A 53,237-nucleotide genomic window follows, 5' to 3' on the forward strand; every position below is an offset into this window, starting at 1 on the left:
GACGCGGTGCCGGTTCAGCTCCTCCGGGGTGGTGTTCAGCACCCGGTCCAGGCCTCCTCGATCACCAGGTCCACGCCGATCATGTCCGCCAGCACCGCGTCCTTCTGGGCGCGCAGCACGTCGTCGACCTTCTGGGCGCGCAGCACGTCGTCGACCTTCTGGTCGATCACCTTGAGGTACTCGGTGATCTCCTCCATGGTCTGCTTCATCGCGAGCTGCGCCATGAGCCCCGCCGCGCCGGACAGCACCGCCGGGTTGGTCAGCATCGTGGTGGCGGGGTTGTTCACGATCTCCAGCAGGCCGGTGATCCTGCCGTGGTCGGTCAGCACGGCACGGCTGAGGCCGTCCTGCGAGCCGGTCATCAGCCCGTGCTTCTGGATCGCCTGGGCGGACTGCTCGCTGAGCTTCACCCAGCGGCCGGAGTGCTCGGCGATCTCAGAAGCCGCTTTCGCGGCCCGGGACCCGGTTCCCAGTACGGATCCGAGCCGCCTCAGTCCGAGATCCTGCGACACCGGCAGCCGCTCGGAGACCAGGAACCGCTCGACCATCGCGTGATCGCCGATGATCGCCAGGCCGTCGCCGTCACTGATCAGCTGAAGTTCATGACCCATCGTCGGCTCCTGCTCAGAAAAGGGGCGTGCGGTTCTGGTAGCCGGTGGCGAGGCGGACGCCGGCGCGCAGGTTCTTCCCGGTGCCGCGGAACAGCATCAGGTGGCCCGTCGAGGACTGCACCGCGATGACGTCGGTGAATCCGTCACGGTCGAAGTCGCCGGTGCCGGTGATGTCCCGGAAGCCCGTCAGCCGGCCGATGCCGACCCGCGTCTTGAAGCCGTTCCCCTTGCCGGGGTACAGGTGGAGCGCGCCGGTCTTGGTCACCCGGACCAGCAGATCGGCGTACCCGTCCCGGTTGTAGTCGCCGACGCCGGTGAACTCGCTGCGATCCGCCCAGTTGCCGTACGCGACGGCCTTGCGGGCGCCGAACTTCGCGCCCTTCTTGCCGGGGTAGAGATAGACGTCGCCGTTGCTCATCTGCGTCGCGAGCATGTCGGGATAACCGTCACGGTTGAAGTCGCCGATGGCCGTCAGTTCGCGCACGTGCGTGAACTTCTTGTAGAGCACCTTGCGCGTACCCAATCGGCCGTTGCTCGTGCCGGGGTAGAAGTAGAGGACTCCGGCCGTGCTGCGGGCGACGATGTCCTCGTAACCGTCGCGGTTGAGGTCCATCCGCAGAATGGCGTTCATCGCGGCGAAACCACCGGAGATCGTGGTGCGGTTCGCCTCGGAGACGTAGGAGCCGTTGCCGGGGTAGCTGATCAGGTTTCCGCTGGACCTGGTGCGGGCCAGCACGTCCGGCCAGCCGTTGCGGGTCCAGTCGCCGAACTTCGCGGACGGCAGCCGGGCGAAGTCCAGATAATCGTTGTCGATGTTGATGGTGACGCCGCCCCACGTCTCCTTGTGGTCACCGCGGTACTGCTTCATCCGGCGTCCCGGCGTCCAGTACGACGACGGGATCACCTTGTCGGCGGTGGTGACGACCTGATCCCAGCGGGCGAAGTCCATGTAGTCCGGGCGGACGTATCCGGCCTTGTTGTAGACGGCCACCTGATCGGCCACGCCGGAACTGACGCTGCTGTAGAAACCGGAGAAATAGCCGTGGTCGTGCAGCCGGGCGGTCCAGCCCTTCATGAAGGCGAGAACACCGTTACGGCAGGCGGCGTCGTTCGTGCGGTACGCCTCCATGTCGTAGATGAGCACGCTTTCCCGGGACAGCCCGATCGCCTTCGCCTGCGCCACCGCGTCATCGGCGATCGCACGGCCCTGAATCTCTGCGTTCGCGTTGTCGATGCGGTTCTTCTTCGTGGTCGTGGTGCAGGTGGCCTGCGGTCCCACGTACAGCGGGATGAGCCGCCATCCGCGACCGATCTGCTCGCGTACCCAGGAAGCGGTCAGATTGGGCTGCGCGCACCCCCGGTTGTTGCCGCCGAAATAGATGCCGACGGCCCGATAGGGAGAGGTCAGCCACGCTTTCATGGCGGCACTGGACGGCGCGGTGCAGGCGTCGAATCCGTAGCCCTTGAACGTGCCCGGTTGCGGCGGGAGGGTGGCGGCGGCCGCGGCGTTCCCGTTCACGAGAGCGAGCGGCGCGACACAGAGCGCGACGACCAGGGCGCCGAGGAGGCGCTTCCGGTACTTCAGGAGCATGGAGTGACCTCTTCGGGCAGTCGTGAGCCCACCGAGGCTGCCAGACGAGCGGACCACCCACCAGGCCCGTTCGGGTGACAGTCGATCACCGTAAAGGTTCTCCTGGATGTCCGGCGGCGCGCGCAGTATCCTCGTTGGCACCCGCCGTATTTGAGACCGCGGCGGGTGGAGACAGCACTTCCGGCGGCAACCGGGACTGTTCGTCTGCCGACGCCAGGAGCACCACAGCAACACCCCCGAGCAAGACCGGGACCTGCACCGTTCAGGAGCCGTCCCGATGTGAGGCCCCGACGCTTCGTCGGCAGCGCGGACTCAGCGAACGCCAGTCGAAACTTGGACTGGTCGAGCTGAGCCGTGCGCATGAGCGGATCTCTCTCGACCAGGTGGGCCGATAGGGAGAGGACACGTGGGGCTCGCCATTCTCGAACCGCTGCTGACCGGCGGACCATGGGCATTCGCGCTGGTGGTCTGCGCCCCGATGATCGCCATCGTGGTCATGTTCGTCTTCGCCATCCTCCGCGTCCCCCGGGACGAGAGCGTCGAGGCCATCAGAGCCATGGCCGACCTGATACGAGCCTTACGCCCCGGCAAACGCAACCGCCTCCCATGACGCCCGATTCGCGGTGCCGGCCGGGGGCCAAGTGGCGCGCCCGGCACAAAAGTGTCGTACGGATGTACGAGAATGTCGTGGGTTCACCCGAAGGAGGCGCATCCATGGATCCCACGGCGCTGTCGTCCGCGCACCTCACTTCTATGATCGGCGGCATGCTGGAAGACGACAGGTCGGAGGTGGCGGCACTCGTCGCGCTGCTTCAGCAGCCCGGCGCGCGATGGCCGGAGATAACGGCGGACGTCCTGGCGGCGGGCAGCGCCCTGCCCGTGCTGAGCCGGACCCTCGGCGGGACGGGGACCCTGTTTCCCGACCTTGCCGCTGTTGACGCGGCCTTGGAGGCGGCGGCGGCCGACCTGCGGTCCTGGCAAGCGGACGGCATCGGCGTTCACACGCTGTTCGACGATGCCTACCCGGCGCGACTGAGGGACATCTGGCAGATGCCCCCGATCGTCTTCACGAGGGGTTCGCTCGCGGAGGACCGCCGCGCGGTGGCAGTCGTCGGGACACGGCAGCCCACCGACCGAGGGCTCGCCACGGCGGAGTCCGTCGCGTCGGCGCTGGCGGATGCGGGCGTAACGGTCGTGTCAGGCCTCGCGATGGGGATCGACACCGCAGCGCACACGGCGGCGCTGCGCGCCGGCGGGCGGACGGTCGCCGTGATCGGCACCGGTGTCAACCGCTACTACCCGGCCCTCAACCGTGAGCTCCAGGATCGCATCGTCGATGAAGGGCTGGTCCTCAGCCAGTTCTGGCCGGATGCCGGACCCACGAAACACTCCTTCCCGATGCGGAATGCGGTCATGAGTGGCTACGCCGCTGCGACGGTCGTTGTCGAGGCGGCCCATCAGAGTGGAGCGCGCATCCAGGCGCGCCTCGCGCTGGAGCATGGCCGTCCCGTGGTTCTGACCGACTCGCTGCTGGTGCATGACTGGGCCCGCGACTACGCGAAGCGGCCGGGAGTCGTGGTCGTCAGCGGTGCCGCCGATCTCATCGCCGCCGTGGACGAGATAGTCCGGCAGATCCCTGATGCGAAAAGCGCGCTCGAAGGGCTGCCGCGCTTTGCCAACCTTTAGGGATTGGGCGGCCGCTCAGACCGAGGAGATCCAATCGGTCGAGCTGCAGCGGACCTATCTCCGCAATCCGCTGGCACCGGGCCCGGGAGTCTGTGCGGTGTGCCGGAGCACCGCCGGTGCGGGATACACCGTGTGCTTTCCGTGCGGTCAGCATCGTCAGGCCGCGCAGGGGTTACTCGCCGATGCCGTCGCACCCATCGCCTACGCGATCAAACGCACCCAGCACGCCCACAGTCTCGCCGTCTACAAGGCGACACCGCCGTCTGCTCAGGCGAAGCGCAGCCTCTCTTCCCTCGCGGTCATGTTCATCGCGTTCCACTGGGAGTGTTTGACAGGTGCTGCCGGTGGGCCGTTCACTCACCTCGTCACGGTGCCGTCGACCCGGTCCCGGCCGGGACCGCATCCGCTGGAGAGCATGGTCGCCGAGCGTGTCGGGCTGCCCGCGCTGCGGCCGATCGCGAATCCGGCTCATCCAGCCGAGGATCGCGGGTTCCGCACCGATCGTTTCTGTTGCCCCGCGCCGTTCCGGAGGGGAGCCGGATCCTGCTGATCGACGACACATGGACAACCGGTGGCCGTGCTCAGTCCTTGGCGTTCGCGCTCAAGTCCAGCGGCGCCGGTGGCGTTGCGGCGGTTGTTCTCGGCAGGCACGTCAATCCGGACTACGAGCCGGCCAAGCCACTGATCAACCGGCTGCGGAGCGCATCCAGCTTTGATCTTCACCGGTGTGCGCTCGAGGACGCCGCGGTGGGCTGGTGAGGTGGGCCACTCGGGTGGGAGGGCACGCGAACGCGGCCGCTAGCGTACGGCGAGTGGATCACCTGACTGGGCGTCAACGCTGGGCTGCACTGATCGCGCTCTCCCTGGGTGGCGTCGCGATCGGGCTGACCGAGTTCGTGGCGATGGGACTGCTGCCCGACATGGCCCGGGCGCTGCTGCCCGAGGCGTGGGCGCGGTCGAACGCGGACGCCGTCGCTCAGGCCGGGTGGGTGATCACGGCGTACGCGCTGGGGGTGGTCGTGGGCGCGCCCCTGATCGCCGCGCTCTCCGCCCGGATGCCGCGCAAGCGGCTGGTCCTGTCGCTGCTGGTGCTGTTCGCGGTGGGCACGTTCGCGTCGGCGGTGGCGCCGAACTTCGAGCTGGTGCTGGTGGCGCGGTTCGTCGCGGCGCTGCCGCACGGCGCGTACTTCGGCGCGGCCGGTCTGCTCGCGGCGAGCCTGATGGGGCCGGGCAACGAGGCGCGCGGCTATGCGATGGTGCTCGGCGGGCTCACCATCTCGAACGTGGTCGGGGTTCCGCTGATCACGCACCTCGGGCAGTCGGCGGGCTGGCGGATCGCCTATTCGGTGATCGCGGTGGTCTTCCTGCTCACCCTGCTCGCGGTCTCGCTGACGGTGCCGGACTCCCCGGCGAAGGAGGGCGGCTCACCCGCCGCCGAGCTGCGGTCGCTGAAGAAACCGCAGGTGTGGCTGGTGGCGGTGACCGCGGCGGTCGGGTTCGCCGGGTTCTTCGCGGTGAACACCTACATCGCTCCGGTGACGACCGAGGTGACCGGGCTGTCGGAGGGCGCGGTGCCGTGGGTGCTCGCCGTCTTCGGCCTCGGCATGACGGCCGGCAACTTCCTCGGCGGCGCGTTCGCCGACCGGAACCTGCGTCTCGCGACGACCGCCGGGTTCGCCGGGGTGATCGTGTCGACGGTGTTCTTCGCGGTGTTCGCGCCGACCACCGTAGGCCTCTTCGCCGGCGCGTTCCTGACCGGCGCGACGTGCATCTTCCTCGGCCCGGCGCTGCAGGCCCGGCTGATCACCGTCGCGCCCGAGGCCCAGCTGATGGGTGCCGCCGTCAACCAGAGCGCGATGAACCTGGCCAACAGCCTGGGTGCCGCGCTCGGCGGTCTGGTCATCGCCCGGGGGTACGGCTATCTCGCGCCCGCCTGGACCGGCGTCGCCCTGGCGGTGGCGGGCCTGGCCCTCGCCGGCACGAGTTTCGCCCTGGACCGCAGGTCGCAGCCGCGTGAGGTGCCCGCCGGAAATCGATGACAACCGGTGAAGGGCCCGGTCCCGTCTGAAGGGGTGACGAACGCCGACGGGAAGGGACGCGGGGGATGCGCGATGGCGCGGAGGAGGAGTACGTCGAGTACGTCACGGCCCGGGTCCCCGTGCTGCGGCGGCTGGCGTACGTCCTGACCGGCGACGGGCACCGCGCCGACGACCTGGTCCAGCAGACGATCACGACGTTGTACCTGAAGTGGCAGCGGGCGCGGGCCGCCGACAACCTGGACGCCTACGTCCGCACCATGCTGATCCGCGGCTACGTCGACGAGAAGCGTCTCGCCTGGTCCAAGGTCCGGCTGTTCCGGCACCTGCCGGAGCCCGAGCCGGTCGAGGAGACCGGCGCCGAGGACCGCCAGATCCTGCGGGCCGCGCTGCGCCGGGTGCCGCGCCAGCAGCGGGCCGTGCTCGTGCTGCGCTTCTTCTACGACCTGCCGGTCGACGAGGTCGCCGGGATCCTGGGCTGCACCGCCGGAACCGTCAAGAGCCACACCTCCCGCGGGCTGGCCACGCTGCGCCGCCTGCTCCCACCCCGAATAGAGGTGCCACGATGACGGAACTCCTGCGCTCGCTCGACGACGAGCCCGACACCCCGTCCACGGTCGACGTCCGTCGGGCGATCGCGACGGCCCGCCGCACGCGGCGTGTCCGGCGCGGCGTCACGGGGGCGGGCGCCGCCGTGGTGACGGTGGCGGCGTCGCTCGCCGGTTTCACGCTGACCCGGCCGGCCGCTGCCCCGGCACCGGTGGCGCCGGCCACGACGGCGGCCCCGACCGGCGCGCCGCGGCCCAGTGCGGCGGCGCCGCCGGCTCTGACCCGGTGCGCGATCAGCCGCCTCCCGGTGCCGGACAGGGCGCCGATGGCCCTGGTCACCGCCGCCGACCCGACCGGCGAGTGGATCGCCGGGCGGACCTACCCGAAGTCGGGCGGATATCAGGCGGTGCTCTGGCACGCCGGCACGGTCACGAAGGTGATGCTGCCCGGTGACCTGGAGGAGGCGCTGCGCGACGTCAACGCGTCCGGCACGGCCGTGGGCTGGAGTTACACGGAGGACGGGCCGGTGCCGTACGCGTACCGGAATGGAAAGATCACCAAGCTGGCGCCGAGCGGCTCGGCGCTCGGGATCAACGACGCCGGGCGGATCGTCGGGGACGACGACGAAGGGAACGCGGTGGTCTGGGAGTCGGCGGGGGCGACGCCGTCCCGTCTGCCGGCGCCGTCGTCCGCGAAGACCGTGCAGGCCCGGGCCATCGATCTGGACGGGACGATCGTCGGGAGCCTGGACCTCGGCATCCCGTACATCTGGCTGCCGGACGGCACGCACCGCCGGATGCCGATGCCCGAGATCGACGGCAAGCCCGCCGCGGTCGCGCAGGCGTTCGACATCCGCAACGGCTGGGTGACCGGCATGGCCGCCATGAAGCCGGACAAGGGCAGCCGGGGCAACGCTCCCGCGTACGCGGTGCGGTGGAACCTGCGTACCGGTGAATCGGAGCTGGTGGGGGAGTTGCAGTACCCGGCGGACGCGGTGAACCCGTTCGGCTGGCAGGTCGGCACCGACCGGGACGGATACGCGGTCCTGCTCACCGGCGAGAAGACGATCCGCCTCCCGGACCTGGCGAAGCACCGCGCCGACGGCACCGCCACGATCGCCTCGACGCTCAGCGACGACGGCCGGATCATCGCCGGCCAGTCGGACGACCGGACCGACACCATCCAGGCCGTCGTGTGGCGCTGCCGATAGGGAACAATGCCGGTCCATGACGGACGACGGATCTGCCCGCCTGGAGACGCTGCGCGGCTGGTGGCGGCTGCCCGACGAGACACGCAAGGACGTGCGTGCCCTCGCGAAGGCCGGCCGCCACCACCCGGACACCGAGACCGCCTGGGTGGCCTGGCGCTGGGCGCAGACGGTCCTGCCGGTGGGCGCGCCGGAGCCGGGCCGGTTCCGCAACATCGTGAGCGCGATCGGCTTCTGGCTGCACATCCTCGTCGATCTCGCGTCGGCCACCCACCCGGACGATCCCGCGGAGCCCCGGTGGCTGGACCGGCGGCGGGCCCGGCGCATCCTGCGCCTCGGCCCACCGATCAACTGATTGCGAGGGTACGGGGGGTCAGTCGCTCTTGCGTTTGTAGATGCGGTTGACCTCCACCTCGGCGACCGTGACCGCCTCCTCCCACCCCTGCGGCAGCGTCCCCGGCCCGGGACGGGTGTGCTCGACCCGGCCGCCGGTGTGCAGCCGCAACCCGATGGTGTCCGGGTCGCTCGGGTAGATCGTGTGGACGATGTCGATCCGCCGCACCTCACGGGCCGGGTAGGTGGTCGCGGTGTTGTCGTTGCGGATCACCGTGAACGCGTCGTCCCGCAGCTCGATCGCCAGGACGGCGCGCCGGTCCCGCCACAGCGCCCGAACCGCGAAGATCCCGGCCACCGGCACGAACAGCAGCGACGCCCAGAGGACCCACCCGACGAGGCCGGCCAGCCCGCCGACACAGAAGATCAGCATGAACGGGACAAACGAAAAGATCATCAGTACGCCGGCGTCGCGCAGCACATGATCACGGTCCTGGTGGGTGGCCCGCCAGATGATCAGTTCACTGTTCTCCACGGCGTCATCGTCGCGGTGCCTGTCAACCGGGTTCGCCGTCCCTGAGGCGATTCAGCGAGCTGCCATGGTCTGTTCGGCTGCCGTTAACCTGTTCCGACCTAACATTCAGCCATGACCGCGCCGATCATCACCACCCGCGCCGACGTGGCGCGCTCCCTCGCGGATGCTCTCCTCGGCGAGGGCACCGATCGGTGGCGGCACAGCGCCGGTGTCGCGGCCCGCGCCTCCGACCTGGCGCTGCGGCTCGGCCTCGACCACGACCTGCTGGTCTCGGCCGCGTGGCTGCACGACATCGGCTACGCGGCGCCGCTCGTCGACACCGGCTTCCATCCGATCGACGGCGCCCGGCACCTGACGAGCGAGGGCTGGCCGGCCCGGGTCGCCGGCCTGGTGGCCTACCATTCCGGCGCCCGCTTCGTCGCCGAGATCCGCGGCCTCTCCGCCGAGCTCGCCGAGTTCCCCGACGAGCAGACGGTCGTCTCCGACGCGCTGACCTACGCCGACCAGACCGTCGGCCCGCGCGGCCAGCAGGTGGATCCCGAGGCGCGCTACACGGAGATGCTGCACCGGCACGGACCGTGCTCGTTCAACGCCCGCGTCGACCCGGTCCGGCGCCCCCACCTGCGGGCGATAGCCGCCCGCATCGACCACCTGCTGGCTCAGTAGGCCTTTTCAGGGGATCAGGACCACGCCGCCGCGGACGCCGCCCCGGGCGAGCCGCTCGTGGGCGGCCGCCGCCTCGGCGAACGTGTAGACGCCGGCCACCCGCAACGGGATGTCGCCGCTGCCGACCAGCGCGACGAGATCGGCCAGCCGGCTGCCGTCCGACTCGACCTCCAGCGCGACTGTCCGGATGCCCCGGACCGGCTCCGGGCGCAGCGGGGGAGAGGCGGCCACGTAACCGCCTCCGTCCCGTACCAGATCCAGAAGCGACGAACCGATCACCGCGAGGTCGACGACCGCGTCGAACGTGCCCTCCGGCTCCTCGGCGCGGGACAGGAACGCCGCGCCGAGCGACTCGACGAACTCCCGGTCGCCGTCCCCGGCGAGCCCGGTGGCGTGCAGCCCGGCCGCCCGGGCCAGCGCCAGCACGAACCCGCCGACCTGCCCGGCCGCGCCGGTGACCAGCACCGACGAGCCGGCCGGGAGGGCGAGCAGGTCGAGGGCCTGTGCCGCGGCGAGGCCGTTGGCCGGCAGGGTGGCCGCCTCGGTGGCGGGGACACCGGCGGGAGCGGCGGTCAGCGACGAGGCGTCGAGCACGACGTACTCGGCGTGGGCGCCCGCCGTCGTCCGCAGCCACGGCGAGAAGCCGATGACCTCGTCCCCGGCCGCGAACGCCTGCTCCGCCCCGGGACCTGTCGCGTCGACGCTGCCCGCGACATCCCAGCCGGGGGTGTAGGGGAGTTCGGTCGGCAGCGGCGCCGGGAACGTCCCGGAGCGGACCATCAGGTCGACCGGGTGCAGCGAGGAGGCGGCGACCCGCACCCGCACCTGCCCCGGCCCGGGTTGGGGCACCGGCGCCTCGGCCACCTGCAGAACCTCGGGCCCACCGAACTGTGAGTAGCTGACCGCGCGCATCGCTTGTTCTCCCTCATGCGTTTCGTGAACACCACGACCGTACGAATGAAGGGGCACTGTGAGAAAGTAGGTACCTGAAAGTACCTAGGGCACCGGGAGGTCCTCGATGGCGACCACGTCCGCTGAGCAACGCCGTGACCAGGCGAAGCGGGAGTACGACGCGTTCCTGGACGCCTGCCCGACCCGGGAGCTTCTGAGCCGCCTCACCGACAAGTGGGTCGCCCTGGTGATCCCGGCGCTGGCCGGCGGCCCGCAGCGGCACAGCGAGCTGGCCCACCGCATCGCCGGCGTCAGCCAGAAGATGCTCACCCAGACGCTGCGGACCCTGGAGCGCGACGGCCTGGTGACCCGCACGGTGACGGCGTCGGTCCCGGTCCGCGTGGACTACGAGCTGACGCCGCTCGGGCACGAGCTGTTCCCGGTCATGCTCGCCATCAAGGCCTGGGCCGAGTCCCACATGGACCGGGTCTTCGAGGCGAGAGCCGAGTTCGACGCCCGCGCCTGAGAACGGGACCACTGTGGATCCCATTGATTGTTATGATCCCTTCGCTCGCACGGGGTGAGCGATCAGCTGTCCGGCATTGCCGGTCGGCTCGTCGGTCAGAGTGGAGGATTCTTGAAGTTTGTCAGTGGAATATCGGCAATGTTATTGGCGGTCGGCGCCGCGGTTGCGGCCTTTCCGTCACCGGCTCAGGCGGACCCTTGGGACTGCAAGATCCTGATCGGCACACCCGCCAACAACAATGACATCGAGTTGTGCTTCAGGGAGAGTCTCAAGTTCTTCCCCGGTGGGCCGGGGAAACCGAGCAGCGGCTTCACCCTGGAAACGGCGGTCGGGTTCGGCATCAGCGCCACCAAGAAGACCACGAAATGCAAGGTGACCGCCCGCGCGGAACTGCAGAAGATCGGATCGGCGCCGTGGAGCACCGGTGCCGTCACCAAGTCCTGCACCGACGCGGTACTGAACCCGGGCACATACAAGCCCTATTTCCATCTGGAAACGGCCACCTTTGCAACGCATATGAGGTCCATCGGCTGCATCGACCTCTATTACAACGGCAGTTCGACGTCGGGCTGGCAGCGCTGCTACACCACCGCCTGGCACGAGCGTCCGGGCTGAGCCGTCCGGCTCGGCTGACCTCCGCGGCGGTGGACGCTTTCCTCCATCGCCGCGGAGGGGCGACATGTTCTAGGGTCGATGGGTGAGTGACCGAACCGCTGCCCTGCTCGTCATCCTCGGCGCAGCCGGGTTCATCCTCTTCGGAGTGTCCGTGATGGATATGTCGTGGTCGAAGGCCACGTTCATCATCGGAGTGCCTGCGGCGGCCTCCCTCAGCGCCCTTTATCTGAAGAGCCGTCAATCGCGCTGATCAGGGCGTCGTGTTTCCGCGAGCGGCCGGCTCCGCCCAGACATGAGCGCCGGTGACCTGGGCGCCCGGCACGTCCCTCAGCAGCCCTTCGGGGTCGGCCAGCCCGGCGATGCTGCGCAGGAGGTCGGCGCGCAGCTCCACGGTGGCGGTCGCCAGGTCGTCGTCCTCGTCCTCCCAGTCGACGGCCGCCTCCCGCAGCCGCTGAACGGCGAGCCCGGTGACCGCGTCCGGGTCGTCGACGGTGACGGTGAGGCGGCAATGGAGATGCACCGTCAGGGGTCGCGGCGTCGTCATCCGCCGATGATCCCACCATCGCTCGAGGGGACGCCTGGCGAGCGGAGTGGAACGCGTTCTAGTCTCAGGGGCGTATCCGAGGCTGGGAGGCTCCGCTGTGACGACCGCCCGTGATCTGGCCCGGCGCTCGCAGGCGGCGGCGGGCGCCGGCGACCGTGCGGCCTGGCTCGCCCTGTTCGCCGACGACGCCCTCGTGGAGGACCCGGTCGGCCCGTCGCCGCTCTCGCCCGACGGGACCGGCCATCGCGGCGCCGAGGCCATCGCCCGCTTCTACGACACCGTGATCGGCCAGGTGGAGGGCCTGCGGTTCGAGATCGAGCGCTCCTACCTCTGCGGCGACGAGGTGGCCGACGTCGGCGCCATCCACCTGGCCCTGCCCGGCGGCCATTCCCGTCAGGTCCACGGCGTCTTCACCTACCGCTCCGACGGCGCCGGCCGGATCGCGGCGTTGCGCGCCTTCTGGGAGTTCGACGACCCGGCTACCCGCGAAGAAAAACCATCAGAGCCTCCCGGTATGGGATGAGAGTGCGCACGTCCAGGTACTCCTCCGGCCCGTGCTGGCCGTCCCCGCCGGGACCGAAGATGACCGCGTCCACCCCGTGCGCCGAGTAGAACCGCCCGTCGGCGGCGCCGTGTTTGCGGAGCAGCGTCCCCTCGTACCCCTGTGCCTGGGCCGCGGACCGCAACCGGCGGACGAAAGCGCTCGCCGGGTCGGCGGCATGCGGCGCGCCCTGCGCCTCCACGGTGACCCGCACGTCCGGCCCGGCCACCGATGCGAGGTAGGCGGCGACGTCGCCCGAGGTCAGGTCCGGGTCGGACGGCGGGAACCGGATGTCGAGCAGCGCCGACGCGTCGGCCGGGACGATGTTGGCGGCAATGTTCGACGTCTGGATCCGTGCCACGTTCACCGTGGTGGTCCACGATTCGGACGGCGGGACGGGGTAGCGGGCGAGCAGCCGCCCCACCGCCTCGGTGACCGCGACCAGGGCGTTCGTCCCCAGCCACGGATAGGCGGCGTGCGCGGTCCGCCCGGACGCGTCCAGCCGCACCCGGAGGATGCCCTTGGATTCGGTGACGATGCGCAGCCCGCTCTGCTCCCCGATGATCACGAAGTCGGCGCGGACGCCCTGGGCGACCTGGTGGCCGGTCCCGTCGAAACCGCCGACCTCCTCGTCGGTGACCAGTTGCAGCGCGATCGGGTGGGGCAGCGACCGGGCGCAGTCCCGGAACACCGTCGCCAGCACGACGGCTGCCGCTTTCATGTCGTGCGTTCCGCGCCCGTAGAGCCGGTCGCCGTCGCGGCGCGGGACGAACTGGGCGTCGGTGCCCGGCACCACGTCGAGGTGCGCGTTGAGGATCACCCGGGGCGTCTGCGGACCCGTGGTGACCAGGGCGCTCGGCTTGCCGCCCGCCTCGAAGCGGCGCACCTCGAAACCCGGTCCGACCAGGTCGAGCACGAAGTCCAGGGCGCGCCGCAGCTCATCGGGCCGGTCCGCGGTGGACCGGATCCCGATCAGCCGCTCCACCGCCGCGAGAAGCGTCTCCATCCGGGAACGCTAGCGCGGCTTCAGCTCACCCGCCTCGACGGCGACCGGGAGCTTGTTGCCGGCCGGTGGGAGCGGGCACGTCGCGAACTCGGTGTACGCGCACGGCAGGTTGGTGGCCCGGTTGAAGTCCAGCGTCACCGAGCCGTCCGGTCCGGGCGGCGCGATGAACAGGCTGCGGTTCGCGGCGTACGTGGTGAGGCCGGACGTGGCGTCGGTGAAGAGCGCGAACAGCGAGCCGGGCGTGGACCCGTTGAAGACGATCAGCGACAGCGGCACGCCGCCGATCTCGAACTCCACGACGCCGGGGGACTCGTAGACGTGCTCGATCCCCTCGGCCACCGACCCCACGGGTGTCGGCCGCGGTGCGTCGTAAGCCGCGAATTTTCCGGAGACGACCCATTTCTCGTCTGCCGGGTAAGCGGGCGTCCCGGTGTATGCCGCCAGCACCGGACTGGACGGGTGACGCGGCCGCACCACGTCGAACCCACCGCGCCGGGCGATCTCGATGACCGCGTCGCCCCATCCCACGGTCACATCGCCGCGCTCCGGAATGGGCGCGAACTGATGAGTTCCGGTCACCGGAGATCCGTCGACGAGGAGCTCCTCGCCCGGCTCCAAGGAGACCGTGACCCCGGACTCGCCGGTGCTCCACGACCCCGGAGCATCCGGGAACCGCTGCGGCTCCGCGGTCAGCCAGTGCAGCCCGGTGATCGCCAGGAACCCGTGCGGATCGGCTCGCCGTTTCTCGTGCGCCGCGTGCCACTCGTCCCACTGCTGCTGCCACAAGCTCGTCATACCTGCCAACCCTAATCCCTACTTGTTGCCTGGGATATAAGGGTCTGCTACGTTGTTGATCAGGTCATGAGTGCCAGCACGAAGCCCCGGCTTGCTGGCCGGCAACCCTTGCGTTCGCGATGGGGTGCCCCGGGTGAGGACCGGGCCGTGGTCGAACCCGACACGGCAAGTGCGAGCCGAGAGGTGCCCATGTCCGTGTCCCTTGACATCGTCGGCGACGACCTGAAGGTCGCGCTCCCCACCGGCGAGACGGTCCGTTTCGCCCATCTCGACTACGCCGCCTCCGCGCCCTGCGTGTCGGCCGCGGCCGAGGCGGTGGCCGATCTCCTGCCGCGCTACGGCAGCGTTCATCGAGGCACCGGGGTACGGTCCCAGTCGTCCACGATCGCCTATGAGCTGGCCCGGGACGTGGTGGCCGAGTTCGTCGGCGCCGGACCCGAACACGAGGTGATCTTCACTCGGAACACCACCGACGCGTTCAACCTGCTCGCCCGCTGCCTGCCGGCCGGCACCACGACGATCGTCTTCGACGGCGAGCACCACGCGAACCTGCTGCCCTGGCCGAACCCGGTCCGGCTGCCCGCGCCGTCGTCGCCGGCCGAGGCCCTGAGAAGCCTCGAGCAAGCCCTGAGGAACACGACGGGCGACGTCCTCGTGACCGTCACCGGCGCCAGCAACGTGACGGGCGAGATCTGGCCGGTCCGGCAGATCGCCGGCCTGGCCCACCACTACGGCGCGCGGGTGGCCGTCGACGCCGCCCAGCTGGCGCCGCATCGACCGGTGGACCTGACCGAGCTGCAGGCCGACTACCTGGCCTTCTCCGGTCACAAGCTGTACGCCCCGTTCGGCGCCGGCGTGCTGGCCGGCCGCTGGGACTGGCTGGACGCGGCACCCCCGTACCTGGCGGGTGGTGGCGCGAGCGCCGCCGTGGGCGACCGGCCCGGTGAGCTGGACTGGGCGACCGGCCCGGCCCGGCACGAGGGCGGCACCCCCAATCTGCTCGGCGCGGTCGCCGTCGCCGCGGTCTGCGAGGCCCTGACCGCCGCGGATCGTGACGTGCTCGCCGCGCAGGAGGAACTGCTGCTGGACCGGCTGCGGGCCGGGCTCGCGACGATCCCCGGCGTCACCGAGGTGAGCCTCTTCGGCCCGAAGCATCCCCGCGTCGGCATCGTGTCGCTGGCGTTCGCCGATGAGGACCCGGCGGACGTGGCGCTGCGACTCGGCCGCGACCACGGGATCGGCGTGCGTGCCGGGCAGTTCTGCGCGCACCCGCTGGTACGCCGGCTGACCGGGCGTGCCGAGACCGCGGACTGCGGCACGGCGACCGGTCTGCTGCGGATCAGTTTCGGTCTGGGCAGCACCACCGACGACGTCGATCGGGTGCTCGCGGCGCTGCGAAACACCTGATCCGCAACCGGGAAGTCACCGGGCTGATCGGCGTCGCTGCCGATCATCGCAATGTGGCGACCGTGATGAAGTGGCTGCGCGACCGGCTCCCGACCGGTGGCGGGCTGCGTGACGAGGACTGGGCGAGCCGGCACCGGCTGCTGACGGTGCTGCTCGCCGCCGTCCTGGTCTTCCTGATCATGTTCGGGGTGCTGCGCGGCGAGGGCCACACGCTCACCCTGCTGCTCACCGTCGTGCCGGTGCTGCCGTGCCTGCTCGCCGCGAGCCGGCTGCGCTCGCGCCGGCTGCGGGCGGTCTGCGTCGCGATCGGCTACACGATCGCGTGCGGCGGTTTCGTCGCGCTCTGCCACGGCCTGACCGAGGCGCACTTCTCGTTCTTCATCGCGGTCGCCGCGCTCGCCCTCTACCGGGACTGGGCGCCGTTCGGCGCGTTCCTGGTCGCCACCACCCTGCACCACGCGGTCTTCGGCTCGCTGGTCAGCGACCACACCTACGACCACGGCTCGGCGGTCGCGCATCCGCTGGTCTGGGCGCTGCTGCACGGCGCCTCGGTGCTGCTCGCGGCCGGTTTCCAGATCGTCTCGTGGCGTCTCACCGAGGTCGAGGAGGACCGGGCGCGGGAGAACCTGGACGAGAGCCAGGCGCAGCTCAGCGTGGCGTTCGACGCCACGCCCGTACCCATGGCGATGTTCTCGCCGGACGGCCTGGCCCTGCGCACCAACGCCGCCTACCGCGTGTGGCTGGGCCTGCCCGAGGAGCTGCCCGCCGGCTTCGGGCTCAAGGACATCCCGCTCATCCCGGTCGACGGCGACCAGGCGTCGATCCTCACCCTGTTCGCGGAGAGCCGGGAGTCGCGGACTATCACCCGCCAGTACCGGCGCCCGGACGGCTCGCTGATCTGGGTCGAGGTGCACGGCACCGGCCTCTACGACCGCAACGACCAGCTCCGGTTGATCTACGTGCACTGCTTCGACGTGACCGCGACCCGTGACCACGAGGCGGAGCTGAGCTACCAGGTTCGTCACGACACGCTCACCGGCCTGCTCTCCCGCAAGGCGTTCGAGCACGACCTGGCCGCCCTGCTGACCGGCAGCACCGAGCCGGTCAGCGTCATCTACCTGGACGTCGACCGCTTCAAGGTGATCAACGACGGCGCCGGGCACACCACCGGCGACGACGTGCTGCGGGCGCTCGCCACCCGGCTCGCCGCGGTGGTGCCGGCCGGCGCCGTGCTCGCCCGGCTCGGCGGCGACGAGTTCGTGGTCGCGCTGACCGGCCCGGCCGGCACCGGCCTGCGCGTCGGCAACAGCATCCTGGCGGCCGTGCACGAGCCGGTCGCCGGTGTCCCGGTGTCGCTCTCCATCGGCGTGACCACGGCGTTCGGCGGCGTCGGCGCCGACGAGGTGGTCCTCGCCGCGGACACCGCCATGTACGCGGCCAAGCGCGCCGGCGGCAACCGCCTCCAGGTCTTCACCGAGGACCTGCGAGTGCCGGTCCAGGAGCGGATCGCCGCCGAGGCCCGCCTGCGCCGCGCGCTCGCCGGCGACCCGCGCTCCACGCTGCCGCTCTGGTTCCAGCCGGTGGTCTCCACCGCCACCGGGCAGATCGTCGGCGCCGAGGCGCTGGTCCGGATGCGCACCGAGCAGGGCACCGTGCTCGCGCCGGGCCTCTTCATCGGCGCCGCCGAGGAGACCGGCCTGATCGTGCCGCTCGGCGACCACGTGCTGCGCTCCGCCGTCGAGCACCTGGTGCACTGGTCGGACCGGCTCGGTTACGTGTCGGTCAACGTCAGCCCGCGCCAGCTCGCCGAGCCGGACTTCGTGCCGAAGGTGGCGTCGCTGCTCGCCGAGTACCCGTACCTCGACCCGTCCCGCCTCGTCCTGGAGGTCACCGAGACCGCGCTGATCTCCTCGACGGTCGACGTGAGCGAGCGGCTCGCCCTGCTCAAGCAGCTCGGCGTGCGGATCGCCCTGGACGACTTCGGCACCGGGTACAGCTCACTGACCTGGCTCAAGTCGCTGCCCGCCGACGTGGTGAAGCTGGACCGCTCGTTCGTGGCCGGCCTCGCCGAGGACGCCCGCAAGGCGTCGATCATCTCGGCGGTGCTGTGGCTGGCCCGGTCGCTCGGGATGTCCACGATCGCCGAGGGCGTCGAGGAGATCGCCGACTGGGACGCGCTGCGCGCCGCGGGCTGCCCGGCGATCCAGGGTTACCTGATCAGCAAGCCGTTGCCGGCGCCGGAGTTCGACATGCTGCTGACCACCGGATCCCCCTTCAGGGGAGTTCACCTGGACGAAACCACAGGGCATGTCCTGGCCGGTTAGAGTCCGGCCATCCTTGACAACGTTGATCCTTTCATCGGCACCGCGGCCACCGACCTGCCTCGCGCACACGGGTTGGCCGCCACGTGGTGGTGGCCGAAACCGCAGGTGGGCAACACCCACCCGGGCGCCACCTCGCCCTTCGGCATGGTCTCCGCCTGTGCCTACTCGGGGGCGTACCCCACCGGGTACGGCCGGTACGCCAAGAACACCGAGGGCGTGCCGGAGGAGATGTTCGACAGGCTGCAGGCGAGTGGGTTCACCCACTTCCAGCAGTCCGGAACCGGGGCAATCCGGAAATATTACAACTACGCAAGGGTCACCCCGATGGTCCAGCCGCTCGACGACCTGGGCCAGTCCTGGCTGCTGGAGGACGAGCGGGCCGAGGCCGGCTACTACGCCGCCAACCTGGACACCGGCGTGCGCTGCGAGATCACCGTGGGGGAGAAGGTGGCGGTGCACCGCTACACGTTCCCCGACAACGACAGCGCCCGCGTGGTGATCGACCTGTCCTGCGGCGGCCTCGCCATCGACCTCGGCCGCACGGTGCCGCTGCGCGCCCAGGTCGAGAGCATGGGGTACGGGCACGGCCAGGCCACCGTGGTGATGGAGGGCGTCCCGCTCTCCGTGCACATCGAGGTGGACGCCCCCGGCTGGCGGCAGATGCTCTGGTACGACCGGCGGCTCATCCCCGGCGGCACCCGGCTCGACTTCGACAGCATCCGGCACACCACGCTGCGGCCGTTCGGCATGCTCTTCATGGGTCCGGCCCGGGCCGGGCAGACCGTCGAGGTGCGCCTCGGGTTCTCGCTGCGCGGCTGCGACCAGGCCCGGGCGAACCTGGAACGGGAGGCGTCCGGTGGCTTCGAGGCGGTCCGGGCGCGTACCCGGGCACGCTGGCGCGACCACCTCGGCCGGGTCCAGGTCGACGGCGGAACCCCGGCCCGCCGTACGGTGATGGCGACCGCGCTCTACCACTCGCTGATCAAGCCGTGCATCGCCGACGACGAGAGCCCGTTCTGGCCCAGCGGCGGCCCGTGGGCGTTCGACATCTGCACGATGTGGGACATCTACAAGACCCAGCTGCCGCTGCTCTCGGCGATCGCCCCGGACCGGGCCGGTGACGTGCTCGAGTCGCTGATCCGGGTCTGCGAGGAGGAGGGCAACTTCCCGATCGGGTACCGGATGGCCCGCGGCGCCGACCGGTTCTTCCGGCAGGCCAGCGCGCTGGCGCACACCGCGCTCGCCGACGCGCACGCGCTGCGCCGCCCCGGCATCGACTGGACGTGGGCGCTCGTCCACATGGTCGACGACCTGCGCCGGCTCTACGGCGAGGACTTCTGGGAGCACGGCGTGGTGCACCCGATCACCCACACGCTCGACCTCGCGTACGCCCACCACTGCACCGCGAAGGTGGCCCGCGCCCTGAACGACCACCGCCTCGCCGACGACCTGGAACGGCGCAGCCGTGACTGGATCAACGCGTTCGACCCGGCCACCGGCCTGCTGCGCGACTCGGAGTTCTACGAGGGCGGCAAGTGGAACTACTCGTTCCGCCTGCTGCACGACATGGCCGCCCGGATCGGCCTGGCCGGCGGCGACGCCGGGTTCATCGCCAAACTCGACACCTTCTTCGGGTACGGGGCGGAGCCGGTGATCCAGCCGGGCCGCGCCCCGTCGCCCGTCGAGATGGCGACCGGCTACGCCCTCAACCGCTTCGAGGGCCTCAACAACGAACCCGACATGGAAGCGCCCTGGGCCTACCACTACGCCGGCCGCCCGGACCGTACCGCCGAGGTCGTGCACGCCGCCCTGACCTGGCAGTTCGGCACCGGACCCGGTGGCCTGCCGGGCAACGACGACTCCGGCGGCCTGAGCTCCTGGTACGTCTGGGCCTCGCTCGGCCTGTTCCCGGTCGCCGGCCAGAACCTGTTCCTGGTGAACGCCCCCGCGTTCGAACACGCGCGGCTGCGGGTCGAGGGCGGCGAGTTCGTCATCGAGACCAGCGGGCACCGGGAGACCCCGATCGGCGTCGACGGCCTCGGTCACCACCCCGCGCCGCAGTACGTGCAGTCCGCCACCCTCAACGGCCGGCCGCTGCACACCACCCACCTGACCGCGGCCGACGTCCATCACGGCGGCCGGCTGCACGTCCGGCTCGGTCCCGAACCCTCCACCTGGGGTCACGGGTCCCGGCCGCCTTCCCTCTCACACCCCCACCCTTGAAGGAAGCACCATGAGCCGACCGACCCGCCGCCTGGTCATCGCGGTCCGCGCCGACCCGGTCATCTGCGGACACTCCGGCGAGGCGCGCAATCTCGCCGAGGTGGCGCTCACCCGGGGATTCGACGACGTCCGGTTGCTCACCTGGCCGATTCCGACCCTGCAGGCCGCCGGTCTGCCGCTGAAGCCGCTGGACCGGCTGCTGCCGTACAGCCCCGGCATCACCGTGGAACGACCGGAATCGGTCGGCGACTACCGGGTCCCGGACGGCCGGCACCTCGCCGGGCTGACCGGGCGGCTGGTCGAGCTGCTCAGCGAGCCGGTGCCGACGGTCTGCCTCTCGATGTACCTGGTGCCGCACACGCAGGTGATCAACGACGCGGTGGCGTCGGCCCGGGCGGCCGGCTTCGACCCGCAGGTGCGCACCATCGCGAAGGCGGTCGGCTCGGACGTCACCAACGTGATCCGCTCCTGCCTGCGCGAGGGCCGGTTCGGGGCGGCGACCGTGCTGCTCACCACGTTCCTCGCCAGCGACGAGGTGGTCGCCGTCTCGGAGTACACCCGCGACGAGATCATCGCCTCGGCCGAGGAGGTGGACGCGCACTGCGGCACCACGTTCGCCGAGCAGTGCCGGCGGCGGGTCGCGGTCAGCTACCCGCCGATCGACGCGTCCGCCTTCCTCGATCCCGCCCCGGCCGGCGTCGAGGCGGCGCTCGCCCGGCGCGGCCTCGAGCGCGGCTCGTACATCCTCTTCCTGTCCCGCGTCGCCCGCGCGAAGGGGATCTACGACCTGGTGATCGCTTACGGTCAGATGAAGGCCCGCGACGACGTCAAGCTGGTCATCGCGGGCACCGGCCCGGCGCTGGAGCACGTCCAGGCGATGGCCAAGGAGGACGACCGGATCATCTTCCTCACCGACGTCGACGACGACGAGAAGCCGCTGCTCATGGCGGGGTGTGCGGCGTACGCGCTGCCCACCAAGCCGGAGCCGGACTTCGTCGAGACGTTCGGCATAGCCCTCGCCGAGAAGGCCCTCTCCGGCGGCGGCCCGATCGTCACCACGCTCACCGGCGGCACCGGCGAGGCGGTCGGCGACGCGGCGATCATCGTGGAGGCCGGCGACATCGGCGCGCTCGCCGAGGCGCTCGACCGGGTGATCCTGGACATGCCGGACAGCGAGAAGCGCGAACTCGAGGCCCGGGCCCGGGCGCACGCCCTGCAGTTCGACCGCGGGGCGGTCTTCGACGACCTTTTCCGGTACGAGGTTCAGCCGTCCCGCTGATCGTCCCCCGCTCCGGGTCCATGGTGTTGTGGACCCGGAGTCGGTCAGATCTTCCCGTCGCGGGCCATCTGCTCCAGGCGCGCGTACCCCTCGTTCACACCGGTCTCCATGCCGCTCTGCAGCCAGGCGTCGCGGCTCTCGAAGCTGTCCACCAGGGACTGCGCGTGCAGCCGGGTCCGCCCGTCACCGAGGTCCTCGAAACGCATCGTCTCCAGCGCCACCCCGTCCGGCTGGGCCTCCCAGGTGAACGTCTGCACGATCAGATCCGGTCGCACCTCGTGGAAGCAGCCGTGGAAGGCGAACTGCTCGTCGCCCCGGCCGGACACCCACCGCCAGCTGCCGCCGGTCCGCGCGTCCCAGTAGTCGATCTCGATCCGATTCGCGAGCGAGTCCGGGCCGTTCCACTGCACGAACAGCTTCGGATCGGTGTGCGCGCGGAACAACTGCTCCGGCGTCGCGTCGAAGTCGCGCGTGATGTGGATGATCGGCAGCTTCGGGTCAGCCTCGATGGCCGCCTCAACGATCTTGGTCATGGTCGTCCCTCTCCTCGTCCCTCATGTCCTCGTCCCGCATGGCTTCCAGCAGGGTGTCCAGTCGCCGGTAGCGCCGCTCGGCGCGCTCCCGGTAGAGCTCGATCCAGGCGTTCATCTCGTCGAAGACCTCCGTCTCGAGACGCACCGTCCGGGGCTGCGGACCCGGCGGGCGGCTCACCACCCCCGCGTCCTCCAGCACCTTGAGGTGCTTGTAGACCGCTTGCAGCGACATCCGGTACGGCTCCGCGAGCTGGTTCACCGTCGCGTCGCGCTCGGCGAGCCGGGCCACCATGTCGCGGCGCGTCGGGTCGGCGAGTGCGGAGAAGACGCGGGTCAGCGTGTCCGCCGGCATGACACCTCTTTTCGACTTGCGGGTTTTCACATTGCGGGGGTTTCACTTGCGGGGTTTTCAACTTGCCGGTTGAAAGTGACGATAGGCGTGGTGTGGCTCACGTGTCAACCCAAAAGTTGAAAGTCCAGCTCAGCGATGATTTGCAATCTGGCGTTCGGAGTCCGTACACGTCCGCCGGTTAGACCATTCCCATGGAACAAATGCGTTGTGTGATCACCCGCGACGACCGGAAGGCGGTCCGCCTGCACCTGGCCGGCGCGTTCGACCGAGCCGCCCACCCGGAGTTGCGCCGCAGCCTGCGCCGCGCGTTCGACCGCGCCGGCCGGGGCACCGTGGTGATCGACATGGCCGAGACCGCGTCGATCGGCAGCGAGTGCCTGGAGGTGCTGCTCGTCGGCTACACCCGGGCGCTGCGCGGAGGCCTCGGCTTCGAGGTGGTGAACGCCCACGGCCCGGTCCGCCAGGCCCTGGCCGTGACGGGCCTGTGCGAGCCCGCCGTCGACGACATGTTCGACTCCCTGATGGCCCTGATCGGCAGCGTCCCCGCAGCGGCGCCCGAGCCCGCCGAGTGACCTGTCCGTGTGCGCTCACCGTCCGGGGGTGGCGGCCATCGCACGCAATGACTCTTGGCGTGCGCTGACCGCCCTTCGTAAGTCGGATTCATCGCATTCGCCGGTCGCGGTGGGCACGTCCGCGGGGCTCCACTTCTGTAGATCATGGAATGCCCGAGGCCGGCTGGCTCTCAGTGTCGTCGCGAAGGGCCCGCGACTGCACTGAGCGCCGGCCGGACCGGCCGGCGCTCAGTGCTGCGCCACCCCGCGAGGTAAACATTGTTTACTCCATGCTGGGGTTCTTGTTGCCCGCCGTTTCGCCGGGGCGCGTACCAAGTACCCGTGAAGTTGATCAACAAGCGCCTCGCCGCCACCTGCGCAGCCTGCGCCATCGCCCTGAGCAGCACCCTCACCGCCGGCACCACTCCCGCCCTCGCCGGCGGGAGCCACGGGAGCAACAGCAGTCACGCCAGCAGCAGCAGTCACGCGAGCCACGGCGGCCACCCCGGCAACAGCGGCCACGCCAGCCACGGCGCCCACCGGCCCGCCGCCCACCACCAGATCCCGTTCACCGCCGCGACCGTCACCCAGAACGCCAACGGCACCTTCACCCTCACCTGGTCCGCCACCGGCGCCCGTTCGGTGACCGTCTACGCCGGCACCGACCAGAACCGGATCTCCCACAAGCGCCCCGTAGCCAAGGCCGCCGCCAAAGCCACCATCACGATCACCGGCCTCACGACCGACGCCGACCGGATGTGGTTCGAGCTGGTGCCGGACCGCGGCGAGTCCCTCACCCTCGCGGACCGTTCACTTCACCTCGCGTCGGCCCCGAACTTCCGGGACGCCGGCGGCTACCGCACCGCGGACGGCCGGTGGGTGAGGATGGGCGTGATCTACCGCGCCAACGACCTCGGCAAGCTCACCGACGCCGACCTCGCGAAGCTGAAGCGCCTCGGCATCCGTACCGACATCGACTTCCGCACCGACTCGGAGGCCGCCGCGTCGCCGGACCGGATCCCGGCCGGCGTCACCTACATCCACGCCAACGTGATCGGCTCCTCGGACGTTGGCATCGGCGGCATCGACCTCACCACCGAGGCCGGTGGCGTGGCGATGATGGAGGCCGGCGAGAAGGCGATGGTCTCGGCCGAGCCGGGCCGTGCCGCGTACCGGACGTTCTTCGCCACGGTCACCGACCGCAAGGCCGCGAACGTCGTCTACCACTGCACCGCCGGCAAGGACCGCACCGGCTGGGCCAGCGCCGCCCTGCTGACCGCCCTCGGCGTCCCGGCCTCCACGGTCATGCGGGACTACCTGCTCAGCAACACGTACCTGGCCGCCTCCAACGCCGCGACGCTGGCCGCCGTCCCGGAGTCGATCCGCCCCGGGTACAAGGCGGTCCTGGATGTCCGCGAGTCCTACCTGAACTCCGGCTTCGACGAGGTGACGGCGAAGTACGGGACGTTCGACAACTACCTGCGTACGGGCCTGGGCCTCACTTCGAAGGACCTCCGCGCCCTGCGTGCCCAGCTCCTCGTCGGCTGACCTGGGGAGCCACCCCCTAAGCTGACCGCCGTGGATCTGCAGCCCGGCGCCCGGCTCGGCGACCGTTATCACCTCCGGCAGCGGCTGGGCGCCGGCGGGATGGGCGAGGTGTGGCTCGCCGTCGACGAGGTTCTGCGCCGTACGGTGGCGGTGAAGGCGATGCTGCCGGAGGTGGCCCGCGACCCGGACTTCGCGCGGCGGTTCGCGGCGGAGGCGACGGCGATGGCCCGGGTCAACCATCCCGCCGTGGCGTCCATTCACGACTACGGTTCGAGTCACGGCGTCGCGTACCTGGTGATGGAGTTCGTCGACGGCGAGTCCCTGTCGCAGCGCCTGACCCGCGAGGGCCGGCTCGCCCCGGACGTGACGATGCGCCTGGTCGCGGACGTCGCCGCCGGTCTGGCCGCCGTCCACGACCAGGGCCTGGTGCATCGTGACATCAAACCCGCAAACCTTCTGGTACGCCGTGACGGCACCGTGGTGATCACGGACTTCGGCATCGCCCGCCACGAGGACGCGAGCCTGCTGACGGCGTCGGGGGCGATCCTCGGCACGCCCAGTTACCTGTCACCGGAGCAGGTCCGCGGCGAGCCGGCCGGTCCGCGCAGCGACGTCTACGCGCTGGGCCTGGTCGCCTATGAGTGCCTGGCGGGGGAGCGGCCGTTCACCGGCGACAATCCCTATGCGGTCGCGTTGCAGCGGCTGGAGTCGTCACCCCGTACCCTCGCTGTGGCCGTGCCCGACCCGATCCGCGCGGTGGTGGCCCGCGCGCTCGCCACCGACCCCCGGGAAAGGTGGCCGTCCGCGGCGGATCTGGCCGCCGCGGCCCGTGCGAACACCACCCTGCCTGCCGCTGCCTCCCCGGTCCATGCCGCCGTCACCACGCCTCCCGCTGGACGGGTCACGAGCGGGAAGCCTCGCCATCGTGCCCTGGTCGCAGCTCTGGCGGTAGTGGTGCTCGGGTTGGGCGGATTCGCCGCCTGGTTCACCCTCGCCGACGGAAATGCCGGAAATGCGGACGCAGGGAACGGCGGCGGTGGTGCGGCTGAGGCCAGCAGCGGCGCCCCCAGGGCCGGCCTTGACTCGCCCGGCACGGGCTCGGCTCCCGCCGGCTTCGCCGCCTGTGGCGACGCCCTCTGCCCGGCTGCGCCCCTGTGCTGGGCCGGCACCACCACCATCGGCGGGGAAGCCATGCCGATCCGCTCCCTGGACTGCGCCGCCGACCACCGCTGGGAGACGATCCAGGCCGTCCCGCTGCCGCCCGGCGAGATCGACCTGGACACGCTGATCGAGCAACCCGCCGTGGCCGCCGCCTGTTCGGCCGCGGTCCTGGCCGAGCGCAGCCGCGACCCCGCCGCCACCGAGAACTGGAACCTGCACGCCTGGCCGATCGAGCGGGACGGCGTCACCCTGGTGCACTGCCTGACCGGCTCCCCGGACGGCGAGTCCACCGGGTCCCGCGTTCAGCCCTGATCGCGCAGGTAGGTCAGCACCGCCAGAACGCGCCGGTTCGTCGCATCATCGGGCGGGAGGTCCAGTTTCGCCAGGATGTTTCCGACGTGCTTCCCGACGGCGGCCTCGGACAGGTGCAGAAGACCAGCGATCGCCCCGTTCGAGTGTCCCTCCGCCACCAACGCGAGCACCTCCCGCTCCCGAGGTGACAACCGCCCGACCGGCCGCTGACCGAGCAGCCGCCGGACCACCTCGGGGTCGATCACCGCCTCCCCGGCGACGACCCGCCGCAACGCCGCCACGAACTCGCTCACGTCCACGATCCGGTCCTTGAGCAGGTATCCGACCCGCCGCCCGTCCGCGGAGGAGAGCAGCTCCGCCGCGTACCCGTGCTGCACGTACTGACTGAGCGCCACCACCGCGAGCCCCGGCTGCGCGCGGCGCAGCGTGACCGCGGCCCGGAGTCCCTCGTCGCTGAATCCCGGCGGCATCCGCACATCGGTCACCACGAGATCCGGACGGTGATCGGAAACGGCCGCCAGCAGCGCGTCGGCGTCACCCACGGCGGCCACCACCCGGAACCCGAACCGTTCCAGCAGACCGGCCAGCCCTTCCCGCAGCAGCACACCGTCCTCGGCGATCACCACGCTCAGCACGGCAGCTCCAAGCGGATCACGGTGGGCCCGCCGGGCGGGCTGGAGAGCAGCAGCCGCCCGTCCGCGGCGGCGGCCCGATCGGCGAGACCGGTCAGCCCGGTCCCGCGAGCCGGGTCGGCGCCACCGGAGCCGTCGTCGACCACCTCCACGGCGAGCAGCCCGTTCGCCTCCATCAGGGACACCGTGGCCGATCCGGCGCCGCTGTGCTTGGCCACGTTGGCGAGCGCCTCCGCCACCACGAAGTACGCCGTCGCCTCGACCTGCGGTGACAGCCGCCGTCCCAGGTCGGCCCGCACCCGCACCGGCGTCGCCGACTGCCGGGCCAGGTCGCGCAGCGCGGCCGGCAACCCGAGCTCGGTGAGCAGCTGCGGCCGGATGCCGTGGATCAGCTCCCGTAGCTCGGCCATCAGCTCCTTGGCCTGCTCGTGCGCGGTGCCGACGGCTGCGGCGGCGGGGGAGCGGTCCGGCAGGTCGAGCCGCGCGAGCCCGAGTTGCAGGGTGAGCCCGACGAGTTTCTGCTGCGCGCCGTCGTGCAGGTCCCGCTCGATGCGCCGGCGCTCCGCCTCGAACGCGTCCGCCAGCCGGGCCCGCGACCGGGACACCTCGACGAGCTCGGCCCGCAGTTCCGCCCCGCCGTCGGCCCGCAGCACCGCCCGGGCCACCGCGGCATGGGCGCCCGCGGTCACCGCCAGCAGGTGGGGCACACCGCACAGACCGATCAGACCCCCGATCGCGTACGGGACCGCCTGTCCCGCCGTAACGACGGTGACGACACCGAACGAGATCGGCCCGGACTCCACGAGCAGCGGGCTGAACGCGCACACCCCGATCAGCAGCACCGCCACGACCAGCGCGGCGTAGCTCGCCGGCACCGCGGTGACCAGCACCAGCGCGTACCCGAATCGCCGCCACCGGGACCGGCTCGGGGTCAGCGGCCGGTCGTCGGCGAGTCGCAGCCGCAGCCGTTCCACCGCGCCGAGCGGCCACGCCACGAGCGGCCCGAGACCGCTGAGCAGCACGCCGCCGGCCAGGAACAGCAGCAGCGCCCCGACCGGCTCGGCGGCCCCGGTCGCGAGCTGCCGCACCAGGATGATCCAGGGCGCGGCGAGCAGGCCGAGCGGCGCGGCGACGATCAGGGCCAGGGGTACGGTGCTGAGCACGAACCCGAGAGCCCGCCACGGCCACGCGCTGATCAGAAAACGCCGGCGCCGGGCGGCGGTGAGGACGGCTGGCAGTTCCACGCCACTCACCGTATCGACGGCCGTCACCCGTACCCAGGTGTCTGGGTCCCCTACCGAGGTATGGCTGGGCATACCCCGTGACGGTGACTGCGCGTAGTGCCCGGCCCGGCCCCGCCGTGGTCCTTTGTGTCCATGACCTCACGCCCACTGATCGGCTACTTCACCCTCGCCTTCGGGCTGACCTGGCTGGCCTGGCTGCCCTATGTGCTGTCCGGGAACGGTCTCGGTGTGCTGCCGTGGCGGTTCCCGGAGGTGCTCGGCAGCGGCCAGACCCTCGGGTTGCTGCCCGGCGCCTATCTCGGGCCGATCACCGCCGCGTTCGTGATCACCGCCCGTACCGAGGGCCGGGCCGGCCTGCGCCGCTGGTCGCGCCGCCTGATCCGGTGGCGGGTGGGCGCCCGCTTCTACCTGGCGGCGCTCCTGGGCGTACCGGTGGTGGCTGTCGGGGTGACGTTCGCGCTGCCCGGCGCGTTCGACGGCGCGCGACTGCCGTCCCCGGCGGTCTTCCTCGCCTACCTGCCGCTGCTGGGAATGCAGGTGCTCACCAGCGGGCTGGCCGAGGAGCCGGGCTGGCGGGACTTCGCGCAGCCGCGGCTGCAGGACCGGTTCGGCCCGATGACCGGGTCGCTGATCCTCGGGCCGCTCTGGGGCGCCTGGCACCTGCCGCTGTTCTTCACCGAGTGGGCCGGCTGGCCGGACGTGACCTGGCTGATGCCGGTCGAGTTCGTGCTCAGTTCGGTGCTGCTCGGCATCGTGCTGACCTGGGTCTTCAACGCCAGCGGCGGCAGCCTGCCGATGGCGATGCTGGTACACGCCAACGTCAACACGGTGTTCTCGCTGCTCTGGCCGCAGATGTTCCCCACGCTGGAGGTGTTCCGCGGCTCGCTGCACGCCCTGATCCTGGGGTCCGGCGCGGTGGCCCTGATCCTGATCGTCGCCACCCGCGGCCGCCTCGGCCTCCCGGCGAGCCCGCGTGCGGCGTCCATAGACTGCGGTCATGATGAACCGGCCGGGCGCCGTCGACCTGTTCGCCGATCAGCTGGACGACCTCGGCTGGGTGCGTGACCTGCTGGTGGCCGGTTCGCTGGCGACCGGTGACCACCGGCCCGGCGTCAGCGACCTGGACCTCGTGGCGATCACCGGCGGCCCGGTCACCCCGCAGCGGCAGGCCGCCCTGACCGTTCTTCATCAGCGTCTCGACGCCGGGGCCGCCCACGGGCTGAAGCTCGGCTGCGTCTACGTCGACGAGGCCCGGCTCGCCGACCCGCGCGCCGCCCACCCGACCTGGACGCACGGCCGGCTCGTGCGGCGCATCCTCTCCGGGATCACCCGCGCCGAGCTGACACGTCACGGCTTCGCCGTGCGGGGGCGCGCGCCAGGCGCGCTGCTTCCGGTCATGACCGACGACGATGTACGGGCCGCCGCCCGCGCCGAACTCACCGGTTACTGGGCGTGGGCGGCCCGCCGTCCCTGGATCTGGCTCGACCCGGAGCTGGCCGACCTCGGGCTCACCTCGATGGCCCGGGGCCGCCACGCCGTGCGCACCGGCCGGCTGCTCACCAAGAGCGCCGCGGTGGAGCAGGCCGCGGCGCCCGAGCGTCTCCGCAGCGAGCTGCACGCCCGTCGCCGCGGGGAAGCCGTCGTGTCCCCCCGCTGGGGAACGGCGTGGATCGCCTGGAACGACTGCCGCCGTACCGTGCGATCTTTTGGCGATCGGCCGCCGGGTGCGGCAGGGTGAAGGTCATGCGCATCTCGATCTGGCCCGGCGCCGGGCAACCCTACGGTGACGTGCTCGAAGCAGCCCGCCATGCGGCCGAGACCGGCTGGGACGGCGTCTGGATCGCCGACCACTTCATGCCGAACGACGGCACCGGCGCCGACCCGCTGCACCCGGTCCTGGAGTGCGGCTCGCTGGTGGCGGCGCTCGGCGCGGCGGTCCCGCGGGTGCGGATCGGCACCCTCGTCTACGGCAACACTTACCGTCACCCGGCCGTCCTCGCGAACATGGCGGCCACCGTCGACCAGATCACCGGGGGCCGCTTCACGCTCGGCGTCGGCGCCGGCTGGCAGATCAACGAACATGATCAGTACGGTCTGGAGCTGCCCCCGATCGGCAAGCGCATCGACCGTTTCGTGGAGGCGCTGCACGTGCTCAAGGGGCTGCTCCGGTCGCCGCGCACCACCGTGCACGGGGAGTACTACCAGCTCACCGACGCGGTCTGCGAGCCGAAACCGGTGCAGGACCCGATGCCCATCATGATCGGCGCGAAGGGCGAGCAGCGGATGCTGCGCGTCGTCGCCGAGCACGCCGACATGTGGAACACGTGGGGCCGCCCGGACGTGATCGCCCACAAGTCCGCCGTCCTGGACCGGCACTGCGCCTCGGTGGGCCGCGACCCGGCGTCGATCCTGCGGACCGCCCAGGCGCTGACCGTGGTCGACGGCCCGATCCCGGATGACGTGTCGATGCCGGTGATCGGCGGGTCGCGCAAGCAGCTGGCGGCGGACATCGAGGAGTACCGGGCGGCGGGCGTCGACGAGCTGATCGTCCCGGACGGACTGCTCGGCACGGGGGCCACCAAGTTCACGGCGATGGACACCCTCCTGTCCCTGGTGAGGCCGTAACCTCCCGCTGCCGCCGCGCCCCGTGCCGGATCGTGCCGGGGCGGGCGGCGCGGCTCAGGAGTGGGCGGTCACCTGGTCGAGGATGTCGTCGGCCGGGCAGCGGCCCCGATGCACGTAACGCTCGGTGAACTCCGCGACCGCGTCCCGCAATTCCCGCCCCGTACCCTGACGCGCCAGCGCACCGTAGGCGGCCACGAAACAGTCCCGCGCGGCCGCCGCCAGCACCGGATCCGTCATGGCGTCGCGGGCCGCTCGCTCCCACAGTTCCGCCTCGTCGACCAGGTGCTTCGTCGCCTCCCAGGCCTCCTCGGCGGCCCGCGGGTCGTCCATCAGCACGGTCGCCACGGTCACCGGCAGCCGCCAGCCGGAGCCGGGCTGGCGGTCGGCCACGTCGAGTTCGAGGTGGCCCCGGGCGGCGACCGGCGGGCGCAGGGCGTCGCGGTGCCGGTGCAGGTCACGCGCGGTGAGACGGGCGCCGGCGTGGAGGGCGTCGCGCAGGCTGCGGCCGGTCGCGGTCCGGCCCCGCAGCACGGAGGCGGCCCACGATTCCCTCGCCTCACCGGGCGGCGGGGCGACCGGGAGTTCCCGGCGCAGCGCCTGCCGCACGCTGCGCCAGCCGGTGGGCCGGCCGTGCCGCAGCGGCGCGTTCGCGAAGGCGGCGGCCAGGACCGGCGTCAGGGTGTGCGCGAGGTTCCACCGGCGGCCCAGCCCGAGCGGGCCGCCGCCGTCGAGGCCGGGTTCCAGGCCGATCCGGATGCCGGCCGTCGCGGTGCCGAGCGCGTGCTGCGGCCCGTCCGGGTGAACGGTGTCGGTGGCCTGGTCGAGAACGGTCAAGCGGTGCTTCTCCACGAGCCGGGTCGAGGCTGCGGTGTCGTCCGCCATCCGGCGCAGCGCGACCTCGAGGCCGGGGGAGGGCGGGCCACTCACCACCATCACGCGCGGTGACCGGGCGTCGAGGAAGCCGTGCCGCAGCGGACGCCGGCCGGACGGAGCGGAGGCGGGATCGAGGAGCAGGTCGACGGCTATCCCCACGAAACCGGGCAGGCCGGGGGAGAAGGCCTCGGCGGCGAGGAGATCGGCGGCGGCCTTTTCGGTCAGGGCGATCACTGTGCCTTCTTCCCCAGGGGTGCTCGCAGGAGCAGTGAGCATAACATTCCTATCAGACTGGTAGGAATTCTGACCTGGGATGATCCACGGACGTGCGGGTGTGGCGCGTCGATGCGGGAATGGGCGTATTGCGGCTTGCATACTGTTTCGCGGCTCCTGGGGAGTGTGGCTTCACCCGTACCGGAGGAATGAGATGGCGCCGAAGCTGGCCGTCGCCGCGCTCGCGGCCCTGACCCTCGCCTGCCTCGCGGGTGTCGCCCCGGCGGCGGCGCACGGCGCGCGTCAATGGGCGGTGAGCGGTGTGGAACCGCTGGGACAGCCGGTTGCGGTCGGTGCGGCGATCATTGGGTACGAGCGGCGCGACCAGCAGGTCTACATCCGGAGCCGATCGCCGGAGACGGGCGCGGCGCTGTGGGAGGCCGAAGCGGTGCCGGGCGTGCCGGTGCGTGCCGGTCGCTGGGTCGTCTATCGGGAGCCGCAGCCGGAGTTCGGCGACGGGTACACCAGTCTCGTCGTCGCCGACCCGCTCACCGGCACGCAGGCGCAGCGCAGCCCCACGATGATCTTCCAGGGGGAGCCGCGGAGCTGTTTCGGTGACGGGGCGGTGTGCGTCACGGCGGCGCCCGCGCAGGGTGAGCCGATGCACGGGTACCGGCTCAACCTGACGAGTGGCGCGTTCATCCCGGCGGCGGAGGGCATCTCCGGCGAGGGGCTGATCACTATCGGTACGGAGCTCGCCCTCGTCCGCGACGGCGCGGTGCTCTGGCGGCGGCCCGACCCGAAGGCGACACGCTGGACCCTCGTCCCGACGGGACCCGGCGCCCCGTCCGGTCCCGGCGCCCCGGCCGCGGGCGCCGGCCCGTCCGGTCCCGGCGCCCCGCCCGCTGGAGGTGTCTGGGTGGGCTCTACCCCGACCGGCAGCGTGGGCCTCGACGCGGCCGACGGCACGCTGCTCTGGACCTCTGCCGGGGTGCTGCGCGACTGCGGAATCCCGCTGCGCGCCCCCACGATCCGCTGCCGCGACGGGCGGATCGAGGCGTTCGACCCGATCACCGGGACCGCCCGCTGGTCGGTGCCGCTGCGCGGGCCGGTGGAGGTCGCCGGCGACGACGCGATCGTGATCCGCGGAGTGTCGATCTCCCTGGCGACCGGCAAGCGGGGGAACGCCTCGGGGCCGCGCTGGTGCTTCACCGGCGGGCTGGCCTCGGTCTGCGGTCACGACGGGGTGCCGCCGGTCTCCGCGTGGACGGCGATCGGCGCGGTGGCGGCGGGTCACGTCGTGGTGGCCACCCCGGCCGGTTACCTGGGGATGCCGGCGGCCTGACCCATGAATCCGGAACGCCGGGCTTGAGCGCGGGGCCTCAGCTGACCCGTCCCCACAGCTCGTACGGCCGCCGCCCGGCCCGGAACCCGCACGCCTCCGCCATCGCGGCCGCCTCCCGCAATCCCTTGGCGACCGCCTCCGGGAAGTGCGCGTCGCTGCCGAAACTGACCGCGTCCCCACCCTCCTCGTGCCACCAGGTCACGATCAGCCGGTCCATCGGCAGCCGGGTGTTGATCTCCAGTGCCCGGCCGGCCCGGGCGGTGGCGCGCAGCGCGTCGCGGAACTCCTCCTCGAAGTCGCGCGGGTCGAACCGTTCCGGCCCGGGCCAGTGCCGGATCGGGTAGTCGATGTGGGTGAGCACCTCGAACACGTCACTTCCGGTCACCAGGTGGGGGATCTCCCGGAGGTAGTCGCGCACCACGTCGGCGTTCGGCCGGTCCGGGAAGATGCCGAACGGCTCGGCGTAACCACCGTTGTGCGGCAGGCAGTGCAGCGAGCCGATCACCCGGTCGAACGGTCCCTCGGCGAGCACCGCCGCGACCGCGTCCCGGTGCCAGTGCGGCTCGCCGACCTCGAGGCCGCTGAGGATCGTCAGCGTGGGGAAGCGGTCCCGGCAGCGTTCGATCGACGCGAGATAGCCCCGGGTGTCGAACGGCGGGGGAGTGATCCGGCCGTCCGGCCCGGCGGCGTCGAGGAGGCGCTGGTCGGCGTACGGGCCGTCGGTCGGCACCGGCCAGGCGGTGTGATCGAGGTGCTCGGTGAACGCGATGGCCGGCAGGCCCAGATCGACGGCGCGGGCGCAGGCCCGTTCCATCGAGCCGAGCGGGGCGTCCCAGGAGAACTCGCTGTGCACGTGGCTGTCGGCGGGAAGGGGATGTTCATGATCCACGCCGCCGAACGTAGCCGAGCCGGGTGACCTCCGGCTGTCGCACGGCCCACACCCATTTGAACTAGGTTCCTAGGATGCCCTAGGGGTTGTGCGGGGTGGCCCCTAGAGCGGAATCCGGGAACGGGCAGGGATTGCACCGGTACTCCACGCCCATGACTCGGCCATACGGTCAGCTCATGTCATCGAACAGCGTCATCGTCCGCCGGACCGCCGTCGCCGCGCCGGCTCTCATGTTCGGGTACGGGGTTCTCCGGTTCCTCGACGGCCGGGACGGCGACCGGGGCAACGGGATCGCCTGGGACGCCGGCCACGTGGCGTTCTTCGCGGCGATGGTGCTGTTCGGCGTGCTGGCCGTCGCACTGCGCCCGATCGCGCCGGCTTGGGCCCGCCGGACCGGCACGGTCGCCGCCGCCCTGGCGCTGTTCGGTGCCGGCTGCTTCCTCTGGGTGATCGCCGGTGACCTGTCACCGGCGTTCCGGGAGGCCGCGCCGCTGCCGGACGTGCTGGAGACGGGCGGTTCGGCCCTGTTCCCGCTCGGCATGCTGATGCTGCTCGGCCTGCTGGTCGCGGCCCGCCGGGCGCCGGTGTGGAGTCCGCTGCTGTTCGGCGCCGGCATCGCCGCGATCACGGTGAACCTGGACCTGCTGCCGGTCGCGTCGCTCTGGATCCTGGCGGCCCTGGCGCCGCTGGCCCGGCGGGACGAGGCCGTCCCGAGCCACGGCCGGCCCGATGACAGCCATCGGGAAGTGAGCCGGGACGCCGTCCGGGCGCAGTTCAAAACGGCGATCTGAGAGGCGGCAATCTGAGCGGCGGCGATCTGAGGGAAAGGGTCCGCGCGCCACGGGGGCGCGCGGGCCCCGCCGTCTCAATACCGGAAGGTCCGCACCAGCCCCTGCAGGTCGTCGGAGAGCCGGGTCAGTTCGGCCGCCGCCTCGTGGGTGGCGTAGGCGCCCTTGCGGTTCTCCTCGGCGACGTCGACGACCTGGGTGATGCCGCTGCCGATCTGGTTGGCGCCGTCGGCAGCCGCGCTCAGGTCGGAGGCCATCCCGCTGGTGACGGCGCTCTGCTCCTCGACGGCCGAGGCGATGGTCGTCTGGAACTCGTTGATCCGGCCGATGATCTCGCCGATCTTGGTGATCGACTCGACGGCGGTGCTGGTGTCCGCCTGGATGGCCGCGACCCGCTTGCTGATGTCCTCGGTGGCCTTGGTCGTCTCCTGGGCGAGATCCTTGACCTCGCCGGCGACGACCGCGAACCCCTTGCCGCTCTCGCCGGCCCGGGCCGCCTCGATCGTGGCGTTCAGCGCGAGCAGGTTCGTCTGCTCGGCGATCGCGGTGATCACCTTGACCACGTCGCCGATCTCGGCGGACGAGCGGCCGAGCCGCGACATCAGGTCCTCGGCGGTGCTGGAGGCGATCACCGCCTCCTGGGCGACGCTCGCTGCCTCGGCCGCCGAGACCGCGATCTCCCGGATCGCCGCGCCCATCTCCTCGGCGCCGGTGGCGACCGCGCCGACCCGCGAGTTGACCTGGTCGACGGCGCCGCCGATGGAGTTGACCTCGCCGGAGGTGCGGTCCGCGCCGCCGGCCAGGGTGCGCGACGCGTCCTGGAGCTCCCCGGCGCGTCCGGCCAGGGCGTTTCCGCTGGCGGCGAGGGTGCCGACGGCCGTACGCATCTGCTCGGCGGCCTGGTTGAGCGCCGCGCTCATGTCGCCGAACTCGTTGCGGTTGGTGATGTCGGAGCGCCGGGTGAGGTCGCCGTCGGCGACCGCGTGCAGCACGTCGCGGAACTGCCGCAGCGGCCGGACCACGCTGTTGGCGATCACGACGGCCAGGGCGATCGCGACGAGCAGGCCGGCCACCAGGACGGCGATCACCATGACGCGGGCCGAGGAATACTCCTCGTCGGACGCGGACAGCGCGGCGGTGGCGGCCGCGTCGCTGGCGGTGTCGAGCGCGTCCAGGCTGTTCAGCGCCTCGGTGATCTTGGCGGGCATCTCGGTGGTGCGGATCTCGTCGAAGCCGGCCAGGTCGCCCGCGGCCTGCAATTCCCCGGCCTTCTGGCGCAGTTCGCCGTACTCGGCCCAGGCCGTGCTGAACCCGTCGATGGCGGTGCGCTGCTCGGCGTCCAGGTCACGGCCGCTGTACGAGGTGACGGTCGTGTTGAGGGCGTCCAGCGCGGTGGCGGCCCGCTCCTCGGCGGCGCTCTTGAGGGCGGCGGTGGTGGCCGTGGCGCCCGTGAGGATCTCGAATCGGTAGTTCCAGACCTTCTCCCGGATGGTCGCGACATCCCAGGCGGGCAGCAGCGCGTCGGTGTAGATCTGGCGGCCGCTGTCGGCGACCTGCGACATCCGGGCCAGACTGATGGTCCCCACCAGGATCGCGACGATGCCGGTGAGGGCGACGAGCAGGGCGAGGTTGGTACGGACGCTGAGGTTGCCGACCAGACCGGGACGTTGTGCCACGACATTCCTATCGTCTGGCCTCGCGGGGAACTGAGCCGCGAATCCTCATCCCCGGTACGGCGGCGCGACACCCCATCCCCAGTGCGGCACCGGCGCCGTGCGGGGCGGGTTCGCGCCGGGCTGCGAGTTGGCCAGCGCCAGCCGGGTGCCCCACTCGATGTAGCCGAGGAACGCGGCCCGGAACTCCGGGTCGTCCGGCAGCCCGGCCTCGTCGGCGGCGTCGAGGAGCAGGCTCACCCAGCGCCGCCGCTGCGGCTCGGTGATCGCCTTGCCGAGGTGGTGGGCGAGCATGTGCGGGTAGCCGCCGCGCTCGGCGGTGTACCGCTCGGGGCCGCCGAACACCTCGGCCAGCCACATCGCGACGTGCCGGGGGTGTGCCGGGTCCATGCCGGCGAAGAGCGGCCCGATCAGGTCGTCGCCGGTCACCCGCTGGTAGAACCGCTCGGTGAGCTTCTCGAACGCCGGGGTGCCGCCGGCCCAGTCGTAGAGCGTGGGCACCGCGCCGCCGGCCCCCGCGACGGCGGTGGGCTCGTAGTGGCGCATCTCGTCGATGTCCTCGATGTAGGGGCGGATCTCGGCCAGGAATCCGGGGAACTCGGGCCCGCCGCGGAACCCCTTCAGGTGGTCGTCCGCGGAGGTCCACGTGATCCGCAGGATGTAGACCCCGGGTTCGTCGGCGCAGCGGCTCAGCTCGTAGTCGACGCATTGCGGCGCCCGGGCGAGGAACACCGCCGCGCGGGCGTAGGCCGCTTCGAAGGCCGCCGCGTCACTGGTGATCCGGTAGCGGATGTACTCGACAGTCATCCGTCCACGATAGAACGTCGTAACAATGTAATCGTGTAATCAATCCGACGGTTCAGAGCAGCCCGGCGCGCTTGGCCCGGTACTCCTCGTCGGAGAGGACGCCGGCCCGGTGCAACTCCTCGAGGTTGCGCAGCAGGTCCGCCGAGGGCGCGGGCTTCCCCAGCCGCTCGGCGATCAGCGCGCGCAGATGCTCGGCGGCCGCCCGGTGGGTGGTGAACTCGACGGTGGTCCCGCCGACGTCGATCATCAGGATCCCGCGCAACAGCCCGTCGCGCGCCGACACCCCGCCGACCTGGTCGAGGGGGATCGTGGAACGTCCCGCGCCGGTGCGCAACCCGATCTGCCCGGTGCTCACCAGCTCCAGCCGGTCCGGGAAGATCAGCAGGTAGACACTGGCCCCGGCGTCGAGCATGTGCCCGACCGCGAGCGCCCCGCGCACGTCCACCCCGGCCTGCGCGGCCTTGCCCCGGGCCCGCTCGGCCCGCGCCCGCCCCTCGTCCGTGCCGGCCGCCCGCCCCGAGAACAACCCCATGCCGAAAACCCTAGACCGCGATCCGGTACGGGCGACCCCGCCCCCGACCGCACCGGCCTCGTCCCCGAGAGTCCGCGCGGCCCGCTGCCCGCTCCCGGCCGTCCGGCGGCGATCGCTACCGGCGCGGGGAGACCTGCGACCATGACCGCATGCCAGATTCCGAAGCCGAGCGCCCCGCCACCGACCGTCTCGACGCCGACCCGGTCGATGCCGGCCCGGTCGATGCCGGTCGTCTCGAAGCCGACCTCCTCGCCGCCGAGCAGGCGCTGCAGACGGCGCAGCGCCACGGCGACGTCGCGGCCCTGGACGTGCTGCTCGACGACCGTCTGATCGCGATCGGCCCGGACGGGGGCCGATACACCAAACAGGACGACCTCGATGCGTACCGGATGGGGTCGTCGGTGGTCGAGGACCTGCTCCAGGAGAGCCTGGAGCATCTGATCGCGGGCCACACCGGCGTCACGTTCTTCACCGGCACCGTGTCCGGCACGTTCGGCGGCGAGCCGGTGACCGCCCGGATGCGCTACACCCGCACCTGGACGCACACGGGCGGCCGCTGGCGCATCCTCGCCGCCCACATCGCCCCGGCCTGAATCGCCCCCGCCGGAATCGCCACGGCCAGAATCACCCCCCCCGCCAGAATCAACCCCGCCAGAATCGCCCCGGCCCGAATCGCCGGGGAGCGTCTGATTCGCCGGAAACCGGAGGATCGCGGCAGGCTACGGCGGCTTCGCGCGATGTAATGTGGATCACTGTGCCGCCGACGATGGCCGTGGCCTCGGTCTTCACGTCCATCTCTGCCGCGAGGCCGCCGCGAAAGCGTGCGGCGGTGTTCTTCGGGCCTTGTTCTGTTAAGAATGTTTTTGATAGCGTCCCTCCCGTAAACATCGACGGGGATAGGGATTCAAACCGCCCCGCCGCAGAAACCGCCGGCCCCGGATCAATGCGCGCGATAACTGCGGCGAAATCGCCATCGCCATTCTTTTCTCATCGCTCGAGAATGCGCCTGGACCGGCTCGGCATGGCGTCCGGGCTCGACCTGCGGATCCCGTTCGCCAACCCACACCTGGTCGGCTGCACCGTGACCCGTGGGCCATGACGAGCTTCGACGGGCGGGAGAAGAGCCTGCTGCGCGTAGCGATGGCGGACCCGTTGCCGCACCCCCGCTTTCCCCCGAAGGATCATCGAATGACCTCGACCGTCGCCCCACCGGCGCCCCTGTGGACCCGGAATTTCAACCTGTACTTCACCGCCCGCATCATGTCGGTGCTGGGTGACACGATGATCCCGGTCGCGATGGCCGTCGCGATGCTCGCCCTCGGCTACGGCGTGAGCGGCATCGGGTACACGCTCGGCGCGTGGATGGGTGCGTTCGCGCTCTTCGTCGTCTTCGGCGGGGTGTTCGCGGACCGGTTCCATCCCCGGCCCCAGATGATCGGCGCCGACGCGGTGCGCGCGGTGATCCAGCTGTCCCTGGCCGCGTGGATCTGGCTGGGAGACGCGCCACTGTGGTTCATCATCGCCGGCTCGGCCGCCGGTGGCATCGCGACCGCCATGTTCCAGCCCGGCCTGGCCAGCCTGGTCCCGCAGGTGTCGACCGACCTGCAGAAGGCCAACGGGGTGCTGCGGGTCAGTCAGGGGCTGGCCACCATGGCGGGGCCGGCGCTCGGCGGTGTGCTCGTCGCGACCACCTCGCCGGCCGTCGCGTTCACCGTCGACGCCGCCACGTTCGCGGTCAGCGGGCTCTGCCTGGCCGCGCTGCGGCTCAAACCGTTCGCGATCGACCGCTCCGGATCGATGCTGCAGAACCTCCGGTTCGGCTGGGACGACTTCCGCTCCCGCTCCTGGCTCTGGGCGGTCATCCTGATCTGGTGGGTCCTCGGCGTCTTCGTCTGGGGCCCGATCACCCCGGTCGGCGCGGTCTCGATCATCGGTGAGCACGGCAAGGCCGCCTTCGGGTACGCCGAGGCGGCGTTCGGCGCCGGATCGGTGCTCGGCGCCCTGGTCGCGATCCGCGTCCGGGCCGGCCGGCCACTGCTCGCCGGCGGCCTGGCGATGTTCCTGTTCCCGCTGATGCCGCTGGCCGCCGCGCTGACCCCGCCGATCCCGCTGCTGATGCTGGGGTACGCGGTGAGCGGCGTCGGCTGGGCGTTCTGGGGCGTGCAGTGGGCCACCACGATCCAGACCCAGGTCCCGGCCGACCGGCTCAACCGGGTGTCGGCGTACGAGGTGGCCGGATCGATCCTGGCGGTCCCGCTCGGCCAGGCCATCTCCGGCCCGGCCACCCACCTGCTCGGCGTCGAGCGGCTCCTGCTGCTCGCCACCGTGATGAGCCTCGGCTGCGCGGTCGCGCTGGTGGTGGTGAACCCGATCCGCCGGCTCCGCGCCGCCGCCTGACGACCCGGCACGCAGCGCGGGCCGGCAGTACCGTGCGCCGGGCCGCCCCGGAGGACCGGGCGCGCAGCGCGGGCCGGCAAGTACCGTGCGCCGGGCCGCCCCGGAGGACCGGGCGCGCGACGCGTCCCGCCGCGTCGCCGGGCAGCCGTCGGCGGGACGTCGCGATCGCCCGTACCCTCGATCAGCAGTAACCCGAGGGGCACTCACCGCTGGCCAGCAGTTCGTACTGCTTGCATTTCGGGCAGCGCGGGCGGGCCATCTCGGCGCGGGCCTTCAGCTTCGCCGCGGCGGACTTCGGGGCGGGCGTCTTCGCCGGGGCCTTCTCCTTCGGCGCCGCGGCGGCTCGCGTCCTGGCCGCCTTCGCCGGGCGGACCGTGGTCTTGCGCAGCTCGACGGCCTGGACCGACGCCTCCAGCAGGGCGTCGTAGTTGGCGTCGATCAGCTCCGCCTCCAGCGTGACCACCGTGTTCGGGTCGTCCGGGTCCCGCACGTAGGCGCCCGGCATCGACAGGGCCAGGTCGTTGGCGTGCTCCGGTGCCACGGCGACGTCGACGCCACCCTGATGGATGTACACCGCGACACCCGTCGCGCCCTCCGGGCGCACCTGCAGGGCCTTGCCGACCGGCTTCACGTCGACCCGGGTCCGCCCGCGGAGCTCCAGCAGCAGCCGGGCCACCGAAGCCGCCCCCGCGTTGTACTCGTCCATCAGTCCTCCGCTTCACATGACGACTCTCCAGTATCGGCATGCCCCTGTCGCCGCCGTGGCCCGGCATCAGAACGGGTGAAATTCCTCAAACGGCGGCTCGGTCAGCGTGTCCGGCAGGCGCAGCGCCCGGAGCCGCGGCCCGGCGACGCCCGGCAGCGCTGACCAGCCGAGATTGCCCTCGAAGTATCGTATCGCCGCGCGCACCGGCGGCTTGTCGAAGTCGTCGAGCACGATCAGCCCGCCCGGCCGGACCAGCTTGCGCAGGTAGTAGAGGTCGACGAACACCTCGTGGAACCGGTGGATGCCGTCCACGAACGCGGCGTCCACGGTGACGCCCTCGCCCAGCAGGCGGGGGAGCGCGACCCGGGCGAAGTCGCCGGGCAGCGGGCGGGTCCGGGGCGGGCCGTGCTCGGCGAGGCGGCGGCGCGCCGCGCGGATCCGCTCCCGCCGGTCGGCGGTCATCCCGCTCAGGACACCATGTCGTGGGCGACGACGGTGAGGGCGGCGAACAGTGGGATGCTGGCCGCCCAGCCGAGCAGGACCGCGGTGCGGGCCGTGCGGTACAGGAACAGCCGGACCCCGAGCAGGACCAGCAGGAACGGGACGGTCATCGCGATCGTGACCACCAGCGGACCCGTCCCGTCGGCGGTCATATTGTCGATCCAGGGCGTTTCCACCGAAGCCGCCATGAAGAAGAACCAGGAGGCGATCAGCAGGATCACCGCCGCCCAGGTGAAGGTGCCGGTGGCCGTGCGTACCCGTGAAGTCCCCGTCATGGCGGGCATCGTGCCACACCTGTGCCGCTGATCCGGGCCCTAGTCGAGCACCGCGGTCGCCTCGATCTCCACCAGGTGCTCCGGCACGTCCAGGGCGGCGATCCCGAACAGCGACGCCGGCGGGGCGGCGCTGCTCCCCAGCTGCTTCTTCGCCTGTTCCAGACCCGCCAGCAGCGCCGGCATCCGGTCGGCTGACCAGTCCACGACGTGCACGGTCAGCTTCACCACGTCGTCGAAGGACGCGCCGACGCCGGCCAGCGCGGTCGCCACGCTCAGGTACGCCTGAGCGGTCTGCTCGGTCAGGTCGCCCGAGCCGTCCCACGCGACCTGCCCGGCCACGTGGATCAGCTTCGACCCGGTCGCCACGGACACCTGCCGATAGACGTCGATCTCGGGCAGTCCCTCGGGGTTCACCAGGGTCACGGCCATGTCGGTTGCACCTCTCTCTTCCGGTTTCTCAGTAACCGTAGGAGAGCGGCGCTGAACTGGGAAGAACGCACTTTTTCGAAACTGGGTTACCTTGTGGTAACCCCTTGGTACGGGGACGGGCTCCCACCACGGGGTGATGCGGCGGGCGGTGGGGCGGTCCTAGCGTCCCGCGCATGAGACGCGTTGGTGGCACGCTGCTCGCCCTCTACTTCATCGGCCGGGCAGTCGCGGAACCGTTCCTGATCGACGTGGGTGACCCGGCGTCGTACCGCCGGGACTGGGGCGGGCCCAGCCTGGCCGGGGTGCTGCTGGTGCACTGCGGTCCGGGCGTGATCGCCGCGGTGCTGCTCGTGGTGGCGGCGCGGGGCTGGTGGCGGGCCCGGTTGGCGGTTGAGGTGGACCGGTCCCGGCCCTACCGGCGCCGAGCGCCCACGAGAGCCCGCGCCAGCCGGGACGCCGGCGCACCGGGCAGCGGGTCGGGCAGCGGGCCGGGCAGCGGGTCGCCGTGGTCAGCGGCACACCGAAGCCCGCACCAGCCGCGTTAGCAGCACACCGAACATGAGTTGCGGAGTGCTGTTCGAGTGCGTTGGTGGCGGCGCTGGTGACCGGCTCGTGCTGTCCGGCTGGCTGACAGTGCTGTTGCGCGCCCGGTTTGTCCGCGCTGAGCACCAGCCGGCCTCGGCGTTTCCAAGATCTGCGAAACCGGGGGCCGCGGGACGGAACCCGCGGCGCGCGGCTGCACGGGGCGCGCGGCTGCACGGGCCGCGCAGCTGCACGGGCGTGTGCCGGTCGGGTGCACGCGGATCGGGCGTTTGGCGGTGGGCCTTCGGTCAGGTCGCGGATTTGGGGACGGGTGGTGGGCTGGATGGGGTGAGCTGGAGCCGGGACTTGTCCCGGCGGACGCGCTGCGGCCTGGAGTTTCGCCTGGGTCGCGTGTCAGGTGGGGACTTTTGCGAAGGCGTACCGGAAAGGGAGCCCGGCCCGGCAGGAAGCCGGACCGGGACGCGGGGTTCTACTGCATCTGGGCGACGACGTCGTCGGCGGAGAGGCGGCCTCGGTCGTCGGTCGTCTTGAGGGCGCGCGCGGTGGCGGCCGGCACCACGGGATCAGCCGGGCGGCGGTGATGCCAATCGGTCACGGCCTGGTAGGCGGCTACGACGGCCAGGAGGCGGTCCTCCTCGTAGGGGCGCCGCCGAGGATGGTGCCGACCGGGACGCCGGTGGTGGTGAAGCCGATCGGGAAGCCGATCTCGGGGAGGCCGAGGATGTCGAACGGGACCGGGCTGGTCTGCACCACCACGTCGCACTTCTCGAAGATCTGGTCGAGGACGCGTTCGAGCAGCAGCAGCTTGGCGCGCTGACCGGTGATGAACTCGGTGCCGCCCATCAGCGCGCCCTGCAGCCAGCCGGTCACCGAGACCCCGAAGCCGCGCAGGTCGGTGCGGAGGTACGGCAGGAACGGCTCACTGCGTTCCGGCAGGCGCACGTTGTTGAAGTCGTTTCCGGTCAGCAGGTCCCACTGGTCCGGGAACGCGACGTCGACCAGGGAGACGTCGGTGATGCCGTCCAGGGTGGACAGGAAGGTCTGCCGGGTGGCGGTGGACGCGTACCCGGGGAGCACGCCGACCCGGGTGCGCCGGCGGACCCGGCAGCGGCCCTTCGCGACGACCGGGGTGGCGGCCTCGATCAGATCAGGCAGGGGCGGCAGGCCCTGGGTACGCGGGTCGGCCGGGTCCTCGCCCGCCATCGCGGTGAGCATGATCGCCGCGTCCTTGGCGTCCCGGGCGAGCGGGCCCGGATGGTCCCGGGTGTAGCTGAGCGGGATGATCCCGGCGAGCGACACCCGGCCCATCGTTGGTTTGAGACCGGTGAGGTTCTGCGCGTTCGACGGCGCGGTGATCGAGCCGCCGGTCTGGGTGCCGGTCCCGGAGGCCGCCATCCGGCCGGCGACCGAGGTGGCGGTGCCGGTCGACGAGCCGCCCGGGTCGGTGGCCGGGTTGCCGGGCGTCCACGCGTTGACCGTGGTGACACGGCCGTCCGGGGTGGTCGCGCGGGTGGTGGCGAGCGGGCCCATCTGGGTCTTGCCGAGCACGATCGCGCCGCTCGCCCTGAGCTTGGCGACCGGGGTGGCGTCGTACGGCGGGACGAAGTCCTGGAACAGGAACGAGTTCGCGGTGGTCCGCACCCCCGCCGTCCAGTAGTTGTCCTTGATCGCCAGCGGGATGCCGTGCAGCGGAGTGGTCTGCCGCTTGCGGCCGGCGGCCTTCGCGGCGGCCCGCGCCTCGTCCGCGAGAACCGTGTTGAACGCCCGGTAGACCCCGTCGAACCTGCCGATCCGGGCGAGGTACGCCTCGACGATGTCGGCCGGCTTCAGCTTGCCGTACCGGATCATCCAGGCCGCCTCGGCGACGGTCAGCTCGGTCGGGTCGCTGATCGCTTCCGGTCGCGGCTTCACGTAGGCGCCGTCGCCGAACTTCGGCGTCCGGCCGGACCAGGCGGAGGCGGCGGCGGGCAGGGCGGCAGCACCGGCGGCGGCGGCCGCGGTGATCGCTGCGGTGCGGGCCAGGAACACCCGGCGGTTCACGGCGGTCATCGGCGCCACTCCGTACTGATCGAGGGGTAGAGCAGGGGCGCCGGTTGCTGGGACAGCGCGGCGGCGTGCGCCGGGTCGCTGCCGGCGGGGGCGGGCATCTGGAACGAGGCGAGGGCGGTGACGCTGCCGCGCACGAACGAGCGCAGCGAGGCGAGCACGGAGTCCCGGCCGGGGGAACCGGTCACCGGGTCGGCGGTGGTGCCGGCCGGGAGCTGGTCCAGGTCGATTCCAAGAGACGCGAGGCGAGCCCGGATCATGGTGTTCAGCTCGGCGTCCGTAGGTGGGGTGACAGCCATGATCAACACCCTTGGAGCCGTCTGTGTCGTTGCTGTGTCGGCGGCGTTCCGTGGTGGTGTCCGGTTGGCCGGGATCCATCGTGGACTGTCGGATTCGCCCGGCTAAAGCCTGATCAGGACTTTCACGAGGGTAAGCGGGCGCCCAGCTTGAGCATCATCCGGTCCAGGGACCAGGAACGTTCCGCGATCGGCCACACCTTGGCGGGGATCCGGGTGCCGGCCGCGGTGACATAGGGCTCGACGGTGAGCACGTCGTCCAGGATCTCGGCGCCGGTGCTGGAGCCGTCGGCGAAGCACAGGGTCAGCGGCCCGTCCCCGGTCGTCTCGTGGACGTTGACCTCCACGCCGCGGAACAGGTGCGAGTAGCCGACCTCGCCGGTCGTCATCGCAGCCCCGCCGTCACCCGGATGATCCGGGCGGTGTTCTCCACGTGCTCGCGGGCGACCCGGGCCGCGGTCTCGCCGTCACCGGCCCGCAGCGACGCGACGAGCCGGCGGTGCTGCGTGTTGACGATCTCGTCGTCGGCCGGCGTGAAGACCACCGGCTGGTTCAGATTCCAATAATTGATTCTGGTACGGCGGTGCAGCTGCTCGACAACCGTGTTCGTCGCGGCTTCGGTGATGACGTCGTGGAAGACGCTGTTCAGTTCGTTGCGTTGGAGCCGGGAGATCGAGTCGTCCTCCGTCGTCTCGATCAGCTCCTCGAGACGGGTCAGGGCGGGCTCGCTGATCCGCTGGGCGGCCAGGAAGGCGGCATGCGCCTCGACGCCCGCCCGGGCCTCCATGATCTCCAGGATCTCGGCGGCCGTGTGGTCGCGCACCACCCAGCCCCTGCGCTGCACGACCAGGCCCTCCTGCGCCAGCCGGAACAGGGCCTCCCGGACCGGGGTGCGGCTGACCTCGAGCCAGTCGCCGATCTCCTTCTCCACGAGCCGGTGGTTCGGGCGCAGCTCGGCGGAGAGGATCGCCTCGCGGAGACGGTCGTGCACCACGTCGGCGCGGTCGGCGCTGCGGTTCGCGGTGGGCGGGGTGGTCATGGTGATCTATGGTATGCAGGCCGGTACACCCGCAGCCTGACCGGGCCGCGACACGCGGGAACGTGGCTGTTGAAATGTTTCAGTCCGGGTGGTTCACTCGAAGTTCCACGTCCGTCTCGGCGAAAGGTCCACCGTTGACGCGCAACGGCCGCGCACCCTCGGTCAAGGATGTCGCCGCAGCCGCGGGTGTCTCACTCGGCACGGTGTCGAACGTGCTCAACCGCCCCGCCGTGGTCAGCACCGCGACCCGCGAGCGTGTCGAGCGCGCCATGGCCGAGCTGGGCTTCATCCGCAACGAATCCGCCCGCCAGCTGCGTGCCGGCACCAGCCGCGCCCTGGCGTACGTCATGCTCGACGGCGGGAACCCGTTCTTCCACGACGTGGCGGAGGGAATCGAGACCGCCGCCGAGGACGCCGACCTGTCGCTCTTCGTCTGCAACAGCAACGGCCGCGGCGACCGCGAGGCCAAGCACCTCGACCGGCTCGTGCAGCAGCGCGTCCAGGGCATCCTGATCACCCCGGCCGACCCGGACGCGCCGCACCTCGCCGAGATCGCCCAGCGCGGCACCCCGTTCGTGATGGTCGACCGCCTCAGCCGGGCCGGCGACCACTGCTCGGTCAGCGTCGACGACGTGCTCGGCGGCCGGATCGCCGTCGAGCACCTGATCGATCGCGGGCATCAGCGCGTCGCGTTCGTCGGCGGGCCGTCGCACATCGGCCAGGTGCGGGAGCGGTTGCAGGGCGCACGGGAGGTGTGGGCCGAGTTCGGGCTGCCCGCCGACGACCTGATCAACCTGCCGACCGAGGCGATGACCGTCACCGAGGGCCGCTCGGCCGGCGAACGGCTGGCCGGCCTGCCCAGCCGGCGGCGGCCGACCGCGGCGTTCTGCGCCAACGACCTGCTCGCGCTCGGGCTGCTGCAGCACGCGGTCACGGCCGGGCTGCGGGTGCCGGACGACCTGGCCATCGTCGGTTTCGACGACATCGACTTCGCGGCGGCCGCGGCGGTGCCGCTCACGTCGGTACGCCAGCCGCGGCAGGAACTCGGGCGGACCGCGGCGCGGCTGGTCCTGGACGAGGCGACCAACCCGGATCACGTGCATGAGCAGGCCACGTTCGTGCCGGCGCTGGTGGCGCGGGCGTCGACGGGGCTGGTCCGGCGGTCGTGATGCGTCTGCACGTCGGCTGTGCGATGTGGAGTCTCAAGTCGTGGCAGGGGCGCTTCCTGCCGCATCCGGCGACACCCGCCGAGCGGCTGCGGGCCTACGCGAGCTGGTGCAGCGCGGTGGAGGGGAACACCACGTTCTACGCGATCCCGGCACGGGAGACCGTGGAGACGTGGGCGGCGCAGTTGCCGTCCGGCTTCCGGTTCGTCGCCAAGATTCCGAAGGTCGTGACCCACGAGCGCCGGCTGGTGGATTTCGAGGCGCCGCTGGGGGCGTTCCTGGATGCGCTTGAGCCGCTCGGATCCCGTACCCACATGCTCTGGATCCAATTACCCGGGTCCTTCGGACCGCAGGATCTGCAGGTGCTCGGCCGATTTCTGCGGCGGGCGCCCGACGGGTATCGCTGGGGCGTCGAAGTGCGTCATCCCGATTTCTTCACCGCGCCGGCCGAGCTGGAACGGATGTTGACGTCGTTCGATGCGGAATGGATCCCGTTCGACACGACCACGTTCTTCGCCAGCCCGCCGACCAGCGACGCCGAGCGCGACGCCTGGACCAAGAAACCCCGCATGCCGCTGCGCGAGCATGCGATCACGTCCAGGCCCGTCGTGCGCTATCTGGGCAGAGATGATTCCGAGAGTACGGTCGACGGCTGGCAGAAATGGGTGACGACGGTAGCCGCATGGCTGCGCGAGGGCCGCACGCCGACGGTTTTCGTCCACACCCCGGACAATGCCGACGCCCCCGAGCTCTGCCGTCGCTTCTACGACCAGGTGCGGGCGGTGGTCCCGGACCTTGAACCGCTGCCCGAGCCGCTGCCGCTGCCGGAGCCGGACGGACCCCTGACCCTGTTCTGAGCGCGAAGAGCCATTCGATAGATTGCGCGCCGTGGATCAACGGTCGGCAGGGGGCCGCGTCCTGGTGTGGACACAGTGGACATTGCTGGCTACGTGCCTGATCGGCAGCCTCGGGGTGCTGCTGCTGGCCGCGATCCGGGCCGGCGACCCCGGAGCGCTGCTGGCGCCGGGCCTCGATCGTCTCGGGGATCCGAAGGACTCGCTGCCCGACTCGTTCCTGGCGTGGATCTTCGTGCCGGGCATGTTCGTGTCGTATTTCGTGTACGCGTTCGGCTTCGTCACGGTCTTCTTCGGCCTCGGCATGCTGATGCACACCTGGCAGGTGGGCGACCGCGCCACCTTCCGCCGGCTGCTGCGGAGCACGGCGGCCTGGGTGGCGCTGACCGCAGCCGCCCTCACCCCGTTCGGCGGCACCCTGCACAGCTGGCTCCTGGACTGATCGATAACGGACCGAAGGCCCGGCGGTTGCCGCCGGGCCTTCGTCATCGGGTACGGGTCACGCGTGCGGGCAGGTGGCGCGGTACTCCTGGATCGTGGAGCCGGACGGGGCCGGGCAGAGGAACTGGTCGTACCGGGTGTCGTTGTCGATGAAGCGCTTGAGCCAGGACAGCGCGTACTTCGCGACGGTCACGTTGCCGCCCTCGGTCGGCGCCGAGTGGGTGGCGTTGTTGACCTCCAGGTACGCCTTCTCCGGCGCGCTGGACATGCTCGTGTAGAACGGCTCCGAGTGCGACGAGACCGGCGCGACCGTGTCGTTCTCGGCGCCGATGATCATGGTGGGGACGCGGACCGTGCCCCACGATTTGGTTCCGTGCCACGGGGTCATCGGGACTGCCGCCTGCAGGGCCGGGCGGGTGCGTGCCGCGGCGAGGCTGCCGCCGCCGCCCATCGAGTGGCCCATGACGCCGAGGCGGGTAGCGTCGATGCGGGTGCGCACGGAGCTGGTGTTCGTCAGGTAGTCCAGCGCGGCGAGCAGTTGCGTACCCCTGCTGTCGGGTTGGTCCCAGGTGCTCAGCGTGTTGATGGTGATCACGACGAAGCCCTGCGAGGCGAGCCGGGGTCCGAGCCAGGCGACGCTCGACTGGGTGGCGGTGAACCCGGGGGAGATGGCGACCGCGCCGAACGTGCCGTCGGCGGTGCTCGTCGGGTAGTAGATGGTGCCGCCGCCGAAGCCGCTCTGCCGGGCGACGGTGGTCTGCGAGACGGCGTAGGTGCCGCGGGACGCTTCGATGCTGCTGTTGGTCGGTGCGGGGCCACGCTCGTACGGGTTGGCGGCGAGCGCCTGCGTGGGGGCGACCAGGACGGAGGCAGCCGCGGCGAGCGAGGCGACCAGGAGTGAGACTCTCATGCGGGGACTCCCTGGGGTGTGGGAACGTGCACACATAGAAGGGTCTTGATCGGCCCTACTCGCCGGTAATCCCACTGACTACATGCTGCGGCGATATGTAACACGCCGGAAATTGCGTTGCCGCGCGTGTGAACTGGGCCAACAATGATCGACATGACGTTCTGAGCAGCCACCGTGAGCCTGTGCCAACTCTCCTTCGAAAGATGAACGTCTCTTGTCTGTCACCGTTTTCGCGGGCGAAAGCAGCTGGATCGAGTCCGCCGCCGTCGCCCAATGTCATCAGGTCGCCGCTCTCGACGGCATGATCCACGTCGCCGGGATGCCGGACCTGCACCCCGGTAAGGGCGCTCCGATCGGCGCCGCCATGACCTCACGCGTGCTCTACCCCTTCCTCGTCGGCTCGGACATCGGCTGCGGGATCGCGGTCTTCCCGTTCCGGCTCAAAAAGGTCGTTCCGGAACGGCTCGCCCCGCGGTTCCCCGACCTGGATGAGCCTGTGGACTTAACGGATGAAAGCCTCGGAACGCTCGGCCGCGGCAACCATTTCGTGGAACTCGCCAAGGTCGACGCGGTTCTCGCCGAGACCGATCTCGCCGTGGGCGATCACGTGCTGCTCGTCCACAGCGGCTCCCGTGGCCTGGGCGAACGCATCCTGCGGGCGCACACCGAGACGCACGGCGCCGGCCCGGCCGCGGATCCCGCCGGATATCTCGAGGCGCACGACTCGGCCGTACGATGGGCGAGCCGGAACCGGCGCACCCTGGCCGCGCGGGTGGCCGAGGCGCTCGGCGCCGAGGTGAGCGAGCCGATCATCGACGTGTGTCACAACTCGGTGGAGGTCCGCGACGGGCTCTACCTGCACCGCAAGGGCGCCGCGCCGGGCGACGGCCGGCAGGTGCTGATCGCCGGCACCCGCGGCACCCGGTCCTATCTGGTGGCCGCGCACGCCGGGGCCGACGCCGGCTATTCGGTCGCGCACGGCGCCGGCCGCAAGATGTCCCGCGCCGACGCGCTGCGCCGCGGCAAGGCCAAACACACCATCGAGGAGCTTCGGCGTACGCCGGTCGGCTCCCACGTCGTGTGCGGCGACCGGCAGTTGCTGTTCGAGGAGGCGCCGACCGCCTACAAGCGGATCGAGCAGGTGATCGGCGACCTGGTCAGTTTCGGACTCGCCACACCGGTGCTGACCACGGTGCCGGTGATCACCTACAAGACGGCCGACAAGCACGCGTCCCATCGCGGGTCGCGGGCGGGCCGGCCTCGATGAACTCACGGTGAGCCGGCACGGGACGGTCACTGCCGGATGGCCTCGGCGAGGCGGGTTATCCCGTACTCGAAAGCGGCCTCGACGTCCCCACCCAGGTTGAACGCACCGGCCAGCTCCATGCTGATGAAGCCGTTGCCCCACGCGGTGAACAGGCGGGCGGCGTTGAGGGCCTGATCCGGACCGGCCAGCTCGGCGGTCACCTCCAGGACCGGCGCGCTCGCCTCGGTCAGCATGTCGGTGTCGGTCGGCACCGCCTCCGGGGTCCAGCCGAGGATCAGGCGGTAACCGGCGGGACGCGCGTGCGCGAACGACCGGAAGGCGCGGGCCAGCTCGGCGAGGTCCGCGCGGGGGTCGGCGGTGCGGGGTACGGCGTGCAGCTGCGCTCCGAGATCCTCGACGGTGGCCTTCGCGACCAGGCTGATCAGGGCCTCGCGGTTGCGCACCCGCTTGTAGAGCGACGGCGCGCGCACACCCACCCGCTCGGCGACGGCCTGCATGGTCAGGCGGTCCAGGCCGTCGGCTTCGAGGATCTCCCGGGCGGCCGTGATGATCTCGTCGAGCGATGTGCGTTCCGGCGTCGGCATACGTGATCCTTTCGATGGCTATTGACCGTAGCCATGATAGCTATGTACCTTAGCTTTCATGAAGCTTGGTCCTCAACTCCACCGCATCGGCAACGACATCGTGGCGGTCTACCTGATCGTGACCGACGACGGCATCACGGTCATCGACGCGGGCCTCTCCGGTCAGTGGCCGGAACTGATCAGCGAACTGGACAGCCTGGGCCGCAGCGTCAGCGACATCCGCGGCGTCATTCTCACGCACGGCGACACCGATCATCTGGGCTTCGCGGAGCGCCTGCGGCGTGATCACGGCGTGCCGGTCCTCGTCCACACGGCCGACGCCGCCCGCGCCCGCGGCGAGATCAAACCCAAGACCAGCTGGGGCAAGATCAAGGTGGGGGCGCTGGCGCGCTTCTTCTGGTACGCGTCGCGCAAGGGTGGCCTGAAGACGACCTATGTCAGCGAGGTCACGACGATCGAGGACGGTCAGGTGCTCGACCTGCCGGGCGCGCCCCGGATCATCGGGCTCCCCGGGCACTCGCCGGGGAGCGTCGCGATCCACTCGGCGGCGGCCGACGCGGTGTTCGTGGGTGACGCGCTGACCACCCGATCCGTGCTGACCGGGGAGAACGGGCCGCAGCCGGCGCCGTTCACCGACGACCCGGCGCAGGCGGCGGTGTCACTCGCCCGGATCGCGGATCTCGACGTGACGTGGGTGCTGCCGGGTCACGGCGCGCCGTGGAACGGCGGGGCGGCGGCGATCGTGCGCCGGATCGAGGAGTTCCGGGCGGCGTGATCCGGGGTTCCGCGGCGGATGGCAGCCCTGACCGGGTTATTCGGTCCGGCCCTGCGAGCGGGCGCCCGGATGCGGCGTTAGCGTGGCGGCATGGCCGTCTTCCGTGATGCCCACCCGATCGTCTATGTCGAAGACGTGAACGCCTCCCTCGGGTTCTACCGTGATCTGCTCGGGTTCACCGAGACGTACCGATTCGATGATTTCGTCTCGTTGCAGCTGGGGACGTCGGCGATCTCGGTCGTGCAGGTGACCGGCGGGCAGGACGGCTCGCACGGGCTGCCGATCCGGCCGCGTGCCGGGCATCAGTTCGAGCTCTGCGTCTATACCGATGATGTCGACGCGGCCATCGACGAGCTGCGGGACCGGGGTGTTCCGGTGCTGGTGGAACCCGCTGATCAGCCGTGGGGTGAGCGGATGGCCTACGTCGCCGATCCGGACGGCCATCCGGTGATGATCTGCCGCTAAGCGCCTGGCCAAAGGTTCTGTCCGTAACCCTCGGGGAGCCACGGTGAGGTCCAGGGTGCTGTGGTGGTGAGGTTGTCGGCGTCGGTGCGGTAGCGAAAGAACGCGTGGGCTTGGCGGACGCGGTCGGCCATCGTGGCGGGTGCGGTGTTCGCGATCTTGCGTTTCAGGGCTGCCCAGATTCGTTCGACCGGGTTGTCCTGAGGGCTGTATTTGGCGCCTTCGATCACCTGCAGGCGTGGGTGTTCGGTCAGCCAGCGTTTCGTGATGCCGCTGTGGTGGGTGGTGCCGTTGTCGCAGATCACGGCCACCACGGGTGCGTCTGGGTAGGCGTCGAGCAGTTGTTGCAGGAAGTAGCAGAACACCACGGAGACGTTCTTGACGCTGACGTGGTGATGCCAGGTGCCGGTGGCCAGGTTGATCGCGCCGTGCATGGTGCGGCGCAGGTTGGTGCCGGGAGTCAGGATCCGGTGGCGGATCCCGGCCGGCATCCAGCAGGCGCGGATGCGAGGCAGCAGGTCGAGGTGGGTTTCGTCTTCTGCGAGGACGACTGACCCTGCCGGAAGGGCGGCGATGCGGTCGCGGATGTCCGCGCATTTCTGATCGTGGTCGGGGTCGCTTTTGGCGATCAGCCGGGGCCGGCACCAGCGGGCTTGTTCGCGGATGCGGCGGCGCAGCGTGGACAGGCTGAGCTGTGGGCGGCCCAGAGCACGCCAGAGCCGGGCTGTGGTCCAGGCCTTCGGAGTCAGGAGCAGCCGGTGGATGCGTTCGCCGAGGCGGCGGCTGCCTTTGCGGGGTCGTCCGCTGCGAGGCCGGTCGGGTAGCCCGGCCAAACCTTCGTGCTGGTGTCGGGCGATCCATCGCCGGACGGTGGCGGGGTCGTAGTGCAGCAGATCGGCGATCTCGCTAGCCGGCCAGCCTGCGGCGGACAGCACGACGATGACCATGCGGGTCGCCGTCCGCCACGGGCCGTGCAGGGCGGTAATCAGTTCGGTGTGTTGCTCGGCCGGCATCCGGGCGTAGATGTGCGCAGGGCGCATACTGGTCGTGACCTCGTCGGGGGTTTCGGTCTTGTGTGGAAACCTGATCCGAACCCACGACGA

Annotated in this window: 64 protein-coding genes and 1 riboswitch (1 of these 65 only partly in view); of the genes, 35 read left to right on the plus strand and 29 right to left on the minus strand. The window is 71.2% G+C overall.

Annotated features, from left to right (window positions below; genetic code table 11):
* The 3 genes in view from AMIS_RS44110 to AMIS_RS16690 are tightly spaced (at most 13 nt apart) and all read right to left on the minus strand, a layout consistent with a single transcriptional unit that may run on beyond the window.
* Positions 1-42: the start of a hypothetical protein gene (locus AMIS_RS44110; protein WP_014443508.1), read on the minus strand. The gene continues 432 nt to the left of window position 1, outside the view; 42 of the gene's 474 nt are visible here — the first part of the coding sequence; the start codon lies at positions 40-42; its stop codon lies off the left edge, out of view.
* Entirely contained in the window at positions 36-611 is a 576-nt protein-coding gene (locus AMIS_RS44115; RefSeq protein ID WP_014443509.1) for a hypothetical protein, read from the minus strand. The genes AMIS_RS44110 and AMIS_RS44115 overlap by 7 nt, the downstream gene beginning before the upstream one ends.
* A gap of 13 nt (positions 612-624) precedes the next feature.
* Positions 625-2,202, minus strand: a complete 1,578-nt coding sequence (locus AMIS_RS16690) for a glycoside hydrolase domain-containing protein (protein WP_157434897.1) — start codon at positions 2,200-2,202, stop codon at positions 625-627.
* Positions 2,203-2,608: 406 nt separating this feature from the next.
* On the opposite strand from AMIS_RS16690, the gene AMIS_RS16695 reads away from it, so the two are divergent.
* The 8 genes from AMIS_RS16695 (at position 2,609) to AMIS_RS16725 (ending at position 8,035) form a co-directional block, all read left to right on the plus strand.
* On the plus strand, positions 2,609-2,812 hold the full coding sequence (locus AMIS_RS16695; RefSeq protein ID WP_014443511.1) for a hypothetical protein: 204 nt from the start codon (positions 2,609-2,611) through the stop codon (positions 2,810-2,812).
* Positions 2,813-2,916: 104 nt separating this feature from the next.
* On the plus strand, positions 2,917-3,888 hold the full coding sequence (locus tag AMIS_RS16700) for a DNA-processing protein DprA (protein WP_231859322.1): 972 nt from the start codon (positions 2,917-2,919) through the stop codon (positions 3,886-3,888).
* On the plus strand, positions 3,842-4,438 hold the full coding sequence (locus tag AMIS_RS42715; RefSeq protein WP_231859323.1) for a hypothetical protein: 597 nt from the start codon (positions 3,842-3,844) through the stop codon (positions 4,436-4,438). The genes AMIS_RS16700 and AMIS_RS42715 overlap by 47 nt, the downstream gene beginning before the upstream one ends.
* Before the next feature lie 38 nt (positions 4,439-4,476).
* A complete protein-coding gene (locus AMIS_RS44120; RefSeq protein ID WP_231859324.1) occupies positions 4,477-4,647 on the plus strand; it encodes a hypothetical protein in 171 nt (56 codons plus the stop codon).
* Between the two features lie 53 nt (positions 4,648-4,700).
* Positions 4,701-5,927 (plus strand): MFS transporter, encoded by a 1,227-nt coding sequence (locus AMIS_RS16710; protein WP_014443515.1) that lies wholly within the window; start codon positions 4,701-4,703, stop codon positions 5,925-5,927.
* Between the two features lie 65 nt (positions 5,928-5,992).
* A complete protein-coding gene (locus AMIS_RS16715) occupies positions 5,993-6,493 on the plus strand; it encodes a SigE family RNA polymerase sigma factor (RefSeq protein ID WP_014443516.1) in 501 nt (166 codons plus the stop codon).
* Positions 6,490-7,683, plus strand: a complete 1,194-nt coding sequence (locus tag AMIS_RS16720; protein ID WP_014443517.1) for a hypothetical protein — start codon at positions 6,490-6,492, stop codon at positions 7,681-7,683. The genes AMIS_RS16715 and AMIS_RS16720 overlap by 4 nt, the downstream gene beginning before the upstream one ends.
* A gap of 16 nt (positions 7,684-7,699) precedes the next feature.
* Positions 7,700-8,035, plus strand: a complete 336-nt coding sequence (locus tag AMIS_RS16725; protein ID WP_014443518.1) for a hypothetical protein — start codon at positions 7,700-7,702, stop codon at positions 8,033-8,035.
* A gap of 18 nt (positions 8,036-8,053) precedes the next feature.
* Here AMIS_RS16725 and AMIS_RS16730 read toward each other — a convergent pair whose 3' ends face one another.
* Positions 8,054-8,548, minus strand: coding sequence for a hypothetical protein (locus AMIS_RS16730; RefSeq protein ID WP_014443519.1), 495 nt, complete (start codon positions 8,546-8,548; stop codon positions 8,054-8,056).
* A gap of 111 nt (positions 8,549-8,659) precedes the next feature.
* Here AMIS_RS16730 and AMIS_RS16735 point away from each other — a divergent pair, with 111 nt between their 5' ends.
* Entirely contained in the window at positions 8,660-9,214 is a 555-nt protein-coding gene (locus AMIS_RS16735) for an HD domain-containing protein (RefSeq protein ID WP_014443520.1), read from the plus strand.
* A 6-nt stretch (positions 9,215-9,220) separates the two neighbouring features.
* Here the strand turns inward: AMIS_RS16735 and AMIS_RS16740 are convergent, their stop codons facing one another.
* Positions 9,221-10,126, minus strand: a complete 906-nt coding sequence (locus tag AMIS_RS16740; protein ID WP_014443521.1) for an NADP-dependent oxidoreductase — start codon at positions 10,124-10,126, stop codon at positions 9,221-9,223.
* Positions 10,127-10,232: 106 nt separating this feature from the next.
* Between AMIS_RS16740 and AMIS_RS16745 the strand changes: the two genes are divergently transcribed.
* The 3 genes from AMIS_RS16745 to AMIS_RS42720 all read left to right on the plus strand — a co-directional run bounded on the left by AMIS_RS16745 (position 10,233) and on the right by AMIS_RS42720 (position 11,496).
* Positions 10,233-10,631: a winged helix-turn-helix transcriptional regulator gene (locus tag AMIS_RS16745; RefSeq protein ID WP_014443522.1), complete on the plus strand. Its 399-nt coding sequence runs from the start codon at positions 10,233-10,235 to the stop codon at positions 10,629-10,631.
* Between the two features lie 54 nt (positions 10,632-10,685).
* Positions 10,686-11,246 carry a hypothetical protein gene (locus AMIS_RS16750; RefSeq protein ID WP_157434898.1) on the plus strand — a complete coding sequence of 187 codons (561 nt, stop codon included), beginning with the start codon at positions 10,686-10,688 and terminating at the stop codon, positions 11,244-11,246.
* Between the two features lie 82 nt (positions 11,247-11,328).
* A complete protein-coding gene (locus AMIS_RS42720) occupies positions 11,329-11,496 on the plus strand; it encodes a hypothetical protein (protein WP_014443524.1) in 168 nt (55 codons plus the stop codon).
* Here AMIS_RS42720 and AMIS_RS16755 read toward each other — a convergent pair whose 3' ends face one another.
* A complete protein-coding gene (locus AMIS_RS16755; protein WP_014443525.1) occupies positions 11,497-11,790 on the minus strand; it encodes a hypothetical protein in 294 nt (97 codons plus the stop codon).
* A 97-nt stretch (positions 11,791-11,887) separates the two neighbouring features.
* Between AMIS_RS16755 and AMIS_RS16760 the strand changes: the two genes are divergently transcribed.
* Positions 11,888-12,313, plus strand: coding sequence for a nuclear transport factor 2 family protein (locus AMIS_RS16760; protein ID WP_014443526.1), 426 nt, complete (start codon positions 11,888-11,890; stop codon positions 12,311-12,313).
* Here the strand turns inward: AMIS_RS16760 and AMIS_RS16765 are convergent.
* Positions 12,270-13,337: a M20 family metallopeptidase gene (locus tag AMIS_RS16765; RefSeq protein WP_014443527.1), complete on the minus strand. Its 1,068-nt coding sequence runs from the start codon at positions 13,335-13,337 to the stop codon at positions 12,270-12,272. The genes AMIS_RS16760 and AMIS_RS16765 overlap by 44 nt on opposite strands.
* Before the next feature lie 9 nt (positions 13,338-13,346).
* Positions 13,347-14,132, minus strand: coding sequence for a DUF1684 domain-containing protein (locus AMIS_RS16770; protein ID WP_014443528.1), 786 nt, complete (start codon positions 14,130-14,132; stop codon positions 13,347-13,349).
* Positions 14,133-14,194: 62 nt separating this feature from the next.
* Positions 14,195-14,310, plus strand: a riboswitch (SAM riboswitch).
* Between the two features lie 11 nt (positions 14,311-14,321).
* Between AMIS_RS16770 and AMIS_RS16775 the strand changes: the two genes are divergently transcribed.
* From AMIS_RS16775 to AMIS_RS16790, 4 genes are read left to right on the plus strand one after another with little or no spacing between them, the layout of a single operon-like run.
* Entirely contained in the window at positions 14,322-15,539 is a 1,218-nt protein-coding gene (locus AMIS_RS16775; RefSeq protein ID WP_014443529.1) for an aminotransferase class V-fold PLP-dependent enzyme, read from the plus strand.
* A gap of 53 nt (positions 15,540-15,592) precedes the next feature.
* A complete protein-coding gene (locus AMIS_RS16780; protein WP_231859325.1) occupies positions 15,593-17,863 on the plus strand; it encodes a putative bifunctional diguanylate cyclase/phosphodiesterase in 2,271 nt (756 codons plus the stop codon).
* A gap of 9 nt (positions 17,864-17,872) precedes the next feature.
* Positions 17,873-20,086, plus strand: a complete 2,214-nt coding sequence (locus tag AMIS_RS16785; RefSeq protein WP_041829843.1) for a GH92 family glycosyl hydrolase — start codon at positions 17,873-17,875, stop codon at positions 20,084-20,086.
* 10 nt (positions 20,087-20,096) lie between these two features.
* A complete protein-coding gene (locus AMIS_RS16790) occupies positions 20,097-21,365 on the plus strand; it encodes a glycosyltransferase (protein WP_014443532.1) in 1,269 nt (422 codons plus the stop codon).
* A gap of 44 nt (positions 21,366-21,409) precedes the next feature.
* Here the strand turns inward: AMIS_RS16790 and AMIS_RS16795 are convergent, their stop codons facing one another.
* Together AMIS_RS16795 and AMIS_RS16800 are read right to left on the minus strand one after the other, a co-directional pair.
* Entirely contained in the window at positions 21,410-21,898 is a 489-nt protein-coding gene (locus AMIS_RS16795; RefSeq protein ID WP_014443533.1) for an SRPBCC family protein, read from the minus strand.
* On the minus strand, positions 21,882-22,250 hold the full coding sequence (locus tag AMIS_RS16800; protein ID WP_014443534.1) for an ArsR/SmtB family transcription factor: 369 nt from the start codon (positions 22,248-22,250) through the stop codon (positions 21,882-21,884). Before AMIS_RS16800 ends, AMIS_RS16795 begins: the two co-directional genes overlap by 17 nt.
* A 191-nt stretch (positions 22,251-22,441) precedes the next feature.
* Between AMIS_RS16800 and AMIS_RS16805 the strand changes: the two genes are divergently transcribed.
* From AMIS_RS16805 to AMIS_RS40610, 3 genes are all read left to right on the plus strand, one after another.
* Positions 22,442-22,822 (plus strand): STAS domain-containing protein, encoded by a 381-nt coding sequence (locus AMIS_RS16805; RefSeq protein ID WP_014443535.1) that lies wholly within the window; start codon positions 22,442-22,444, stop codon positions 22,820-22,822.
* A gap of 321 nt (positions 22,823-23,143) precedes the next feature.
* Entirely contained in the window at positions 23,144-24,349 is a 1,206-nt protein-coding gene (locus AMIS_RS16810; protein WP_014443536.1) for a tyrosine-protein phosphatase, read from the plus strand.
* Between the two features lie 30 nt (positions 24,350-24,379).
* Complete coding sequence (locus AMIS_RS40610) at positions 24,380-25,822, plus strand: serine/threonine-protein kinase (RefSeq protein ID WP_014443537.1); 1,443 nt, start codon at positions 24,380-24,382, stop codon at positions 25,820-25,822.
* Here AMIS_RS40610 and AMIS_RS16820 read toward each other — a convergent pair.
* Together AMIS_RS16820 and AMIS_RS16825 are read right to left on the minus strand one after the other, a co-directional pair.
* A complete protein-coding gene (locus AMIS_RS16820) occupies positions 25,813-26,457 on the minus strand; it encodes a response regulator (RefSeq protein WP_157434900.1) in 645 nt (214 codons plus the stop codon). The two genes, AMIS_RS40610 and AMIS_RS16820, sit on opposite strands and share 10 nt — an antisense overlap.
* Positions 26,451-27,698 (minus strand): sensor histidine kinase, encoded by a 1,248-nt coding sequence (locus AMIS_RS16825; RefSeq protein WP_014443539.1) that lies wholly within the window; start codon positions 27,696-27,698, stop codon positions 26,451-26,453. The genes AMIS_RS16820 and AMIS_RS16825 overlap by 7 nt, the downstream gene beginning before the upstream one ends.
* Before the next feature lie 132 nt (positions 27,699-27,830).
* On the opposite strand from AMIS_RS16825, the gene AMIS_RS16830 reads away from it, so the two are divergent.
* From AMIS_RS16830 to AMIS_RS16840, 3 genes are read left to right on the plus strand one after another with little or no spacing between them, the layout of a single operon-like run.
* A complete protein-coding gene (locus AMIS_RS16830) occupies positions 27,831-28,763 on the plus strand; it encodes a CPBP family intramembrane glutamic endopeptidase (RefSeq protein ID WP_014443540.1) in 933 nt (310 codons plus the stop codon).
* On the plus strand, positions 28,696-29,436 hold the full coding sequence (locus AMIS_RS16835; RefSeq protein WP_041829845.1) for a nucleotidyltransferase domain-containing protein: 741 nt from the start codon (positions 28,696-28,698) through the stop codon (positions 29,434-29,436). Before AMIS_RS16830 ends, AMIS_RS16835 begins: the two co-directional genes overlap by 68 nt.
* 5 nt (positions 29,437-29,441) lie before the next feature.
* A complete protein-coding gene (locus AMIS_RS16840) occupies positions 29,442-30,323 on the plus strand; it encodes an LLM class flavin-dependent oxidoreductase (protein WP_041830953.1) in 882 nt (293 codons plus the stop codon).
* 54 nt (positions 30,324-30,377) lie between these two features.
* On the opposite strand, the gene AMIS_RS16845 is transcribed toward AMIS_RS16840, so the two are convergent.
* Positions 30,378-31,430, minus strand: a complete 1,053-nt coding sequence (locus AMIS_RS16845; protein WP_172666594.1) for a glutamate-cysteine ligase family protein — start codon at positions 31,428-31,430, stop codon at positions 30,378-30,380.
* Between the two features lie 193 nt (positions 31,431-31,623).
* Between AMIS_RS16845 and AMIS_RS16850 the strand changes: the two genes are divergently transcribed.
* Positions 31,624-32,754 (plus strand): hypothetical protein, encoded by a 1,131-nt coding sequence (locus AMIS_RS16850; RefSeq protein ID WP_014443544.1) that lies wholly within the window; start codon positions 31,624-31,626, stop codon positions 32,752-32,754.
* A 37-nt stretch (positions 32,755-32,791) separates the two neighbouring features.
* On the opposite strand, the gene AMIS_RS16855 is transcribed toward AMIS_RS16850, so the two are convergent.
* The gene (locus AMIS_RS16855) at positions 32,792-33,643 is read right to left on the minus strand and encodes a PHP domain-containing protein (RefSeq protein WP_014443545.1); all 852 of its coding nucleotides are present in this window, start codon (positions 33,641-33,643) and stop codon (positions 32,792-32,794) included.
* A gap of 176 nt (positions 33,644-33,819) precedes the next feature.
* On the opposite strand from AMIS_RS16855, the gene AMIS_RS16860 reads away from it, so the two are divergent.
* Positions 33,820-34,434: a hypothetical protein gene (locus AMIS_RS16860; RefSeq protein WP_197538033.1), complete on the plus strand. Its 615-nt coding sequence runs from the start codon at positions 33,820-33,822 to the stop codon at positions 34,432-34,434.
* 74 nt (positions 34,435-34,508) lie between these two features.
* On the opposite strand, the gene AMIS_RS16865 is transcribed toward AMIS_RS16860, so the two are convergent.
* From AMIS_RS16865 to AMIS_RS16875, 3 genes are read right to left on the minus strand one after another with little or no spacing between them, the layout of a single operon-like run.
* Entirely contained in the window at positions 34,509-36,107 is a 1,599-nt protein-coding gene (locus AMIS_RS16865; protein WP_014443547.1) for a methyl-accepting chemotaxis protein, read from the minus strand.
* Between the two features lie 45 nt (positions 36,108-36,152).
* On the minus strand, positions 36,153-36,911 hold the full coding sequence (locus AMIS_RS16870) for a group II truncated hemoglobin (RefSeq protein ID WP_014443548.1): 759 nt from the start codon (positions 36,909-36,911) through the stop codon (positions 36,153-36,155).
* A 52-nt stretch (positions 36,912-36,963) separates the two neighbouring features.
* A complete protein-coding gene (locus AMIS_RS16875; protein WP_014443549.1) occupies positions 36,964-37,443 on the minus strand; it encodes an SHOCT domain-containing protein in 480 nt (159 codons plus the stop codon).
* 149 nt (positions 37,444-37,592) lie between these two features.
* Between AMIS_RS16875 and AMIS_RS16880 the strand changes: the two genes are divergently transcribed.
* The 3 genes from AMIS_RS16880 (at position 37,593) to AMIS_RS16885 (ending at position 39,840) form a co-directional block, all read left to right on the plus strand.
* On the plus strand, positions 37,593-38,036 hold the full coding sequence (locus tag AMIS_RS16880) for a nuclear transport factor 2 family protein (protein ID WP_014443550.1): 444 nt from the start codon (positions 37,593-37,595) through the stop codon (positions 38,034-38,036).
* Positions 38,037-38,443: 407 nt separating this feature from the next.
* Positions 38,444-38,542 (plus strand): asparagine synthase C-terminal domain-containing protein, encoded by a 99-nt coding sequence (locus AMIS_RS44125; RefSeq protein ID WP_231859327.1) that lies wholly within the window; start codon positions 38,444-38,446, stop codon positions 38,540-38,542.
* Positions 38,543-38,631: 89 nt separating this feature from the next.
* Positions 38,632-39,840, plus strand: coding sequence for an MFS transporter (locus AMIS_RS16885; protein WP_041829846.1), 1,209 nt, complete (start codon positions 38,632-38,634; stop codon positions 39,838-39,840).
* Positions 39,841-40,021: 181 nt separating this feature from the next.
* Here AMIS_RS16885 and AMIS_RS16890 read toward each other — a convergent pair whose 3' ends face one another.
* The 4 genes from AMIS_RS16890 to AMIS_RS16905 all read right to left on the minus strand — a co-directional run bounded on the left by AMIS_RS16890 (position 40,022) and on the right by AMIS_RS16905 (position 41,751).
* The gene (locus tag AMIS_RS16890) at positions 40,022-40,546 is read right to left on the minus strand and encodes a hypothetical protein (RefSeq protein WP_014443552.1); all 525 of its coding nucleotides are present in this window, start codon (positions 40,544-40,546) and stop codon (positions 40,022-40,024) included.
* A 66-nt stretch (positions 40,547-40,612) separates the two neighbouring features.
* Positions 40,613-41,008, minus strand: a complete 396-nt coding sequence (locus AMIS_RS16895) for a class I SAM-dependent methyltransferase (protein ID WP_014443553.1) — start codon at positions 41,006-41,008, stop codon at positions 40,613-40,615.
* 5 nt (positions 41,009-41,013) lie between these two features.
* Positions 41,014-41,322, minus strand: coding sequence for a hypothetical protein (locus tag AMIS_RS16900; protein ID WP_041829847.1), 309 nt, complete (start codon positions 41,320-41,322; stop codon positions 41,014-41,016).
* 39 nt (positions 41,323-41,361) lie between these two features.
* Positions 41,362-41,751 (minus strand): RidA family protein, encoded by a 390-nt coding sequence (locus AMIS_RS16905; RefSeq protein ID WP_014443555.1) that lies wholly within the window; start codon positions 41,749-41,751, stop codon positions 41,362-41,364.
* Positions 41,752-41,924: 173 nt separating this feature from the next.
* Between AMIS_RS16905 and AMIS_RS43385 the strand changes: the two genes are divergently transcribed.
* Positions 41,925-42,296 (plus strand): hypothetical protein, encoded by a 372-nt coding sequence (locus AMIS_RS43385; protein ID WP_014443556.1) that lies wholly within the window; start codon positions 41,925-41,927, stop codon positions 42,294-42,296.
* A 467-nt stretch (positions 42,297-42,763) separates the two neighbouring features.
* Here AMIS_RS43385 and AMIS_RS44635 read toward each other — a convergent pair whose 3' ends face one another.
* The 5 genes from AMIS_RS44635 to AMIS_RS16930 form a co-directional block, all read right to left on the minus strand.
* Entirely contained in the window at positions 42,764-42,889 is a 126-nt protein-coding gene (locus AMIS_RS44635) for a hypothetical protein (protein ID WP_014443557.1), read from the minus strand.
* 14 nt (positions 42,890-42,903) lie between these two features.
* The gene (locus AMIS_RS16915) at positions 42,904-44,343 is read right to left on the minus strand and encodes an amidase (protein WP_231859328.1); all 1,440 of its coding nucleotides are present in this window, start codon (positions 44,341-44,343) and stop codon (positions 42,904-42,906) included.
* Complete coding sequence (locus tag AMIS_RS16920; RefSeq protein ID WP_014443559.1) at positions 44,340-44,639, minus strand: hypothetical protein; 300 nt, start codon at positions 44,637-44,639, stop codon at positions 44,340-44,342. The genes AMIS_RS16915 and AMIS_RS16920 overlap by 4 nt, the downstream gene beginning before the upstream one ends.
* Before the next feature lie 122 nt (positions 44,640-44,761).
* Complete coding sequence (locus AMIS_RS16925) at positions 44,762-45,025, minus strand: hypothetical protein (protein ID WP_014443560.1); 264 nt, start codon at positions 45,023-45,025, stop codon at positions 44,762-44,764.
* Positions 45,022-45,675: a GntR family transcriptional regulator gene (locus AMIS_RS16930; RefSeq protein ID WP_014443561.1), complete on the minus strand. Its 654-nt coding sequence runs from the start codon at positions 45,673-45,675 to the stop codon at positions 45,022-45,024. The genes AMIS_RS16925 and AMIS_RS16930 overlap by 4 nt, the downstream gene beginning before the upstream one ends.
* Before the next feature lie 134 nt (positions 45,676-45,809).
* On the opposite strand from AMIS_RS16930, the gene AMIS_RS16935 reads away from it, so the two are divergent.
* Genes AMIS_RS16935 through AMIS_RS16945 form a run of 3 tightly spaced genes read left to right on the plus strand, consistent with a single transcriptional unit; the run spans position 45,810 to position 48,137 of the window.
* The gene (locus AMIS_RS16935) at positions 45,810-46,844 is read left to right on the plus strand and encodes a LacI family DNA-binding transcriptional regulator (RefSeq protein ID WP_014443562.1); all 1,035 of its coding nucleotides are present in this window, start codon (positions 45,810-45,812) and stop codon (positions 46,842-46,844) included.
* 23 nt (positions 46,845-46,867) lie between these two features.
* Positions 46,868-47,698 (plus strand): DUF72 domain-containing protein, encoded by an 831-nt coding sequence (locus AMIS_RS16940; RefSeq protein WP_197538132.1) that lies wholly within the window; start codon positions 46,868-46,870, stop codon positions 47,696-47,698.
* 31 nt (positions 47,699-47,729) lie between these two features.
* Positions 47,730-48,137, plus strand: a complete 408-nt coding sequence (locus tag AMIS_RS16945; RefSeq protein WP_157434902.1) for a hypothetical protein — start codon at positions 47,730-47,732, stop codon at positions 48,135-48,137.
* A 57-nt stretch (positions 48,138-48,194) separates the two neighbouring features.
* On the opposite strand, the gene AMIS_RS16950 is transcribed toward AMIS_RS16945, so the two are convergent.
* A complete protein-coding gene (locus AMIS_RS16950) occupies positions 48,195-49,046 on the minus strand; it encodes a poly(ethylene terephthalate) hydrolase family protein (RefSeq protein ID WP_014443565.1) in 852 nt (283 codons plus the stop codon).
* A gap of 214 nt (positions 49,047-49,260) precedes the next feature.
* On the opposite strand from AMIS_RS16950, the gene AMIS_RS16955 reads away from it, so the two are divergent.
* Positions 49,261-50,313 (plus strand): RNA ligase RtcB family protein, encoded by a 1,053-nt coding sequence (locus tag AMIS_RS16955; protein WP_014443566.1) that lies wholly within the window; start codon positions 49,261-49,263, stop codon positions 50,311-50,313.
* Between the two features lie 26 nt (positions 50,314-50,339).
* Here AMIS_RS16955 and AMIS_RS16960 read toward each other — a convergent pair whose 3' ends face one another.
* Positions 50,340-50,897: a TetR/AcrR family transcriptional regulator gene (locus AMIS_RS16960; protein WP_014443567.1), complete on the minus strand. Its 558-nt coding sequence runs from the start codon at positions 50,895-50,897 to the stop codon at positions 50,340-50,342.
* Between the two features lie 58 nt (positions 50,898-50,955).
* Between AMIS_RS16960 and AMIS_RS16965 the strand changes: the two genes are divergently transcribed.
* Positions 50,956-51,672: an MBL fold metallo-hydrolase gene (locus AMIS_RS16965; protein ID WP_014443568.1), complete on the plus strand. Its 717-nt coding sequence runs from the start codon at positions 50,956-50,958 to the stop codon at positions 51,670-51,672.
* Positions 51,673-51,762: 90 nt separating this feature from the next.
* Positions 51,763-52,137 (plus strand): VOC family protein, encoded by a 375-nt coding sequence (locus AMIS_RS16970; protein WP_014443569.1) that lies wholly within the window; start codon positions 51,763-51,765, stop codon positions 52,135-52,137.
* Here the strand turns inward: AMIS_RS16970 and AMIS_RS16975 are convergent.
* Positions 52,134-53,174 carry an IS630 family transposase gene (locus AMIS_RS16975; protein WP_014443285.1) on the minus strand — a complete coding sequence of 347 codons (1,041 nt, stop codon included), beginning with the start codon at positions 53,172-53,174 and terminating at the stop codon, positions 52,134-52,136. The genes AMIS_RS16970 and AMIS_RS16975 overlap by 4 nt on opposite strands.
* Between the last annotated feature and the right edge of the window lie 63 nt (positions 53,175-53,237).

The organism is Actinoplanes missouriensis 431 (assembly GCF_000284295.1).
Classification (GTDB): domain Bacteria; phylum Actinomycetota; class Actinomycetes; order Mycobacteriales; family Micromonosporaceae; genus Actinoplanes; species Actinoplanes missouriensis.

Excerpts from the sequence above, each read along its gene's own strand:
- AMIS_RS16915 (WP_231859328.1), bottom strand. The coding sequence starts at position 44,343 with ATGACCGCCGTGAACCGCCGGGTGTTCCTGGCCCGCACCGCAGCGATC.
- AMIS_RS16690 (WP_157434897.1), bottom strand. The coding sequence starts at position 2,202 with ATGCTCCTGAAGTACCGGAAGCGCCTCCTCGGCGCCCTGGTCGTCGCG.
- AMIS_RS16885 (WP_041829846.1), top strand. The coding sequence starts at position 38,632 with ATGACCTCGACCGTCGCCCCACCGGCGCCCCTGTGGACCCGGAATTTC.
- AMIS_RS43385 (WP_014443556.1), top strand. The coding sequence starts at position 41,925 with ATGAGACGCGTTGGTGGCACGCTGCTCGCCCTCTACTTCATCGGCCGG.
- AMIS_RS16700 (WP_231859322.1), top strand. The coding sequence starts at position 2,917 with ATGGATCCCACGGCGCTGTCGTCCGCGCACCTCACTTCTATGATCGGC.
- AMIS_RS16790 (WP_014443532.1), top strand. The coding sequence starts at position 20,097 with ATGAGCCGACCGACCCGCCGCCTGGTCATCGCGGTCCGCGCCGACCCG.
- AMIS_RS16740 (WP_014443521.1), bottom strand. The coding sequence starts at position 10,126 with ATGCGCGCGGTCAGCTACTCACAGTTCGGTGGGCCCGAGGTTCTGCAG.
- AMIS_RS16970 (WP_014443569.1), top strand. The coding sequence starts at position 51,763 with ATGGCCGTCTTCCGTGATGCCCACCCGATCGTCTATGTCGAAGACGTG.
- AMIS_RS16850 (WP_014443544.1), top strand. The coding sequence starts at position 31,624 with ATGGCGCCGAAGCTGGCCGTCGCCGCGCTCGCGGCCCTGACCCTCGCC.
- AMIS_RS16940 (WP_197538132.1), top strand. The coding sequence starts at position 46,868 with ATGTGGAGTCTCAAGTCGTGGCAGGGGCGCTTCCTGCCGCATCCGGCG.
- AMIS_RS16720 (WP_014443517.1), top strand. The coding sequence starts at position 6,490 with ATGACGGAACTCCTGCGCTCGCTCGACGACGAGCCCGACACCCCGTCC.
- AMIS_RS16895 (WP_014443553.1), bottom strand. The coding sequence starts at position 41,008 with ATGACCGCCGACCGGCGGGAGCGGATCCGCGCGGCGCGCCGCCGCCTC.
- AMIS_RS42715 (WP_231859323.1), top strand. The coding sequence starts at position 3,842 with ATGCGAAAAGCGCGCTCGAAGGGCTGCCGCGCTTTGCCAACCTTTAGG.
- AMIS_RS16775 (WP_014443529.1), top strand. The coding sequence starts at position 14,322 with ATGTCCGTGTCCCTTGACATCGTCGGCGACGACCTGAAGGTCGCGCTC.
- AMIS_RS16925 (WP_014443560.1), bottom strand. The coding sequence starts at position 45,025 with ATGACGACCGGCGAGGTCGGCTACTCGCACCTGTTCCGCGGCGTGGAG.
- AMIS_RS16875 (WP_014443549.1), bottom strand. The coding sequence starts at position 37,443 with ATGGGGTTGTTCTCGGGGCGGGCGGCCGGCACGGACGAGGGGCGGGCG.
- AMIS_RS16795 (WP_014443533.1), bottom strand. The coding sequence starts at position 21,898 with ATGACCAAGATCGTTGAGGCGGCCATCGAGGCTGACCCGAAGCTGCCG.
- AMIS_RS16900 (WP_041829847.1), bottom strand. The coding sequence starts at position 41,322 with ATGACGGGGACTTCACGGGTACGCACGGCCACCGGCACCTTCACCTGG.
- AMIS_RS16930 (WP_014443561.1), bottom strand. The coding sequence starts at position 45,675 with ATGACCACCCCGCCCACCGCGAACCGCAGCGCCGACCGCGCCGACGTG.
- AMIS_RS16965 (WP_014443568.1), top strand. The coding sequence starts at position 50,956 with ATGAAGCTTGGTCCTCAACTCCACCGCATCGGCAACGACATCGTGGCG.
- AMIS_RS16890 (WP_014443552.1), bottom strand. The coding sequence starts at position 40,546 with ATGGACGAGTACAACGCGGGGGCGGCTTCGGTGGCCCGGCTGCTGCTG.
- AMIS_RS16905 (WP_014443555.1), bottom strand. The coding sequence starts at position 41,751 with ATGGCCGTGACCCTGGTGAACCCCGAGGGACTGCCCGAGATCGACGTC.
- AMIS_RS44115 (WP_014443509.1), bottom strand. The coding sequence starts at position 611 with ATGGGTCATGAACTTCAGCTGATCAGTGACGGCGACGGCCTGGCGATC.
- AMIS_RS16805 (WP_014443535.1), top strand. The coding sequence starts at position 22,442 with ATGGAACAAATGCGTTGTGTGATCACCCGCGACGACCGGAAGGCGGTC.
- AMIS_RS16765 (WP_014443527.1), bottom strand. The coding sequence starts at position 13,337 with ATGGAGACGCTTCTCGCGGCGGTGGAGCGGCTGATCGGGATCCGGTCC.
- AMIS_RS16725 (WP_014443518.1), top strand. The coding sequence starts at position 7,700 with ATGACGGACGACGGATCTGCCCGCCTGGAGACGCTGCGCGGCTGGTGG.
- AMIS_RS16770 (WP_014443528.1), bottom strand. The coding sequence starts at position 14,132 with ATGACGAGCTTGTGGCAGCAGCAGTGGGACGAGTGGCACGCGGCGCAC.
- AMIS_RS16755 (WP_014443525.1), bottom strand. The coding sequence starts at position 11,790 with ATGACGACGCCGCGACCCCTGACGGTGCATCTCCATTGCCGCCTCACC.
- AMIS_RS16745 (WP_014443522.1), top strand. The coding sequence starts at position 10,233 with ATGGCGACCACGTCCGCTGAGCAACGCCGTGACCAGGCGAAGCGGGAG.
- AMIS_RS16830 (WP_014443540.1), top strand. The coding sequence starts at position 27,831 with ATGACCTCACGCCCACTGATCGGCTACTTCACCCTCGCCTTCGGGCTG.
- AMIS_RS16835 (WP_041829845.1), top strand. The coding sequence starts at position 28,696 with ATGATGAACCGGCCGGGCGCCGTCGACCTGTTCGCCGATCAGCTGGAC.
- AMIS_RS16860 (WP_197538033.1), top strand. The coding sequence starts at position 33,820 with ATGTCATCGAACAGCGTCATCGTCCGCCGGACCGCCGTCGCCGCGCCG.
- AMIS_RS16800 (WP_014443534.1), bottom strand. The coding sequence starts at position 22,250 with ATGCCGGCGGACACGCTGACCCGCGTCTTCTCCGCACTCGCCGACCCG.
- AMIS_RS16840 (WP_041830953.1), top strand. The coding sequence starts at position 29,442 with ATGCGCATCTCGATCTGGCCCGGCGCCGGGCAACCCTACGGTGACGTG.
- AMIS_RS44125 (WP_231859327.1), top strand. The coding sequence starts at position 38,444 with ATGCGCCTGGACCGGCTCGGCATGGCGTCCGGGCTCGACCTGCGGATC.
- AMIS_RS16870 (WP_014443548.1), bottom strand. The coding sequence starts at position 36,911 with ATGACTGTCGAGTACATCCGCTACCGGATCACCAGTGACGCGGCGGCC.
- AMIS_RS16920 (WP_014443559.1), bottom strand. The coding sequence starts at position 44,639 with ATGGCTGTCACCCCACCTACGGACGCCGAGCTGAACACCATGATCCGG.
- AMIS_RS16880 (WP_014443550.1), top strand. The coding sequence starts at position 37,593 with ATGCCAGATTCCGAAGCCGAGCGCCCCGCCACCGACCGTCTCGACGCC.
- AMIS_RS16960 (WP_014443567.1), bottom strand. The coding sequence starts at position 50,897 with ATGCCGACGCCGGAACGCACATCGCTCGACGAGATCATCACGGCCGCC.
- AMIS_RS16735 (WP_014443520.1), top strand. The coding sequence starts at position 8,660 with ATGACCGCGCCGATCATCACCACCCGCGCCGACGTGGCGCGCTCCCTC.
- AMIS_RS16975 (WP_014443285.1), bottom strand. The coding sequence starts at position 53,174 with ATGCGCCCTGCGCACATCTACGCCCGGATGCCGGCCGAGCAACACACC.
- AMIS_RS16715 (WP_014443516.1), top strand. The coding sequence starts at position 5,993 with ATGCGCGATGGCGCGGAGGAGGAGTACGTCGAGTACGTCACGGCCCGG.
- AMIS_RS16950 (WP_014443565.1), bottom strand. The coding sequence starts at position 49,046 with ATGAGAGTCTCACTCCTGGTCGCCTCGCTCGCCGCGGCTGCCTCCGTC.